The sequence below is a fragment of the Tractidigestivibacter sp. genome (assembly GCF_050946515.1).
In the GTDB taxonomy this organism is placed as follows: domain Bacteria; phylum Actinomycetota; class Coriobacteriia; order Coriobacteriales; family Atopobiaceae; genus Tractidigestivibacter.
The window spans coordinates 1-57,671 of sequence record NZ_JBMNUX010000011.1 but is presented as its reverse complement, the minus strand read 5'-3'; the positions used below and the strand labels follow the sequence as shown (position 1 = coordinate 57,671).

General features: G+C 60.7%; 43 protein-coding genes (1 of these 43 running past the window's edge). 38 read left to right on the top strand and 5 right to left on the bottom strand.

The features are described 5' to 3' along the window. From ACOYJL_RS07660 to pcp, 11 genes are all read left to right on the top strand, one after another. Positions 1–140, top strand: partial view of a PTS sugar transporter subunit IIA gene (locus ACOYJL_RS07660; RefSeq protein ID WP_433569631.1) — the end only. 319 nt of this gene lie to the left of the window's left edge; the window shows 140 of its 459 coding nt (coding positions 320–459); its start codon lies off the left edge, out of view; the stop codon is at positions 138–140. A 136-nt stretch (positions 141–276) separates the two neighbouring features. Further along, positions 277–858 carry a DJ-1 family glyoxalase III gene (locus ACOYJL_RS07655; protein ID WP_433569630.1) on the top strand — a complete coding sequence of 194 codons (582 nt, stop codon included), beginning with the start codon at positions 277–279 and terminating at the stop codon, positions 856–858. 95 nt (positions 859–953) lie between these two features. Continuing rightward, complete coding sequence (locus tag ACOYJL_RS07650) at positions 954–1,655, top strand: ABC transporter ATP-binding protein (protein WP_433569629.1); 702 nt, start codon at positions 954–956, stop codon at positions 1,653–1,655. A 2-nt stretch (positions 1,656–1,657) separates the two neighbouring features. Then, positions 1,658–5,374 carry an FtsX-like permease family protein gene (locus ACOYJL_RS07645; RefSeq protein ID WP_433569628.1) on the top strand — a complete coding sequence of 1,239 codons (3,717 nt, stop codon included), beginning with the start codon at positions 1,658–1,660 and terminating at the stop codon, positions 5,372–5,374. A gap of 167 nt (positions 5,375–5,541) precedes the next feature. Then, entirely contained in the window at positions 5,542–6,618 is a 1,077-nt protein-coding gene (gene argC / locus ACOYJL_RS07640) for an N-acetyl-gamma-glutamyl-phosphate reductase (RefSeq protein WP_433569627.1), read from the top strand. A gap of 95 nt (positions 6,619–6,713) precedes the next feature. Then, positions 6,714–8,000 carry a bifunctional glutamate N-acetyltransferase/amino-acid acetyltransferase ArgJ gene (argJ, locus tag ACOYJL_RS07635; RefSeq protein WP_433569626.1) on the top strand — a complete coding sequence of 429 codons (1,287 nt, stop codon included), beginning with the start codon at positions 6,714–6,716 and terminating at the stop codon, positions 7,998–8,000. An 86-nt stretch (positions 8,001–8,086) separates the two neighbouring features. Further along, on the top strand, positions 8,087–8,962 hold the full coding sequence (gene argB / locus ACOYJL_RS07630; RefSeq protein WP_433569625.1) for an acetylglutamate kinase: 876 nt from the start codon (positions 8,087–8,089) through the stop codon (positions 8,960–8,962). 14 nt (positions 8,963–8,976) lie between these two features. Beyond that, positions 8,977–10,230, top strand: a complete 1,254-nt coding sequence (locus ACOYJL_RS07625) for an acetylornithine/succinylornithine family transaminase (protein WP_433569624.1) — start codon at positions 8,977–8,979, stop codon at positions 10,228–10,230. Positions 10,231–10,478: 248 nt separating this feature from the next. Beyond that, positions 10,479–13,613 carry a glycoside hydrolase family 3 C-terminal domain-containing protein gene (locus ACOYJL_RS07620; RefSeq protein WP_433569623.1) on the top strand — a complete coding sequence of 1,045 codons (3,135 nt, stop codon included), beginning with the start codon at positions 10,479–10,481 and terminating at the stop codon, positions 13,611–13,613. Positions 13,614–14,044: 431 nt separating this feature from the next. Continuing rightward, complete coding sequence (locus tag ACOYJL_RS07615) at positions 14,045–15,331, top strand: serine dehydratase subunit alpha family protein (protein WP_433569622.1); 1,287 nt, start codon at positions 14,045–14,047, stop codon at positions 15,329–15,331. Between the two features lie 41 nt (positions 15,332–15,372). Continuing rightward, positions 15,373–16,017 carry a pyroglutamyl-peptidase I gene (pcp, locus tag ACOYJL_RS07610; RefSeq protein WP_433569621.1) on the top strand — a complete coding sequence of 215 codons (645 nt, stop codon included), beginning with the start codon at positions 15,373–15,375 and terminating at the stop codon, positions 16,015–16,017. 531 nt (positions 16,018–16,548) lie between these two features. Here the strand turns inward: pcp and ACOYJL_RS07605 are convergent. Continuing rightward, complete coding sequence (locus ACOYJL_RS07605) at positions 16,549–17,766, bottom strand: MFS transporter (protein WP_433569620.1); 1,218 nt, start codon at positions 17,764–17,766, stop codon at positions 16,549–16,551. Positions 17,767–18,064: 298 nt separating this feature from the next. Between ACOYJL_RS07605 and ACOYJL_RS07600 the strand changes: the two genes are divergently transcribed. From ACOYJL_RS07600 to ACOYJL_RS07580, 5 genes are all read left to right on the top strand, one after another. Continuing rightward, positions 18,065–19,027, top strand: coding sequence for a zinc dependent phospholipase C family protein (locus tag ACOYJL_RS07600; RefSeq protein ID WP_433569619.1), 963 nt, complete (start codon positions 18,065–18,067; stop codon positions 19,025–19,027). Positions 19,028–19,034: 7 nt separating this feature from the next. Continuing rightward, on the top strand, positions 19,035–19,547 hold the full coding sequence (locus ACOYJL_RS07595; RefSeq protein ID WP_433569618.1) for a very short patch repair endonuclease: 513 nt from the start codon (positions 19,035–19,037) through the stop codon (positions 19,545–19,547). 165 nt (positions 19,548–19,712) lie between these two features. Continuing rightward, entirely contained in the window at positions 19,713–20,513 is an 801-nt protein-coding gene (locus ACOYJL_RS07590; RefSeq protein ID WP_433569617.1) for a metallophosphoesterase family protein, read from the top strand. A 9-nt stretch (positions 20,514–20,522) separates the two neighbouring features. Then, positions 20,523–21,026, top strand: coding sequence for a DNA-deoxyinosine glycosylase (locus tag ACOYJL_RS07585; protein ID WP_433569616.1), 504 nt, complete (start codon positions 20,523–20,525; stop codon positions 21,024–21,026). 108 nt (positions 21,027–21,134) lie between these two features. Then, positions 21,135–22,994 (top strand): GNAT family N-acetyltransferase, encoded by a 1,860-nt coding sequence (locus ACOYJL_RS07580; protein ID WP_433569615.1) that lies wholly within the window; start codon positions 21,135–21,137, stop codon positions 22,992–22,994. Here ACOYJL_RS07580 and ACOYJL_RS07575 read toward each other — a convergent pair. Beyond that, positions 22,952–23,386 carry a hypothetical protein gene (locus tag ACOYJL_RS07575; RefSeq protein WP_433569614.1) on the bottom strand — a complete coding sequence of 145 codons (435 nt, stop codon included), beginning with the start codon at positions 23,384–23,386 and terminating at the stop codon, positions 22,952–22,954. The two genes, ACOYJL_RS07580 and ACOYJL_RS07575, sit on opposite strands and share 43 nt — an antisense overlap. A gap of 397 nt (positions 23,387–23,783) precedes the next feature. Between ACOYJL_RS07575 and ACOYJL_RS07570 the strand changes: the two genes are divergently transcribed. Beyond that, complete coding sequence (locus tag ACOYJL_RS07570) at positions 23,784–25,160, top strand: hypothetical protein (protein WP_433569613.1); 1,377 nt, start codon at positions 23,784–23,786, stop codon at positions 25,158–25,160. A gap of 289 nt (positions 25,161–25,449) precedes the next feature. Beyond that, positions 25,450–26,694 (top strand): deoxyguanosinetriphosphate triphosphohydrolase family protein, encoded by a 1,245-nt coding sequence (locus ACOYJL_RS07565; protein WP_433569612.1) that lies wholly within the window; start codon positions 25,450–25,452, stop codon positions 26,692–26,694. A gap of 36 nt (positions 26,695–26,730) precedes the next feature. Here the strand turns inward: ACOYJL_RS07565 and ACOYJL_RS07560 are convergent, their stop codons facing one another. After that, positions 26,731–28,665 carry a BglG family transcription antiterminator gene (locus ACOYJL_RS07560; protein ID WP_433569611.1) on the bottom strand — a complete coding sequence of 645 codons (1,935 nt, stop codon included), beginning with the start codon at positions 28,663–28,665 and terminating at the stop codon, positions 26,731–26,733. Positions 28,666–28,915: 250 nt separating this feature from the next. On the opposite strand from ACOYJL_RS07560, the gene ACOYJL_RS07555 reads away from it, so the two are divergent. The 4 genes from ACOYJL_RS07555 (at position 28,916) to ACOYJL_RS07540 (ending at position 32,725) form a co-directional block, all read left to right on the top strand. Next, positions 28,916–29,260, top strand: coding sequence for a PTS sugar transporter subunit IIB (locus ACOYJL_RS07555; RefSeq protein WP_433569610.1), 345 nt, complete (start codon positions 28,916–28,918; stop codon positions 29,258–29,260). 30 nt (positions 29,261–29,290) lie between these two features. Next, positions 29,291–30,733, top strand: a complete 1,443-nt coding sequence (locus ACOYJL_RS07550; RefSeq protein WP_433569609.1) for a PTS sugar transporter subunit IIC — start codon at positions 29,291–29,293, stop codon at positions 30,731–30,733. A gap of 31 nt (positions 30,734–30,764) precedes the next feature. After that, positions 30,765–31,112 carry a PTS lactose/cellobiose transporter subunit IIA gene (locus ACOYJL_RS07545; protein ID WP_433569608.1) on the top strand — a complete coding sequence of 116 codons (348 nt, stop codon included), beginning with the start codon at positions 30,765–30,767 and terminating at the stop codon, positions 31,110–31,112. Positions 31,113–31,231: 119 nt separating this feature from the next. Beyond that, positions 31,232–32,725 (top strand): glycoside hydrolase family 1 protein, encoded by a 1,494-nt coding sequence (locus ACOYJL_RS07540; protein WP_433569607.1) that lies wholly within the window; start codon positions 31,232–31,234, stop codon positions 32,723–32,725. Positions 32,726–33,076: 351 nt separating this feature from the next. Here ACOYJL_RS07540 and ACOYJL_RS07535 read toward each other — a convergent pair whose 3' ends face one another. Then, positions 33,077–34,033, bottom strand: a complete 957-nt coding sequence (locus ACOYJL_RS07535) for a hypothetical protein (protein WP_433569606.1) — start codon at positions 34,031–34,033, stop codon at positions 33,077–33,079. Positions 34,034–34,401: 368 nt separating this feature from the next. Further along, positions 34,402–35,112 (bottom strand): LytR/AlgR family response regulator transcription factor, encoded by a 711-nt coding sequence (locus tag ACOYJL_RS07530; RefSeq protein ID WP_433569605.1) that lies wholly within the window; start codon positions 35,110–35,112, stop codon positions 34,402–34,404. A 128-nt stretch (positions 35,113–35,240) separates the two neighbouring features. Here ACOYJL_RS07530 and ACOYJL_RS07525 point away from each other — a divergent pair, with 128 nt between their 5' ends. The 16 genes from ACOYJL_RS07525 to ACOYJL_RS07450 all read left to right on the top strand — a co-directional run bounded on the left by ACOYJL_RS07525 (position 35,241) and on the right by ACOYJL_RS07450 (position 57,337). Further along, complete coding sequence (locus tag ACOYJL_RS07525; protein WP_433569604.1) at positions 35,241–37,670, top strand: glycoside hydrolase family 3 N-terminal domain-containing protein; 2,430 nt, start codon at positions 35,241–35,243, stop codon at positions 37,668–37,670. Between the two features lie 390 nt (positions 37,671–38,060). Next, the gene (locus ACOYJL_RS07520) at positions 38,061–39,485 is read left to right on the top strand and encodes a replication-associated recombination protein A (protein WP_433569652.1); all 1,425 of its coding nucleotides are present in this window, start codon (positions 38,061–38,063) and stop codon (positions 39,483–39,485) included. Between the two features lie 235 nt (positions 39,486–39,720). After that, the gene (locus ACOYJL_RS07515; protein ID WP_433569603.1) at positions 39,721–40,215 is read left to right on the top strand and encodes a hypothetical protein; all 495 of its coding nucleotides are present in this window, start codon (positions 39,721–39,723) and stop codon (positions 40,213–40,215) included. 341 nt (positions 40,216–40,556) lie between these two features. Then, a complete protein-coding gene (locus ACOYJL_RS07510; protein ID WP_433569602.1) occupies positions 40,557–43,034 on the top strand; it encodes a glycoside hydrolase family 3 N-terminal domain-containing protein in 2,478 nt (825 codons plus the stop codon). Positions 43,035–43,253: 219 nt separating this feature from the next. Further along, positions 43,254–45,032, top strand: a complete 1,779-nt coding sequence (locus ACOYJL_RS07505; RefSeq protein ID WP_433569601.1) for an ABC transporter ATP-binding protein — start codon at positions 43,254–43,256, stop codon at positions 45,030–45,032. Between the two features lie 148 nt (positions 45,033–45,180). Next, the gene (locus ACOYJL_RS07500; protein ID WP_433569600.1) at positions 45,181–45,786 is read left to right on the top strand and encodes a hypothetical protein; all 606 of its coding nucleotides are present in this window, start codon (positions 45,181–45,183) and stop codon (positions 45,784–45,786) included. 10 nt (positions 45,787–45,796) lie between these two features. Next, entirely contained in the window at positions 45,797–46,186 is a 390-nt protein-coding gene (locus ACOYJL_RS07495; protein ID WP_433569599.1) for an ATP-binding protein, read from the top strand. Then, on the top strand, positions 46,179–47,162 hold the full coding sequence (locus tag ACOYJL_RS07490) for a SigB/SigF/SigG family RNA polymerase sigma factor (RefSeq protein WP_433569598.1): 984 nt from the start codon (positions 46,179–46,181) through the stop codon (positions 47,160–47,162). The genes ACOYJL_RS07495 and ACOYJL_RS07490 overlap by 8 nt, the downstream gene beginning before the upstream one ends. An 802-nt stretch (positions 47,163–47,964) precedes the next feature. Beyond that, a complete protein-coding gene (locus ACOYJL_RS07485; RefSeq protein ID WP_433569597.1) occupies positions 47,965–49,341 on the top strand; it encodes an AI-2E family transporter in 1,377 nt (458 codons plus the stop codon). Then, positions 49,338–51,977, top strand: coding sequence for an alanine--tRNA ligase (alaS, locus tag ACOYJL_RS07480; protein ID WP_433569596.1), 2,640 nt, complete (start codon positions 49,338–49,340; stop codon positions 51,975–51,977). The genes ACOYJL_RS07485 and alaS overlap by 4 nt, the downstream gene beginning before the upstream one ends. A 9-nt stretch (positions 51,978–51,986) precedes the next feature. Beyond that, positions 51,987–52,418, top strand: coding sequence for a Holliday junction resolvase RuvX (gene ruvX, locus ACOYJL_RS07475; RefSeq protein WP_433569595.1), 432 nt, complete (start codon positions 51,987–51,989; stop codon positions 52,416–52,418). Positions 52,419–52,430: 12 nt separating this feature from the next. Further along, on the top strand, positions 52,431–53,726 hold the full coding sequence (gene mltG / locus ACOYJL_RS07470) for an endolytic transglycosylase MltG (RefSeq protein WP_433569594.1): 1,296 nt from the start codon (positions 52,431–52,433) through the stop codon (positions 53,724–53,726). Between the two features lie 16 nt (positions 53,727–53,742). Next, the gene (locus tag ACOYJL_RS07465) at positions 53,743–54,246 is read left to right on the top strand and encodes a YqeG family HAD IIIA-type phosphatase (protein WP_433569593.1); all 504 of its coding nucleotides are present in this window, start codon (positions 53,743–53,745) and stop codon (positions 54,244–54,246) included. Between the two features lie 120 nt (positions 54,247–54,366). Next, positions 54,367–54,918: a shikimate kinase gene (locus ACOYJL_RS07460; protein ID WP_433569592.1), complete on the top strand. Its 552-nt coding sequence runs from the start codon at positions 54,367–54,369 to the stop codon at positions 54,916–54,918. Further along, the gene (locus ACOYJL_RS07455) at positions 54,915–56,123 is read left to right on the top strand and encodes a 3-dehydroquinate synthase (RefSeq protein ID WP_433569591.1); all 1,209 of its coding nucleotides are present in this window, start codon (positions 54,915–54,917) and stop codon (positions 56,121–56,123) included. Before ACOYJL_RS07460 ends, ACOYJL_RS07455 begins: the two co-directional genes overlap by 4 nt. Positions 56,124–56,212: 89 nt before the next feature. Next, positions 56,213–57,337 (top strand): M24 family metallopeptidase, encoded by a 1,125-nt coding sequence (locus ACOYJL_RS07450; RefSeq protein ID WP_433569590.1) that lies wholly within the window; start codon positions 56,213–56,215, stop codon positions 57,335–57,337. Positions 57,338–57,671 lie beyond the last annotated feature (334 nt).

Below are 57,671 nucleotides of genomic sequence, written 5' to 3'. Positions count from 1 at the left end.
AGGCTGGCACCACGCACATCAAGCTGCTGTCCAAGACCGCCGTTCTGCTGATGAGGGACGAGTTCAAGAGCCTCGTCCGTGGCACCGATGACAAGCAGGCCATCGCTGACGCCATCAACGCTGGCATCGACGAGGAGTAAGCTCGCGGAATTTCCGCCCTGCTCCGCAGCGCTTCTTTGCGCGCCTCGCACGTATGCGGGGCGCGTTTTTTTCTGAGGTGGGGGAGCTCGGCATGTAGACTGGGGTTGTGTCGCAACGCAGACGAGAGGAGAGAGCATGTTCAGACAGACGACAGATCGGCGCGTGGCCATCTTTGTTGCCGAGGGGCTCGAGGAAATCGAGGGCCTTACGGTCCGCGACCTGCTCTATCGTGCGGGAATCCCCTCTGACACGGTCTCGATCGTGGCCGACCACACCGTTACGTCCTCGCATGAGGTGACCATTGTCTGCGAGCGCTCCATCGAGGACGAAGGCTTCTCCTTTGATGACTATGACATGCTCGTGCTCCCTGGAGGCATGCCGGGCACGCTCAACCTCAAGGCGTGCGGGCCGCTCTGCGACAAGCTCGTCGAGTTCGACCGCGCGGGCAAGGGCGTAGCCGCCATCTGCGCCGCGCCCTCCATCTTGGCTGAGCTCGGTCTTCTGATGGGGCGCCCCGCAACCTCAAACCCCAACTTCCAGCACGTTCTTGTGGAGAACGGGGCCATCCTCTCCGAGGAGCCCGCCGTCGTCGACACCAACGTGATCACCAGCAAGGGGATGGGCACCGCCATCGACTTCGGCTTGGCCATCGTGCGTTGGTTCTTGGGCGACGAGGCTGCTGAGAACCTGAAGCCGCGAATCGTGCTTGAGCGCTAGCGCCGTCCGTCGATAAGGTTCTTAATCATGTCAAGCGGAATTCCCGGCTGGGGAATAATCTGACTATTGTCCACATCGTTCAGGCGGTGAGCGTCGTGTCGTTCGTCGAGTTTCGGGACGTCTCCAAGGTCTACCAGATGGGCTCGGTCGAGGTCCGTGCCGTCGATGGCATGACTTTTGACATTGAGAAGGGCGAGCTCTGCGTCATCGTCGGCCCGTCGGGCGCCGGCAAGACGACGGTCCTCAACATGCTGGGAGGCATGGACTCTTGCTCGTCGGGCACCATCACGCTTGCCGGCCGCGAGGTCTCTTGTCTCTCTGAGCGCGAGCTCACGCTCTATCGCAGGCACGACATTGGCTTCGTCTTCCAGTTCTACAACCTTGTCCAGAACCTCACGGCACGCGAGAACGTCGAGCTTGCGAGCCAGATCTGCGACGATCCCATTCCCGCAGACGTGGTTCTTGACGAGGTGGGGCTCTCTGGGCGTGCCGACAACTTTCCGGCCCAGCTCTCAGGAGGAGAGCAGCAGCGCGTCGCCATTGCCCGAGCCCTTGCCAAGAACCCAAAGCTTTTGCTCTGCGACGAGCCGACTGGCGCGCTTGACTACGTGACTGGCAAACAGGTGCTTCGCCTTCTGCAGGACACCTGCCACGAGCGCGGCTGCACGGTGGCCATCGTGACGCACAACTCGGCGTTCACCCAGATTGCCGACCGGGTCATCCACATTCGAGAGGGCAAGGCCTCCTCAATACAGACGAACCAGCATCCCGTCGATGCCATGACGGTCGAGTGGTAGCCATGCGCTCCGTCCTCGCGAAAGAGACGCTCCGAAGCATCAAGCGCTCGAAGGGGCGCTTCCTCGCCATCATTGGCATCGTGGCTTTGGGCTGCGGATTTTTCGCGGGTCTCCAGATGAGCGGGCTCGACATGACCGATGCTGCCGATCGCTACTATGACGGCACCAATCTTTATGACATTCGCGTACTTTCGACGGATGGCTTCGAAGACGCCGACGTCGAGCGCATCTCTCAGATTGACGGCGTTGAGGCGGCCATGGGCTCCACGACGGCAGACTTTGTGGCGCGCCTTGGAAAAGAGCAGGTTGCCATTCGCATCTCTTCGCTCAACGTCGAGGATGCGTCTTCGGCGGTCGTGACGTCTTCGACGACGGTCGAGTCGGACGACGACTCCTACCTCAACCGCGTCGTGCTGAAGGAGGGGGAGTGGCCGGACGCTCCCGACGAGTGCGTCATCAGCGCAGACGTTGCCTCAAGCGAGGGCTTTGGCATTGGCGACACGGTTGAGGTGCTCTACGGCACCTCCGACGTCGACGACGTGCTGGTGACTAAGACGTTTACGGTTGTGGGCCTTGTGAGCTCGTCAAACTACCCTTATGGCGGGAGCTTGGGAACAACCACGCTTGGCGACGGCAGCATCAAGCAGTACCTCTATGTCGAGCCCGACGCGTTCGCTGACAGCTATCCCTATACTGAGGTCTACGTCAAGGTGGAGGGCGCCGCCGACGAGGTAAGCGGCTCGGACGAATACCAGGCGCTGGTCGACGAGGTCTCGGAGCGCATTGACAGCCAGGAGGACTACCTAGCCTCAGCGCGCCTCGACGACATCAAGGCCGACGCTCAAGCAGAGCTCGACGACAAGCGTGCGGAGTACGAGGAGAGCAAGGCCAAGGCGGAGCAGGAGCTTGCTGATGCGCAGAGCCAGCTGGACGACGCTGCTGCAACGCTTGCGGAGTCTCGTGAGGAGCTGGACTCTGGCTGGTCTGAGCTCGAGAGCGGCCAACAGCAGCTCTCGAGCGGATGGGAAGAGTACCAAAACGGCGTGAGCGAGCTGTCGTCCAACCGCGAAGAGGCGGAGTCCCAGCTTGCAGAGGCTCAATCGCAGATCGACGAGCAGCGCGCGACGCTTGACCAGTCCTCCCAAGACCTGGACGAGCAGCAGTCGACGGTCGACGAGCAGCGCTTCTCCCTTGAGGAGCAGAAATCGGAACTTGAGACGCAGCTCGAGCAAACCAACCAGCAGATATCCTCCCTGCAGCAGCAGATCGCCGCGTTGGAGGCCACAGATGAAACGACGGACTCTACGACGAGCGGCACTGCGGATGGCGCAGCGGACGGCACGACCGACAGCACAACCGACAGCGCGCAAGACACTGCGACGGACGAGGGCACGACCGACGAAGCTACGGACTCCGCGGCAGCTGACAGCACGACCGACAGCACGACCGACGGCACGCAAGACACTGCGACGGACGACAGCACGACCGACAGCACGACGGGCTCTGCGACAGATGGCACGACCGACGGCTCAACAGAAGGAACGAACGGCAACGCAAGTGCCCAGCTTGAGCAGCTCAAAGCTGCGCTCGCACAGGCACAGGCCGGTGCGAAAGATATCAAGAGCGGTCTTGACCAGGTGAACGACGGTCTGAGCAATCTTGACGAAGTGCAGGACCAGATTGACAGCGGCCGCGCGCAGCTTCAGTCGGGCTATGACGCGCTCGACCAGGCCCAGGCCGCGCTCGATGCGCAAAAGGCCCAGGTCGAGTCGGAGCTCTCTGCCGGCGAGTCTACGCTCGACGAATCCTACCTCCAGCTTCTCGAATCGCAGTCGAAGCTCGATGAGTCTTTGGCGCAGCTCGAGGAGGGGGAGGCCTCCTATGCGGACGGCCTCTCTTCCTATGAGGACGGCGTCGAAGAGCTTAAGGCTCAGCGCAGTGACGTCGAGGCCCAGCTTGCGGATGCCGAGGCTCAGCTTGACGAGGCGCAGGAAGAGATCGACTCCCTTGAGAAGCCCGACATCTACGAGCTCGATCGCACGAAGAACGAGGGCTGCGAGTACTATCGCAGCGACTCCGAGCGCATCAGCCGCATCGCGGACGTGTTTCCAGCCATGTTCTTCCTTGTCGCGGCCCTTGTCGCCCTCACTACCATGACGCGCATGGTCGAGGACGACCGCGTACTCATTGGCACCTTCAAAGCCCTTGGCTACTCAACGCGCCAGATCGCCTCGAAGTACCTGGCATACGCGGCGATCGCGTCACTCACGGGCGCCGTTTTGGGAATTGCGGTCCTCACGCAGGTGCTTCCCTATATCATCATGGCGTCCTACGGCGTCATCTACAGCGTGCCGCTTCTTTCCTTCCCGATGCCCGTCGACGCTGGCGTTGCGCTATTCTCGGGAGCGCTTGGCGTTGGCGTCACGATCATAGCAACGCTTGTCGCGGTCGTCTCGAGTCTCCGCGCCACGCCGGCAAGCCTGATGCTGCCTTTGGCGCCAAAGGCGGGCAAGCGCATCTTGCTGGAGCGCATCGCCCCCATCTGGAAGCGCCTGTCCTTCTCGTGGAAGGTCACGTTCAGAAACATCTTCCGCTACAAGCGGAGGTTGCTGATGACCCTTGTCGGCATTTCGGGCTGCACCGCGCTTCTGCTGGTGGGCTTCGGGCTGGACAACTCCATCTGGGACATCATCGACCGCCAGTTCGGCCCCATCATTCACTACGACTTGGTCGTGAGCCTTGACTCCTCTGCAGACGACCAGGACGTCGAAGACGTCGCCTCGTACCTCGCCTCTGACGAGGACATAAGCCAGTGCTGGCGCCTTCAGCAGGAAAACATGCTGGCGGGCTCGTCGGGTACGGAGGACCAAGAGCGTGTGAGCGTCGTGATTCCCGAAGACGCCTCCGACTTCACGGGCGCCGTCACCTTCCAGGAGCGGACGAGCGGGGAGTCCATCGCTTTCGACGAGAATTCGGTCATCGTGACCGAGAAGCTTGCCTCCACGCTTGGGATTGGCGTCGGCGACCAGATCACGGTATACGACGAGGACGACGTCGGCAATGCGACTGGCAGTGGCTACCAGCATACCGTGACGGGAGTCTGCGAGAACTACGTGGGCAACTACGTCTACGTCGGTCGCGACGCCTGGGCGCAGACGGGCAAGGACGAGCCGCTCTTCTCGACCGTCTATGCCTCGGCGAGCCTTGACGAAGATGCCAAAGAGGCGCTCTCGGACGAGCTCCACAACTACGAGAACGTCTCCGTCGTCTCGTTCATGGACGACACGATCGACTCCTATCGAACGACGCTCAAGGTCGTTGACTACGTCGTGGTGGTGCTTGTAGTCTCGGCGGCGGCGCTCGCCTACATCGTTCTCTACAACCTGACGAACATCAACATCTCCGAGCGCGTTCGCGAGATTGCCAGCCTCAAGGTGCTTGGCTTCACGCGACGTGAGGTATACGCCTACATCTTCCGCGAGGTCATCATCATCTCGATCATGGGGGACTTCGTCGGGATGTTCTTGGGCACCTGGCTTGAGGGCTTTGTGATCACGACGGCCGAGGTCGACTACGTGATGTTCGGCCGAACGATTCACCCCGAAAGCTATCTCATCTCGTTTGCGCTCACCATTGTCTTCACGCTCATCGTGATTGCGCTGATGAGGCGTCGCCTTGACCGCATAAGCATGGTGGAGAGCCTGAAGAGCGTCGATTAGCTCGCCCCATCAATGCGACGCTTTGGTTAGTTGAATGTGTCAGGGAGAAGAAAAATGCGAGTCCTTACGGATGCCTTTAGGTGTCTGTGCTATTCTTCACAAAACAAAATTAGTAATTCATGCATATCTGGTTGCATTTATCCAAAAATTCTGAGGTGATGAATGAAATGGCGTGCATAAGGGCCTGCGTTGTCGGTGCTACGGGCTTTGCAGGAATTGAGGAGTGCCGTCTTGTGCTTGGGCACCCCAACATGGAGCTTGTGATGGCAACCGACCGCAAAGAGGCGGGCACACGCCTGGCAGACGTCTATCCTTCCTTCGAGGGCGTCTGCGACCTTGAGCTGTCTCTGCCTGACCCTGACGCCATTGCCTCTGTGGCCGACGTCGCGTTTTTGGCAGTCCCGCATACCGCATCTTTGGCCCTGACTCCCCAGCTGCTTGAGCGCGGCGTCACGGTGATTGACCTCTCTGCCGACTACCGCCTGAAGGACCCCGTTGTCTACGAGACGTGGTACAACACGCCTCACACGAGCCCCGAGCTTCTGTCTCAGACGGTCTATGGCCTGCCCGAACTCAATCGTGAAGGGCTTAAGGGTCTGGCTGCACGCCACGAGAAGGGCGATGCCGTGCTCGTGGCCGTGCCGGGCTGCTATCCCACGGCAACGGCCCTTGCGGCCACGCCTGCCCTCGAGGCCGGGCTTGCCACGGGCGACCTCGTAATCTCGGACGCCATCTCTGGCGTGTCGGGCGCCGGTCGCACTCCCAGCGCACGTACGCACTTCTGCCACGCAAACGAGTCTCTCGAGGCCTATGGCGTGGCGCACCATCGCCACACGCCCGAGATCGAGCAGACTCTCACGCAGGTGGCGGGCAGGCAGATGAACGTCGTCTTCACCCCCCACCTGGCTCCGCTCACCCGCGGGCTTCTCGCCACGGTGTACCTTCAGGCGTCCGACGACGCCACCGCAGAGGCCGTGCAGTCGGTCTACGAGAAGCGCTATGCGGGCGAGGCCCTTGTGGCAACGCTTCCCTCAGGAAAGATGCCGCAGACCTCCTCTGTCGTGGGGACCGCGCGCGCCCAGGTGGGCGTGGCGCTCGACGATCGACGACGCAGGGTAATCATCGCCTCCTGCGCGATCGACAACCTTGGGAAGGGGGCTGCGGCTCAGGCCATGCAATGCGCGAACATCGTGCTGGGACAGGCCGAGACCGCAGGAATCAGCGCCTCCGCCCCGCTCATCTAGGTTGCCCGACAAGCGCGCAGCTCTTTGGCAAAGGCCCCGCGATTTGTCCGCTTGGTTCGCCCTTGTGCGCGCCCCACATAAAAAAGGAAATTGACATGACAAGCTATGATCCTCTGGCCATCCCCCAAATGGATGACGCCGCCAGCTCGTTCGGGTTCTCTCCCTGCGAAGGTGGCGTCTGCGCTGCCGCCGGGATGAAGGCTGCAGGCATTTCGGCCGGCTTCAGGAAAAACCCCGAGCGCCTGGACATGGCGCTCGTTGCAGCCGACAAGCCCTGCACCGTCGCAGCAACGTTCACGCAAAACCGCTTTTGTGCCGCTCCCGTGCAGGTAAGCCGCAAGCGTGCCGCGTCTGGCCATGCGCGCGCCGTCGTCTTGAACTCTGGCAACGCAAATGCCGCAACGGGCGAGCCGGGCATCAAGTGCGCGCTCGACGCCACCTCGCTTGTGGCGCAGACGCTTGGCTGCTCGGCAGATGACGTGCTGGTGGCATCGACTGGCGTCATTGGCGTCCAGCTTCCCTTTGAGCCCTACGTCGGCGGCGTCCCTGCGATTGTCGCCGCGCTCGACCATAGCGCGGCCGCGGCCCATGACGCGGCATGCGCGGTCATGACCACCGACACTCATCCGAAGGAGGTCTCGCTTGAGGGCCCGGCTCCACAGTCGGATGGCACCAGCGTGACCGTCCATGTGGGCGGCTTCGTGAAGGGCTCTGGAATGATCCAGCCCAATATGGCAACGATGCTCTGCGTGCTCTCGACCGATGCGCCGCTGACCGCCAAGGCCGCGCACTCCGCCCTTCTCGCCGCGGTGAAGCAGAGCTTCAACAAGGTGACCGTCGACTCCGACACCTCCACGAACGACTCCTGCTTCCTCTTTGCCACTGGCGAGGCCGGCGGCGAGAAGATTGACGAGGCGTCCCCGGCATACCCTGCCATCGCCGCTGCCATCAAGGCTGCAACCACCAACTTGGCTCGCCAGATTGCTGCTGACGGAGAGGGGTCGACAAAGCTCGTGACCGTGGACGTGCTGGGCGCGGCCAGCCAAGACGATGCCGACACCGTCGCCTTTGCAATCGCCAACTCTCCCTTGGTCAAGACTGCAATCTATGGCCATGATGCCAACTGGGGTCGCGTTGCCGCAGCTGCCGGAAAGTGCGGAGTTGAGTTTGACCAGTCGTGCGTCGACATCGACTTCATGGGCGTTCCCGTGCTGAGGGGCGGCCTTCCCGTTGGCATGGACGAGGACGACATGCTCCGTCGCTTCGAGGCTCCTGAGATCAATGTCGCCATCAGCCTTGGGCAGGGGGATGCCCACTCCAGGGTCTGGACCTGCGACCTTACGCATGACTACGTCAAGATCAACGGGGAGTATCGCACCTAGCCCGAGCTTCTCCCGCAGGGACGTGACAACGAGCGCCCGTGGCGAGGCGCAGGCGAGCAGGTGCGACGGCAACAGGAGGAAGAGGCATGGAGGAACGCGAGATGGGCGAGCTTCAGCAAGCCCTTACCAAGGCGGAGGTCCTCACCGAGGCGCTTCCGTGGATCAACAAGATGCGCGGCAAGACCATCGTGGTCAAGTATGGCGGATCCGCCATGGAAGACGAGCAGCTCATGACCCAGGTCGTGGGCGACATCGAGCTTCTGAAGCTCATGGGCATGCGCGTCGTGCTCGTCCATGGCGGAGGCAAGGCAATCAGCGCCATGCTCAAGCAGCTGAACCTGCCCGTGAAGTTCAAAGACGGCCTGCGCGTCACCGACGACGCCACGATGGAAGCGGTCCAAGAGGTGCTCATTGGCAAGGTGAACCAGAAGCTCGTCTGGTCGCTCAACGAGTATGGTCATAATGCAGTGGGAATCTCCGGCGCTGACGGAAAGACGCTCAAGGCTGCTCCCATATCCCCTGAGCTGGGGCGCGTTGGCCATATCCGCGAGGTGAGCCCCGAGCTCATCGAGACAATTCTTGATGATGACTACATCCCCGTGATTGCCAGCGTCGCCTGCGGTCCTGACGGCTTCTTCAACGTGAACGCCGACGAGGCAGCCGCCGCGGTTGCCGAGGCGCTCCATGCGGACAAGCTCATCTATCTGACCGACGTCGACGGGCTTCTCGCTGACGTGAACGACAAGGAAAGCCTGATTCGCTCTCTTACCAAGACCGAGACCCGCGAGATCCTTGATTCCGGCGAGCTCGATGGCGGCATGGTGCCAAAGATCCGCTCGATTCTCGAGGCGATGGACCGCGGCGTGTCGGAGGTCGTCATCTTGAATGGCAAGGCGCCCCACTCGCTTCTGCTCGAGATCTTCACTGACGCCGGCGTGGGCACGCTCTTCACGCAAGACTAGACAAGGAGAAAGCCATGGCAGAAAGTAGCTTCGAGACCGCAAAGAGCCTGGATGACACCTATGTGATGCATACCTATGGGCGCCTGCCCGTCGAATTTGTCTCGGGCGAGGGCGCCACGCTCACCGACTCCGAGGGCAAGGTCTACATAGACTGCCTGGGCGGCATTGGCTCGGTCAGCCTGGGCCATCACCATCCGGCGGTAGCGCAGGCGCTGCACCGGCAGCTTGACAAGGTCTGGCAGGTTGGCAACTACTACTACGTCGAGAACCGCGGAGAGCTCGCGCGCGAGCTCTCCGAGCTCCTCTCCAAGACGACTGACGAGCTTGGCCACCTGACGGGCTCTACTGGCACCGTCTGGAAGACCTTCTTTGCCAACTCGGGCGCCGAGGCAAACGAGGGCGCCATCAAGGTGGCGCGCCGTTGGGGCGAGAAGAAGCTGCATGGCGCAAGCGGCATCATCACCGCGCAGAAGAGCTTCCACGGCCGTACGCTTGCGACGCTCGCCGCAACGGGGCAGGACAGCTTCCACAGCACGTTTCTGCCCATGCCGCAGGGCTTTGTGACAGTGCCCCTAAACGACCTTGACGCGCTGGTGAAGATGCTCGACAACCCCGACCCTGAGGTTGGCCCCATCTGCGCCGTGATGCTTGAGTGCGTGCAGGGCGAGGGCGGCGTCTGGCCGGCAGACTTCGCCTACCTGCGCAGCGTTGCCTACGAGTGCCGCAAGCGCAACGTGCTGCTGATCATCGACGAGGTCCAGACCGGGTTCTTCAGGAACGGCGCCCCCTTTGCCTATCAGCTCGCCGGCATCGAGCCCGACATCGTGAGCCTGGCAAAGGGGATCGGCGACGGATTTCCCATGGGTGCCGTCTCGGCGGTCGCAGAGGTTGCAGATCTGATGGGCCCAGGCGACCACGGCTCCACATTTGGCGGAAACGCGCTTGCCGCCGCAGCTGGTCGTGCGACGGTCGAGACGCTTGTTTCGGAAAACATCGGCGAGCACGTTATCGAGACGGGCGCCCACCTGCGCGCCGGTCTTGAGGCGCTCCCGCATGTGAGCGAGGTCCGCGGCCACGGCCTGATGCTGGGCGCTCAGTTTGACGTGCCCATCGCGAACCAGCTGGTTGAGCAGGGCCTTGGCGAGGGCTTGGTTCTCAATCACATTGGAGACTCCATCCTGCGCTTCCTTCCCCCGCTGGTGATTTCCGACCAGCAGGTGGACGAGGTCTGCACGCGCCTGGCCGCGCTGGTCAACCGGATCGCTTAGGTGCCGGGCTTGCTGAGGGGGGTCGTGGCGCCCGTTCGGCATCTCTGGCAGGCCTAGCGATTTTGAGGGGCGCTCGCGGCAGAGATTTCTCCGCGAGCGTCCTTTTTTTGTCCTTCTATGCCAGCAGCGCCGTCGCTCGTGCCATGCTGTTCCAAGAGCCTTCTCGAAGACCGCTCAACGCATCGCAGCACATTGGAAGTTGATGGGCGCAAGCTAGGGGACGCCCTTCAAGAGGGACGGAAAAGACGGTGGCAAAGGCAGGCAAGAGGGCCGAGAAGGCAGCGAAGCCGCTCACGCGGAGGGGCCTTATCGGGGGAGCTATCGCTTCGGCGGGCCTTGTGGGATTGACTGTCGCTGGCAACGTTGCTGGCAATGCATTCAGCTCGGTGCTCGACTCAAAGCTTGGCCGCGGAGACATCCAAGTGGACAAGGCCGAGGGCTCCGAGAGCTGGGACGCCCAGTATTACAAGCCAAGGTACTCCTCGCTTGAAGAGGCGAAAGCGGCATCGGACGTGGTCTCTGAGCAGGTAAGCGACGAGGGCATCGTCCTTCTGAAGAACAACGGCGTCCTTCCGCTTGCCGCGGGCGACGAGGTGACTCCCTTTGGCTGGGCCTTCCAGAACCCGGCGTACTTTGGCACTGGCGCGGCCGCCTCTTCGGACATGACCATGGTCACCGCAGAAGATGCCATTGCCAGCAAGCTCACCGTCAACCGCACCGCACTCGATGCTGCCGAGGGCGCAGAGCCAACCTATCCCGACGCTGCAGATGGCACTGACCCTCTGGACTTTGACGTCTCCTCCTTTCAAGCCCAGATGGACAAGGGCGAGAGCGCAAAGATCTACGAGTATGACCCTGCAATCTACGATGCCGTGTCGGGCGTCGAGGGAACGTGCGGCGTTGTGGTCATTAAGCGCTGCGGCTCTGAGGGCATCGACAAGCGCTTTGAGGGATATGAAGACGGAACCCCACATTATCTTGCGCTGACCGAGGACGAGAAGGGCGTCATTGCCGCTGCCAAGAGGGCCTGTGGCTCTGTTGTCGTGGTCCTGAACACCTCCAACCCCGTCGAGCTTGGCCCATTGATGAGCGGCGAGCTTGAGGCGGACGCCATCGTCTGGGTGGGGACAGCCGGCTCCCGTGGCTTTGCCTCGCTTGCCAAGGTGCTTGTCGGTGAGGTCAATCCCTCAGGCCGGCTGACCGACATCTATGCGACGGACTTCACGGCAGACCCCACCTTCTCCAACTTCGGCCGCTTCCAGTACACGAACTCTGAGGTTGTCGCCTCCGACCCAACCAGAATTTGGTCTGAGGGAGAAGGCAGCCAATACACCATGAGCCGCTCCTTTGTGGAGTACCAAGAGGGCGTCTACATGGGGTATCGCTACTATGAGACCGCCGCCTCCGTCGATGCCTCCTTCGTCTACGGCGAGCTTGACGAGCAGGGCGCCGCTACGGTTGCGGGCCGCGTTGCCTACCCCTTTGGGTACGGCCTTTCCTATACGACATTCGACCAGAAGATCTCCTCGCTTGACGACTCTGGCGACGACGTCGTGCTGACCGTCAGCGTGACCAATACGGGCGAGGTGGCTGGCAAGGAGGTCGTCCAGGTCTACTACGGTTCGCCTTACACTGACTACGACCGCGAGAGCGGCGTGGAGAAGCCTGAGTGCGTGCTGGCGGCGTTCGCCAAGACCGACCTTCTCGACCCAGGCGACTGCCAGGAGCTTACGCTCAGCTTCGCCAAGGAGACCATGGCCTCCTACGATCGCCATCATGCAAACTCTGACGGAACCATCGGCTGCTACATCCTCGAGGCCGGGGACTATGCCATCGACCTGAGGAAGAACTCTCACCAGGTGATTGAGTCCTACACGGTCACGATCGACTCGGATGTGGTCTTTGATTCCTCCAACCCGCGAAAGGCCGAGATTGACGCCCAGTCGGCGCCCGACAATCAGGGAAATCCGACGGGGTCGACGTTTGACGGAAGCGCCTTCGTCGCCGCCACCAACAAGCTTGACTCCATGAACGCCTACATGGATGAGACCAGCATGCTCACGCGTGCCGACTGGGAGGCAAGCCATCCGACCGAGTACTCGGGGCGTGAGCGCCAGGCTCCCGAGGTCGCCCTCGAGGAGTTCGCGTGGTTCGACAACTTTGACCCGATGTCTGACGAGAAGCTCGGTGACGTCGAGGGCAGCCTTGTCTACCACGCGGACCAGCCAGCCTCCGCCCAACAAAACGGCCTTTCACTCATCGACCTGCGCTGCGTTCCCTACGACGACGAGCGCTGGGATTTGCTACTCGACCAAATTGACTGGGACGGAGAGCGCGACAGCCTCATCAAGCTCCTCTGCGGTGCCGCCTACCAGACAATCGAGGTCAGCTCTGTTGGCAAGCCTGCCACCACCGACGCCGACGGAGCCATGGGCTGGAGCTCGGAGGGCGCCTCCGGCTGGGCTGCCGCCAACGTTCAGGCGGCAACGTGGAATGTCTCCCTTATGAACCAGATGGGTCAGTGCATCGGCGAAGAGGCGCTGCAGCTGGGGATGACTGGCTGGTATGCGCCCGCCGTCAACATTCATCGCAGCCCGTTCTCCGGACGCTTCTACGAGTACTACTCCGAGGACCCGCTTGTCTCGGGAAAGATTGCTGCTGCCGCAATATCGGGCGCCGTCGAAGAGGGCTGCATCTGCTATCTCAAGCACTATGCCTTCAACGAGCAGGAGACCGACCGAAGCAACTCGCTTGCCACGTGGGTGGACGAACAGACTGCTCGCGAAATCTATCTCAAGGCCTTCGAGGTGGCGCTTCAGTCCGCAAGGGCAACGATTAGCTACATCTCCGACTCGCAGGGAACCATGTCCTCGCGTGCGATTCGCGCCGTAACGGGCATCATGTCCGCGCAAAACAGCATCGGCGGCACTATGGGCTTCTGCCACTTGGGCACGCAACAGAAGATTCTGCGCGAAGAGTGGGGCTTTACGGGGTCGGTCGTCACTGACCTGTATCTTGGCGCGCCCGCAAAGGATCGCGACCTTGTGTTCAGGACGGGCGGCAACATGTACATGACCACGATGGTCGAGGAGCCTGTCGACTATACCTCTGCCACCGCACGCTACGCGATGCGCAACGCCATGCGAGGAATCCTTTACGCCACGACGAACTCCAACGCAATGAATGGCATCGCCCCCGGCAGCACGGTGAGCTACAGTCCGAGCCCCTGGCGCATCGGACTGACGGCGGCATCCGTAGCGATGTGCGGGGGAGCGGCGGCAATCGTCGCAAGCATGGTTCGCAAGAAGCGCGCTGGAAGGGCAGACGCTGCTGAGGGCAGAGCCGACGCGACGGATGGCGAGGGCGCTGGCAGCAAGCCTTAGGCCTTCTTCCCGCGCGGGAGGGGGAGCCTTCTTTTACTCGCGCCCCTTGATGGCACGATCAATATTTCCTTATGGAGAACATCCTCGGAGCTGCAATTGAGGCCGAAGCGCAGATTGGCGATACTGCAAAAAGGGAGATCAGTCTCACGGTTCGTCGCGAGGGCAACTTCGCGCCGATTCGAGAAGGCGCCTGCTTCGTGCGACAGCTCAAGTTTTTGGGCGGGTCGCCAAAGACCTCGTAGCGGGACAAGACCAACCACGGGTTAGGCATGAACGGCATTCGTCGCTGCGTTCACAGCCATGGCGGAGGGACGCTCATTTGTGCCGATGGCTCGACCTTCTCGCCGTTCATCGTGGCTCCGATCCCCCAGGTGAGTCCCGCGCCCAAGCGAGAAGGCAGCGCACGAGGTGCGTCGTCTTGAGGAGGACATATGGAGAAGCGCATCTATGACGAGTACGTTGCCATTCTGAAAGAAGAGCTTGTGTGCGCGATGGGCTGCACAGAGCCCATCGCCGTTGCCTATTGCGCGGCCCTGGCAAGGAAGGCGCTTGGGGCGCTTCCCGAGCGCGTGTCTGTTGCCGCGAGCTCCAACATTATCAAAAATGTAAAGAGCGTCGTCGTTCCCAACACAGGTGGCGCGCGCGGAATCGCCGCCGCAGCTGCCGCAGGAGTCGTCGCGGGAAATGCGGACGCACAGCTCGAGGTCCTCTCTTCGGTGACAGCAGACGAGATTGAGCAGATGCGCGCATATCTCGACGCGCACGACATCGCGGTGAGCGCGTCGGAGAAGCCTTTCGTCTTTGACATCCAGGTTCGCGTGGAGGCAGGCGGGCACGAGGCCTCTTGCGAGATTGCCGGCTCCCACACCAACGTGATTTTCCTCGAGCACGATGGCGAGGTCCTGCAGAAGAAGGAGTTTTCCGCCGAAGACGAGGGCGACGGAACCACGACGGACCGCTCGCTCCTTGGCGTCGACCAGATTGTCGAGTTTGCTGGAATTGTCGATCTTGCGGACGTTTCTGAAACCCTGGAGCGCCAGATTAGCTGCAACACTGCCATTGCGAAGGCGGGAATGGAAGGCGATTGGGGCGCTAACATCGGCTCGATTCTCCTTGATGCTTACGGCGACGAGGTCCATAACCGCGCAAAGGCCTGGGCGGCAGCTGGCTCCGACGCGCGCATGGGAGGCTGCGAGCTTCCCGTTGTCATCAATTCTGGCAGCGGCAACCAGGGGATTACTGCTTCGGTGCCGGTCATTGTCTATGCAGACCAGCTGGGGTCGACCCACGAGGAGCTGCTTCGCGCGCTGGTCGTCTCGAATTTGGTCACCATTCACCTGAAGACGGGCATTGGCAGGCTCTCTGCCTACTGCGGCGCCACGAGCGCAGGGGCAGGGGCTGCGGCGGGCATCTGCTATCTGATGGGCGGCCGCGAGCGCGAGGTCGCCCATACCGTGGTGAACGCTATCGCCGTGGATTCCGGCATGATTTGCGACGGCGCTAAGGCGAGCTGCGCAGCCAAGATAGCCTCTGCGGTTGAGGCGGGGCTTCTGGGGCTTCAGATGCAACAGCATGGCTCCGAGTTCTATGGCGGCGACGGCATCGTGGTGAAGGGCGTCGAGAACACCATCCACGCCGTCGGCGTGCTCGCTCACGACGGCATGCGCGAGACTGACCGCACCATCATCAATTTGATGTGCGGGAGCGGCGCGTGCTAGGGTTTCTCTAGCACGCGAGCCTTTTGCGTTCGGAGGGGACTGTGAGGATTCTTGTCACGGGCTTTGACCCGTTTGGGGGAGAGGCGATAAATCCAAGCTGGGAGGCGGTAAGACGTCTGCCCAAGCAGATAGCCGGTGCCGAGATCTCTGCGGTTCAGCTGCCCACCTCATGCGAGCGCTCGCTTGAGGTCGTGGAGCGCTCGATTGCCGAAGTGGCTCCGCGGGTGGTTCTTTCGGTGGGACAGGCTGGCGGTCGGCGCGGAATCACCGTGGAGCGCGTTGGCATCAACGTGGATGACTACCGCATTCCCGACAACGATGGAGTCCAGCCAGTTGACCAGCCCGTGGTTTCGGGAGGCCCCGACGCGTACTTCTCGAACCTTCCGATAAAGGCAATGGTCGAGGCAGTGCGAGGGGCAGGATTAGAGGCGTCGGTCTCAAACAGCGCCGGAACCTTTGTGTGCAACCACGTGCTCTATGGCGTGCGCCATTTGGGGGCGACGCGCCATCCCGGTCTCAAGAGCGGCTTTGTTCATGTTCCGTTTTTGCCCGAGCAGGTCAAGGGTCGTGACGGCCTGCCTTCGATGACGCTCGAGGACGACGTTCGCGCGCTTGCCGCTGCAATCCAGGCAATCGTCGACTATCCCGAGAAGGACATTCGCCGTGCCGGAGGCTCCATCTGCTAGCGAGGTTCCATCTGCTATCTTGCGCGAGTTCTGATGCCCACACAACGGGCGCTGCCAAGTTCCGCGAGTTCTGATGTTCAGCCTTGCCAACTTGCGCGACTTCTGATGCCCGATCTGCCAGGTTCCGCGACTTCTGATGCCCACACAACGGGCGCTGCCAAGTTCCGCGAGTTCTGATGCTCGAGCCTGCCAAGTTATGCGAGTTCTGATGCCCGATCTGCCAGGTTCCGCGACTTCTGATGTTCGGACTGCCAAGTTGCGCGACCTCTGATGCTGCAAAAGTCGCGCAAGTTGGCAGCGGGCCAAAGTGTGGGGCTGCACAAGAATTGATGAGGCGTGTCGTGCGGGGATCTCCAAACAAGGCCCCCACACGACGTTTGCCGCCAACTGCAATAACGCCCGCAGCCTCCACACGACGCGAAAGACAAGTCCCGCACGATAAGCACATTGCCTATCGTGCGGGACTCTTGAGCACTATGGGGCACGCGTCGTGCGGGTTGCGCGCGGGCTTGGGCGGGCTTGCTTGCAGGGCTATTTTGTCTGCCTGCGCTCGGGGACCTTCAGCATCATAACGAAGCCGACGACGAAAAGCGCGGCAATCGAGAAGACGCCGAGGCTCGCGTTGCCGGTCAGCGCGGTGAAGGTCCCAACCAAGAACGTGCCCAGGATAGCGGCATACTTGCCGAAGATGTCAAAGAAGCCGAAGTACTCGTTTGCATGCTCCTTGGGGCAGAGCTTGCCGAACTCAGACCTTGAAAGCGCCTGGATTCCTCCCTGGAAAAGCCCGACGGCGATGGCGAGAATCCAGAACTCGAACGCGGAGCGCAGGAAGAAAGCGGCAAAGAGCGTGATGCAGAAGTAGGCAAAGATGGCAATCAAGAGCATGCGCCTTGTCCCGTACTTGCTCGAAAGCTTTCCGTATGCGATGGCGGACGGGAATGCCACGAACTGCGTCACGAGAAGGGCCAGCACGAGCTGCGTGCCGTCGATGCCAAGGTCGGTTCCGTAGCTCGTTGAAAGCTTGATGATCGTATGGACGCCATCGATATAGAAGAAGTAAGCAATGATGTAGTAGCGAAGGCTCTTGTCGGCCCAGATTGCCTTGAGCGTCTTGCCAATCCCTCCGATGGCCTTTGAGATGGCATGCGGCTCGCGCGGCTTGTAGTGCTTCTGCTGGACGTTCTTCAGCAGGGGAATCGTGAAAATAATCCACCAAGCTGCGGTGATGGTAAACGCAATCTGCATAGCCCCCTGGAGCGAAAGGCCAATGCTGTCTCGGAAGAGCACAATTGCTAGGCAAATGATGAACGGCACGCATGACCCGACGTAGCCCCATGCGTAGCCGTTGCTCGAGACCTCGTCCATGCGCTCGTCGGTTGTTGCATCCACAAGAAGGGCGTCATAGAACACGAAAGAGGCATTCAATGCGATAGATGAGATTACATAAATGATGAGAAACGGCAGCGCCGTGGTCGGGAACCCCATGGCAACGCACGCGATGGCCCCAATGGCCACGCACCAGGTGATGAACTTCTTCTTCATCCCCTCCATGTCGGCGATGCTGCCGAGGATTGGCATGAGCAGAGCGATGATCAAAGAGGCAACCGTTTCGGCGTAGCTCCAGGCAACCATAATCTGCGCGCCGTCCGCAATCGCCTTGAAGTAGATGGGGATGACGCTTGTGGCAAGCAGGACCAACGCAGAGTTGCCCACGTCGTACATGACCCAGCTTCGTTCTGCCTTCGTCATCCTTTGCGCCATGATGCCTCGCTCTCATCGTCTGCGGACAGTTAGAGAATTTCACTGCATAAACAATCAAAAATCTAGCTGTCGAAATTCAACCTAGAAAGAGCTACTTGTTAGCATTTTGTAATGCTTTTTCGCGGCTCTCTGTTGGGGGCCCGCCGACGGCGGGACGGATTCGTGCCAACGGGGCAATGTCTGGAAGGGCAGAGCGTGATTCTCGTTGGCGCGATTCTCGCTTGCGTATGGGGCATAATGTGACTGTTGACTGAACGAGGTCACGTTTTGCCGAAAAAGAGGACACATGCCTGCACTTCTTACTCATGATTTCTTTGCACGCGACGCCAGCGTCTTTGCGTCTGACGCTCTTCCGATTGGCTCTCTCGACGAGAGGGACGCCTTTGCCCTGGGCTGCCAGGGCCCTGACCCCCTCTTCTACCTTGAGATCCATCCCTTGATGGCCAAGTGGGCGCCCATTGGCAACCTCATGCATGAGGAGCGCCCCGCAAGCCTTCTTGCTTCTCTGCGCATTGCCGCGGACAAGCTTCCGCGCTCCGAGCAGAGTATCGGCCGCGCCTATCTGGCGGGATTCTCGTGCCACTGGTTGCTTGACGCCACAATCCACCCGTTTGTGTACTGGTGGCAGAAGGCCCTGACCTCTCAGGGGGTCACCGGTCTAGACAGCAGCTATGAGGGCATTGTCCACGCCGAGGTTGAGCGCGACTTGGACGAGGCGGTGCTCTTCTCCAAGGTGGGCAAGACGATTGAGGAGTACCGTCCCTTTGAGCAGACGCTACAGGCTTCGCGCAAGGTCCTCTCGATTGTCGACAAGATGTACTTCTACGTGACCCTTTGGGCGTATGGCAAGCCCGTCGATCCCACGATCTTCTCGGTGGGAACGCGCTGCTATCGCCGCGTGATGAAGGTGATCTACTCTCCGCGCGACCACCATCGCGAGCTCATGGGCCGCATCGAGCGCATGTCAACCGGAAAGCCATACTCAAGAATCTGCGCGCTGTCGCATCGCGCGCGCCGCTCAGACCGCTCGAGGTTCGATAACCTTGAGCACGCGACCTGGGAGAATCCCTTTTCGCATCAGCAGAGCGATAGCTCGTTCTGGGACCTTTACGAGAGAGCGCTCGCCCGCGCGCCCAAGGCGATTTCGGCCGTGATGGGCGATGGATTTGACTTCGATGCCAGCTGTGCGCTTACCGACCGCATCAACTTTGAGGGCGAGCAGGTCGAGGACACGGGTCTGAAGAGGTAGGCGGCGCATGACGAGCGAGGCCACGCGCCACGTGATGCAGGCTAACAAGAGCGAGAACACCAAGCCCGAGCTCAAGATGCGCCAGGCCTTGCGCGAGCATGGCTACACGGGCTACCGACTTCATTGGAAGAAGGTGCCCGGCCGTCCCGACGTGTGCTTTCCCGGGCGCAAGATAGCCATCTTCGTGAATGGGTGCTTTTGGCATCGCTGCCCGTACTGTGGCCTTTCCATGCCGAAGTCGAACGTGGAGTATTGGTCAAAGAAGTTTGCCCGCAACCGCTCTCGCGACGCCCGCAACAACGCGCAGCTCGTGAGCGAGGGCTGGACGGTCATCATTGTGTGGGAGTGCCGCCTCAAGAAGGGGCGCCTGGAGTCGACGATGCAGGACGTGCTTGCCGAGCTTGACCGCGCGAGCGCAGGCGAGCCCCGCGCGCCTCGCGTGATAGAGGCGGGAGCCCCGCCGGTTTGGCACCTTCGCCTTGCGAGAAAGCATATTCAAGCAAGGCACCCTCGGCATTAATGCAGGACGGGCTTTACAACGTAATGCGAGCCTTGGTCACAAGAATTTTGTGGACGGTGCCATAATCTTGGCCAACATCACAAAGTAATTGCATTCTTTTTGCCTTGGGCGAATCGCAGTAATAAGCTTTATACAAGTAAGTTTTGCCAAGTCGGAGGTGCTTTGATGGCTACATACGTTTTTTCGGATGTCCACGGGCATCTTGCGACCCTTGAGAGGGTTCTTGACCGAGTCTCGCTCACGGAGGACGACGCGGTCTATTGTCTTGGCGACATGATTGACCGCGGGCCAGATCCTGTGGGCGTCCTGAAGCTCGTGCGCTCTCTGCCCAACGTCCAGGTTCTGCAGGGCAACCACGAAGACCTCATGATCAGCTACCTCTCAAGCCCCGACGATGGGCTCGCCGCGGCAAACTGGTCGATAAACGGCGGAATGATGACGCTGTCCGGTCTTCACGACATCGATGAGGACGAGGCCCTCGACCTCATCAAGTGGGTGGCGTCTTTGGGGCGAAGCGCACAAGTTGAGGTTTCCGGTCGGCGCTACGTTATGGCGCATGCGGGAATTCGGCCACGTAAGGCTCCGCACGAGGGGGAGTGGGACGAGAAGGCAATAGGAGAGCTTCTCGCCAGCCAAGACCCCGACGACTTGGTTTGGATTCGCGAGGAGTTCTGGAGCGTGCCGACTGGTCTTGTGAATGAGAAGGGCGAAGGTCCAATCGTGATTGCCGGTCACACCCCAACGCCATACCTTGAGGGCATGACCGAGCTGATGGACCGTCCCCCGTATGGCGATGACGGCTTTGCTCAGATGGTGCGCGTGGGCGCGTGCGACGAGACCGGCGGCGTGGCCGATCGGTGGGACATAGACTCCGGCGCGGCTGGCGGCGCGGGGTTTGGTCGGGTGACCTTTGTGCGCCTTGATGACGGAGAAGAGATCTCCGAGACCATCCGCGAGGGCGAGTAGGCGAGCGGCATGCCGGAAGCTGGCAGGGTGGTCCATCCGCTTGCGCCCATCATCGACAGTGAGTGCCGCGTGCTTGTGCTGGGGACCATGCCCAGCCCAAAGTCTCGCGAAGTGGGGTTCTATTACGGCAATCCCCAGAACCGCTTTTGGCGCGTGATGGCGGCAATCTTTGATGAGCCGCTTCCCCAGACAAACGAAGAGCGGCGCGCCCTTTGCCTGCGCCATCATGTGGCGCTATCCGACGTGCTGAAGAGCTGCACGATTGCCGGGGCTTCTGACTCCTCTATCCAAGACCCCGTGCCCAACGACATCGCCGCTCTCCTGGCGCAGGCGCCAATTGACTCCGTATTTTGCACCGGAACCACGGCCACCCGCCTTTACCAGCGGCTTGTTGAGCCTGTCTGCGGAGTTGCGGCGGTCGGCCTTCCATCCACGAGCCCGGCTAACGCGCGTATGCGCCTGGACGACCTGATTCGCGCGTACGAGCCCTTGCGTCGCGCGGCCGAGGGATAGCGAAATTTGCCGCTCCCGTGGCGCGGCGTTGGCGAATTCTGCCACAATGGGTGAAAACTTCTTTTTACGCACGCAAACAATGTTGCTGATTCGCAGAAGGGCAGTGCGATGAGTCTTTGTGACTTTATGGACGATAAGGACATGTCTCAGCTGCTGATAAGCGCTCCCGCGGAGGACTTGCTCCATGGCGCGCTTTGGACAGAGGACGAGGGCAAGGGCTGGGTAAAGCCCTGGCGGTTCACGAAGGGGCAGCTCAAGGCTTTGGGCAGCTGCCGCGCCTGGCATCCGGGCCTCTATCGCGCCATGGCCGCGTGCACGGCAGGCGTTTTTCTCGAGTTTGAGACCGACTCTTCCTCCATCGTGGTAGAAGTGCGCGTCGAGCCCTTCCCGAAGGGCTCCCGCGACGTTTTTGACGATCTTGCTGGCTCCTCGTTTGCGCCAGAGGAGCCCTACGACGGGCTTTCCTGCGACGTTGATGGCCGCCATCTTGCTTGCGTCCTTCCCGAGGGCGAGGGGGAAGACGGCGAGCGCGTGGAGTTTCTTCTCGACGACCCTGACGAGGCTCCCGAGCAGGGAGTCCAACGCCTGCCGGGCCTTGGCCGCAAGCACCATGTGCGCGTCTGGCTTCCGTGCCTTACCAGCTGTTCGGTCAAGCGCGTCGTGGGCGATGGAAACAGCATCGTTGCCGTTCCGCAGCGCCGTCACCTGCTGGTTATTGGCGACTCAATCGCGCAGGGCTTTGTCGCGGGCGACCCGGCGCTTACGTGGCCGGTCCTTCTCGCCGACAAGCTGGGGCTGGACGTGGTGAACCAGGGCGTTGGCGGGCAAGTGTTTCTTCCTGGCTCTACCGTCGGGCTGAACGAGGCGGCAAACCCCGCGCAGGTCGTCGTCGAGCTGGGCGAGAACTATCGCTACGAGCCGTGCCAGATGATGCGCGTCTCTCGCGACGTGAAGACGAGCCTCTTCGAGATTGCCGAGGCGTTCCCCGAGGCGCCCGTATGGGTCATGACGCCGATGTGGCACTCAGACGAGAGGCACCCCACCAATCCCAAGAGCTGCTTCTCGCAGATTCCCGACCTCATCCGCTCGTGCGTTGCCGCCAACCCCCAGCTGCGACTCATCGAGGGCGAGCGGCTGCTTGCACCAAGCCCCGTTCTTATGGCGGACGGATATGAGCATCCCAACGCGCAGGGGTCCGCTGCGATTGCCGAGCGCTGTGCCTACGTTATGGAGACCCTGGCAGAGAGCGCGGAAACGCGTCGGCAGCGTGCGATCGAGCTTCTTTCCGATGGTCCGGACGAGGCGTTTCCTATTCTTGAGAGCGCTCGGCGCGGGGCGGGAGAGGTTTACGTTGCCGAGAAGGGCGTCTGCGTGCTTTCGCTTCCCGGTCACGAGACCTTTGTGTGGGGGACCGACCGCGCGGCCACGAGAGCTGCGCTTGATGCCTTTGCGTCGCGCGAGCTTGTCTGCGTATTGGGCGACGAGATGGTTCGTGACGTGAAGGCCAACCTGGGCCTTCGCCACGACGAGCCTTGCCACTTGGTGGTCTATGAGTCAAAGGAGCTCATCAAGATCAAGTCGTCTCTCGACATCAGGGTGCTGACTCCCGCGTATTCCGACCTTGTGCTCAGCAACTACAGCCACCCCGAGTACCTTCGCGATGGCGAGCTTGAGAGCCTGCTTGAGCACGGGCTTGTGCTGGGCGGGTTTGAGGACGGTCGGCTTTGCGCGTTTATCGGGGAGCACTCCGAGGGCGCCATAGGCATGCTCGAGGTGTTCCCAGAGTTCCGCCGTCGCGGCTGGGGCTTGGCGCTCGAGGCGGCAAAGATTGACCAGCAGCTCGAGGCGGGGCTCGTGCCATGGGGCGAGGTCTGGCCTGACAACAAGGCCTCGCTCGCGCTTCAAAAGAAGCTCGGCATGACCGTCTATCCCGAGAACTCGATGCACTTCCTTTCTCGCGCGAAGTAGGGCGTTGGGCGTGGCGCGGCGGTCTGCTGTTGTGTGGGGCCGCTCAAGAATTGATGAAGCTCATCGTGTGGGTCGCGCTTCTCGACCAGCCTCTCTGCCTGCGGCTTCTTCGAGCCCCGAATCTCATCGTGCGGGACTTTGCAAGGAGCTCCGATTGCCTCCCTCGTCGTGTGGGGATTTACGTCCTTGCCGCGGACTTCCAGTGGGAGAGCCCTTGCAAAACCGCAGGTAGAAAAATGGAACATTATTGATAACATTTTGAACTGTCCCACACAACGGAACCGCTCGGCTTCGCACTCCACGTAGCTCCACACGAAGAGGCTGGCGACCTGCGAGTACGTTGCGAACTCCCACACAACGGGCTTGACCGAGTCGGCGCTCGCCCCACACATTGGAGCGGCCCCTCATCCCCTGCTTTTCGCGCTGTTGCGAAGGGTCGCGGCGCGATCGTGCGGCGCCACGCCGAAGCCGTGTGACGTCGCGGCGCGGTCGTGCGGGACAAAGCCCTCTTGTGCGGAATCGGCCTTGCAGGATGATGTAGTTTGCGCGCTCGGCCCTTGTGGTCCATCCTCGTAACACGGCCATGGGAATTTGCTCCACGCCAATTTAAAAGTTTTATTGATATCACTTTTTGCCAATTAAGTTGCGCAAAATTTTAATCTATGTGGAAATGGTGTCGATTCTTCAGAGCATGTACAATCGGCTAGCCGAACGGCGAAAAAAACTGTGCGCTTGCCGATTTTTCACCCGGACCTCATTGCCAAATCGGCAAGCGGAGGAGAGGTAACTATGGAATCGTTTCATGGACGTGCACTTGAAGATCAGTTCCTGTCGATTGCTCGTGAGCTGGGCGGAGACGTCCAAAGCAGGAAGGATGGAGACGCCTATCTTGCAGGTACTCACGCCCTCTATCACGGAGGACCCGTCTCTTGGGCGCTGACTCCTAAAATCTTTGATGAGAAGCAGATTAAGATTCTGTCTGATGCTGCCGAGACCATGGGTCGCATCATGGACAAGGTTACTGCTGAGTATCTGCGTAATCCCGACTTCAGGGCTCAGTTCAAGTTCTCGCCTGAGCTCGAGGAGCTTACGCTGATTCCCACGGGCTACGATCAGCTTATTCCTATCGCTCGCGTCGACGTTTTCTTCAATGAGGAGACTGGCGACTATCAGTTCTGCGAGCTCAACACGGACGGATCTGCCGGCATGACCACCGCGGTCGAGGTCACTCGTGCCATCAAGCGCTCGCAAACCTACCGTCGTTTTGCCGAGTCTCACCCTGTAATTCAGACGTTTGACCCGGTTGAGTCCGTGGTCGACGCCGTGATCGAGACCTATCGTAGCTGGGCAAATGCCAAGAAGCTCGGCTCTCTTGACCATCCCGCCGTAGCCATCGTCGACTATTCTGAGAGCGTCAGCGCCGACGAGGTCGCCGACATTCTGACGCACTTCGCCGAGCGCGGCGTCCCCGCGTCGTTCTGCGACATCCGCGACCTGCACATTGGCAAGGTTGGCGGCCGTGACGCCCTGATTGGTCCCAACGGTCCTATCTCGTGCGTCTATCGTCGTGCCGTGACCTCCGAGATCGTCGCTCGTCCCTGCCGTGGCGCCGATGCGCTTGCAGAGGCCGCCCGCCGCGGTCTCGCTTGCCTGATTGGAGGCTATCGTACCTGGCCGTGCGCCTCGAAGACCGTTTTTGCGGTCCTGCGCTCTGACGCCGTTCGTGGCGTTCTTACTGAAGACGAAATCGCGTTCGTGAACGCCCACGTTCCCGAGACCGTTCTGCTCGACGAAAACAGTGACCTTGCGCCGTACGGCGACAAGGACCGTTGGATCTTGAAGCCTGCTGGCGGCTACAACGCCGAGGGTGTTGTGGCTGGTCTTGACTGCGAGACCAACGAGCAGTGGCAGGAGGCCCTGAACGAGTGCGCCAAGAAGGGCGGCATCGTGCAGGCATATGCGCCGCAGTACCGTACCCCGACCCTTGTTGGCGGCGCGCTGGCCGATGGCGCGGACCCGCTCGATGCGCCCGAGATGAGCAACATGGAGGGGCTGTATCTCTTCCGCGGCAAGTTCGCCGGCGTTTTCACTCGCTGCGGTCTTCAGAACGTAATCGGGGAGTGGACCCATCGCGTGAACATGGGCTGCCTGGTCGTGAAGGAGTAGCCCACCGAACGCCCGCGCTCTTGGCGGAGCCATAATAGTTCGCAGCACGCCCCACGGTTCAACAGTCGCGCCGTGGGGCGTTTTCTTGTGTTTCGACCGTCCGTTGCCCTTGGGGGAGTGCGCATAACCTCAATCGCTTGCCCTCCTTTGCCCTGTGCCGCGGAGGTTATGCGCACTCCTATTGCGCACATCCTGCCCTCGCGCGTTTTGCCCGCGAGCCGTCTTGCAATGCTGTCCGCTCGCGTTGCTAGAATGGCGCAAGAAAGCAGACGCTAAAGGAGATGCCTCGATGCCCAGTTCAGCAAATCCCTTTGCCCCGCACCTGACGGGGGTCCTGTCTTCGCAGGTTCAGGAGCAGATCGTGCAGATTCGCAATTCGGGTGGACGCTCGGAGTTTGCCTGCCCGGACTCGGCGGCAATCCGGCGAGAAGACGCTGCGCGCGACGTTGCCACGCCGCTTCGACCAGCGTATGTACGCGACTCTGAAAAGATCATGCATATGAGCGCCTATAACCGTCTGTCGGGAAAGACGCAGGTCTTCTCGTTCCGCGCTGACGACGATCTTGCCCGCCGCGGCCTTCATGTGCAGCTCGTCTCTCGCGTCGCGCGTGATATCGGCGCTGCCTTGGGGCTCAATTTGGACCTCATTGAGGCAATAGCGCTCGGTCACGACATTGGCCATACCCCGTTCGGCCATGCTGGCGAGCGCTTCCTCAACAACGAATACCACAAGCGCACCGGTCGCTTCTTTGCGCACAACGTCCAGAGCGTGCGCGTGCTGGACGTGCTTGGCGGCAGGAACCTGTCCCTTCAGACGCTCGACGGGGTCATTTGCCACAACGGCGAATTTGAGCAGCAGGTCTTCCAGATGAGCGATCTTTCGAGCTTTGATGAATATGACCAGCGGGTCGAGCAGTGCTGGGCCGAGGGGGGCGCCGCCATTGGCCGGCTTCGCCCCATGACGCTCGAGGGCTGCGTCGTGCGCGTGTCTGACATCATCGCCTACGTGGGGAAAGATCGCCAGGATGCCATTCGCGCCGGCCTTCTGGACGAGAACAGCTTCGATGACGGCATGGGCGGGGCGTACAATGCCTGGGCCCTGAGCGCCTTTGTCGCCGACATCGTCGAGCACAGCATGGGCAAGCCGCGCATCGAGATGAGCGAGGAGGGCTTTGTCGAGATGCGCCGTGCCAAGCGCGAAAACTACGAGAAGATATGCGGCGCTGCCGAGGTGAACGGCGATTTTTCTCGCGGGGTGTCAGAGCTTTTCTCCATGCTTTACGACCATGAGCTTGAGGCACTTCGCGCAGGCGACGAGTCGTCTGCCATTTTCGCTCACCATATCGAGCCTGTGGGAAGGCACCTCGCTCCTTATGGCCGCAGCTACAGATGGGAGGACGACCTTGACCTTACGGTGGTCGACTTCATCTCGTCGATGACTGACGACTACTTCATTGCGACATGCTCCGCGCTTTTCCCTGAAGCAGCCGACCTGTTCCCCCATCACGGGTACTTTGGCGTCGCACGACCGTAAGGCGAATGACGCCCCAGCTGTGGGGCTCTGCGGTCGTTAGCCTTCAGAGGTGAAGGCGGCGACAAAGTCCTCAAAGCTGTCCGTCGCCATAAGATTCGCGGTCTTGTCCATCGAGGTGAACGTCTCAACGATGATGTCGAAGGCGTCCCTGAAATGCCTCATGTCCTCTTGGGCAATCCCGATGAGCAGGACAAAATTGACCCGCTTGTTTCCCCAGGCGATAGGCGAGTCGTTGTGAATCACGGCGATGAAAGACTTTATTGCGTTCTTGCCAAGCGAGTGGGGGAGCGCAAGGTTGTCGGTCAGAGCGGTTGACGACATGCTCTCGCGCAGGTGAACTTCATTGATGAAGGCGTCATCTGCATAGCCATTCTCACGGCAGAGCGCGCCCAGGTAGTCAATGCAGCCATCCGCCCCTTCCACGCGAGCGTTTCTTGCATAGAGCTCCGGGCGGACGATTGACTCGAGAAAGAGCAGCGCCTCCTTGCGCCGCTTCCGCTCCAGCGCGTTGTCGGCAGCTTCCCTGATTTTTCTCGACCAGCGCTCGTTGAGGATGGGTCCCACGACAACCTGCTGCGAGTTGCCGGTCGGAATGTCCATGGTCGATATGACGAGGTCGCACTCCGGGCGCATCCTGAGATACGCGTCGCGATTCATGATGCCAATGACGGTGCCCGTCGTCCCAAGCGTCTCTTTGACGCTTTCCGCAAGCTGGCCGGCAAAGTCGTGGTACTGCTCTACAACGATGATGCAGGTGAGCGACTCGTTGTCCGACGAGCACCTTTCGAGATATGCGCCAATGTGGAACGCGATGAGGGCGATCTCGTTCTCGTCGATCCTGCAGCCAAACGCCTTGGAGAAGCGGTGCGCAAAGTGAACGCCCATGTCATAGATGGGCGGGTACTCCACCTTGATTTGGTCGGCGAGCGGGTTCGCATAGCTCACGTTATACTTTGCCCGCTGATACGCATTGAACATGTGCAGCGTCAGCTGCAGGATAAGGCGCTCGTCGAACATCGGGATGCCGTAGCACTCTGCTGTCTCGCGGGCGATGTCGTGCACCGATTGGGCAAACGGCTCCCCGACTATCTTGGCAAGGCTCTTGACGTCAAGCTCTTCGTAGGGATAGCGCTCCGTCGAGAGGGCGACGAGCAGGACGATCTGCTTGAAGTCGGCGTCGGGTATCTTGCAGCCGTAGTCCTGCTCGAGGTAGGTCGAGATGTCCTGGGCCGCAGACAAGATGTCCTTGCTCTGGTTGAATTGCTCCAATACCTGGTTCACGTCTGCAAGCGTGTCGTTGTCTGCCAGCGGATTTTTTGATTGCAGGCGGGACACCACGATAAGGATGTGCAGCATGAGGTTGTTCAGCGCGTAGTCGTTGATGAGCAGCTCGCGGTGCTGAAAGATGTCCACGATCCTCGACAGCATCGAGTCGACATCGTAGTCGGGAAAGAGAAGCCGAAGCGTCTCGATTGACGAGAAGCTGTCGTTTCCCTCTTGCGTTGCCAAGTGTCCCAAGAGCTTTCGCTTCTCCCGCTCGGGACCCTCAAGCGAGACGTTGAAGTTGTGGGTCTCTAGCGACAGGTCGTATTGAGCGGCAAGCGAGCGCACGGCAGGCATCACCGTGCTCGCCAGCGTGCTTTCGCTCACGCAGAGCTCTTCCGCTAGATCGAAAAGCGACAGCGCCTCTTTTGAGCCAATCAGGCGGTAGATGACATGGCTCACGCGACTCTGCTGCTCGTTTTCTTGAGTGGCGGGCCGGTTCTCCTCCTGATTGTTGGTCGCCGCTGTCTTGTCTGACTTGCGAAGCCGATATCCCTCGCTTGAGGAGACGATGGTCGCCTCGCCGGATTGGTTGATCTCAGAAACGTAGTTGCGAATCGTGCGCTCGGTTGTTCCGAGCATCCTTGCGAGCGTTTGAGCCGGGATGGAGAACTGCGCGCCATCGAGCACGCGCAGTAGTTGCTCCATGCGTTTGGATTTTCTGCTGCTCATAAGTTTGATCGCACCCTAGTTTTGACGGTTGTAATCATCACAGATGGTATTCGGCCGCTTCAAAGGGGGAAAGCGAGACATTTTCCTGCTGAAGGAAAATATCCAGCCTTTCCGCCTGGAGGAAAAAACTGCATTCGACCACCTTGGAGCCGCTCCCTAGAGTACGGGCTAAGGAAAGACGGACGTCCAGCAGCTACTAAAGACCAGGACTTGGAAGGGGCATCAAATGGCCGAAGAGAAAGAGCTTCGCATTTTGCTTGCATGTGGCATCGGAGCGTCTACGGGATTTATGGCACAGAACATGAGGAAGGTCGCCAAGGAGCAGGGGCTCAACTGCACGATCAAGGCCGTGAGCAAGTCCGAGGTGCTCGACTATGCCGACAAGATCGACGTGCTGCTCTTGGGACCGCACTTCTCGGGCGAGGTCCCGAGCTTCAGGAAGGAGCTCGAGCCCTACGGCGTCAAGGTCATGGCAATCGATCCTGACTACTACTCGTCCCTTGATGGCGAAGGGATCTTGGAGGACGCCTACGCGCTCTATAACGGCGAGCTCGATGACGACGAGGACTAGTCACTAGACGGCTGAAAAGGGAGGAAAGCCATGCCAGAAGCACAAGCCAAGAAGCGCGGGGTCATGGACCGCACGCAGGACTGGATCAACAAGCACATAGTGCCCGTGATGAACAAGATCACGGCTACCTACTGGTTCTCGATCATCGCAGAGTCGGTTCTCTACATAGTCCCGTTCACGATGGTCTCTGCCATCCCGAGCCTTTGGAACATCCTTCGCAAGTTCATCACGACGCTGCCGGACCTCTCGGTGCTCAACACCTACTCGTTCGGCCTCATCGGCCTGTTCGTCGTGTTCATCATCCCGTATAAGGTCCTGGTGAAGGAGGAGCGCCAAGACCGAGCGCTGCTCGCAGGGTTTACGGGAATCGGCGCCTACATGCTCTGCATGAATGCGCAGGTGACTGACGAGGGCACGGTCTTCACGATGGCCAAGTTCGGCGCTGGCGGCATGTTCACCGCCATGTTCATCGGCTGGTTCGTCGGCCTGATGTACAAGAAGACCGCTCACCACTCCTTCTTCAAGGACGACTCGCCCATCCCCGACTTCGTTAAGAACTGGTTCGACAACATCATCGTGATCATCGTTGCCCTGCTCGTCGGCTACCTGCTCACCTACGTCTTGAGCATCGACGTCTTCACGCTGGTTGGCCTTCTCATGAGCCCGCTGACCGGCTTTGCCCAGACGCTCCCCGGAGTCATCCTTATCGCGCTCATCATGGACGTGTTCTACTTCTTCGGCATCTCCGGCTGGGTCTTCACGTCGTTCACCTCGACCGTCCAGCAGGCCGCCCTTGCTGAGAACATGACCGCTGCCGCAGCTGGCCTTGCTCCTACGAACATCTACGCCTTCGGCTTCACGCGCTACACGATGATCGGCGGCGAGGGCGCAACCCTGGCGCTGGCGCTGATGCTGATGTTCTCCAAGTCCAAGCGCAACAAGCTTATTGGCAAGACCACGCTTGTCCCGTCGCTTCTAAACACCAACGAGCCGCTGTTCTTCTCGACGATTGTCAACAACCCCTATATGTTCATCCCCGTGGTCCTTCAGGCAATCATTCTGCCGGCCAACACCTGGCTCTGGATGCACTTTGGCTTCGCATCGATGCACACCGAGATGTTCAACATGTACTTCATCCCGAACTTCATCTCGGCGACCATCTACGCAAACGGCGACCTGCGCAACGCCTTGCTGGTAATCGTGAACTTCATCCTGTCGTTTATCATCTACTTCCCGTTCTGGAAGGCGTATGACAATTACCTTGTGAAGGAAGAGGCAAGCCAAGAGGCAAGCATTGCCGCCAAGAAGGAGGCAAAGCGCGCAAAGAGGGCCGCAAAGCGTGCAGCGAAGGCCGCGGCTGCCGAGAGCGCAACAGACGCGCCGACTGCTTCCACTGCAACCAGCCCCGATGCAAGCAACGCTGACGCAACTGACGCAGACGCGACGAAGGCGCCAGACAACCCTGAAGAATGATCAGCTGGCATCCCATGCCAAGGAGGAAATGATGGAAGAAGAGAAAGTCGATATCAATCAGGTGTCCATGGAGGTCATTCTCAATGCTGGCGATGGCAGGGGATGCATGGACAAGGCGATGGAGGCCGTCGCGAGGTTCGATTTCGAAGGTGCGGACGAGTACGTCAAGCAGGCCGAGCAAAAGCTGCTGGCCGCGCACCGCGCGCAGACGTCGATGATTCAGCGTCAGGCAGCCGGCGAGGACGTTGAGTACTCGATTCTCTTCGTCCATGCGCAGGACACGCTTATGACCATTGCCGCCGAGCTTCACACGCTTAAGGGAATGCTTCCCGTGCTGCGGGCGCTTGACGACCGGATTGCCAGGCTGGAGTCCAAGTAGACGCTTCCGCGTCAGCAGGTATTCTGCGCTATTGAAGTTGCAACGATTCTTGGCACGCCCCGGGGCACGGGCTGCCCTTGGGGCGTGCTCTCTCTTCAGACGATAGAAAGGTGGCCGTTATGGCTGAAAATTCTGAGAGCGCATTTCCCGAAGGGTTCCTCTGGGGCGGCGCGACCGCTGCTAACCAGATCGAGGGTGCCTACAACGAAGGCGGGCGTGGCCTTGCAACCTCGGACTTTGCCCGCTGGGTCCCGAAGGAGCAGCGCATTTCTGGCAAGGCCACGAGCTGGGCAACCTACGAGATGCTCGACGACATGATGGCGCATCCGGAGAACTATAACTTCCCCAAGCGTCGTGGTATCGACTTCTATCACCGCTACGAGGAACAGCTTGAGGCGCTGGCGGGGATGGGCTTTACGGTCTTCCGCACGTCGATTTCTTGGAGCCGCATCTTCCCGAATGGCGATGACGCGGAGCCCAACGAGGAAGGTCTTGCCTTCTATGACAAGGTCTTCGACAAGTGCCTCGAGCTTGGCATGCAGCCGATGGTCACGCTCTGCCACTTTGACACTCCGCTCCATCTTGCTACCGAGTACCAAGGGTTCCTCTCTCGCCATACGGTTGACAGCTTTGTCCGCTACGCAGAGACTGTCTTCACGCGCTACAAGGACAAGGTGAAGTACTGGCTCACCTTCAACGAGATCAACAGCTCGCTTGGCAATCCCTACACCTGCTCGGGGCTCGTGCTGCACGACGACGGCACCCCGAACCCCTATAAGGAGCAGTGGCAGGCCAAGTACCAGTGCGCCCACAACCAGTTTGTTGCCAGCGCGCTCGCGGTGAAGAAGTGCCACGAGATCATCCCTGACGCCAAGATCGGCAACATGACCTGCCGTCTTGAGAACTACGCTGAGACCTCCAAGCCCGAAGACGAGCTGCAGGTGCTCTTCGAGGACCACTTCAACTGGTTCTACAGCGACGTGCAGGCAAAGGGCGAGTACCCGTACTACATGAACCGCTTCTTCAACGACTATGGCATCAAGATCCAGATGGAGCCTGGCGACGAAGAGATCCTGAAGGAGGGCACCGTCGACTTTCTCTCCATCTCGTACTACATGACCTACATCATGCGCTACAAGGGAAGCCCGGTTCCCAAGCCCAACGGCTCTCTCGTGACAGATATCAAGAACCAGTATCTCGAGGTCTCCGAGTGGGGCTGGCCCATCGACCCGATTGGCTTCCGCATCACGCTGAACCACATCTACGACCGCTATCATCTGCCCATATTCATCGCCGAGAACGGACTTGGGGCGGTCGACAAGGTTGAGGCTGACGGCACGATCAACGACGATTACCGCATTGCCTACCTTCAGAAGCACGTAGAGCAGCTGGGCGAGGCCATCAAGGATGGCGTGGACGTGTTCGGCTATGCCTGGTGGGGACCGATTGACTTGATCAGCTCCGGAACCTCCGAGATGACCAAGCGCTATGGCTTTGTTTACGTTGACCAGGACGACTTCGGAAACGGCACGCTGGCGCTTTCCAAGAAGAAGTCCTACGACTACTACAAGAAGGTCATCGCATCGAACGGCGCCGACCTGTCAATCGACTAAGCTTTCTGCCTTTTGGCGAACATTTCCGCCCTGCAGCGCGACTTTTCGCTCGCAGGGCGGAAATGTTTGGCGGTGGCTTGGAACCGAGTGCGCATAACCTCACAGAGATGGGCGGTTTTGGGGCTTGTCTGTGAGGTTATGCGCACTCGCGTTTGGCACGACAACAAGACGGTGCCAACTTTGGGTTGCGGACGGGTCGCGCCCTGCTCGAGATTGCCGCAGCTTGGGAGCTTGGCTCGCTGTCTGGCGTCTAAAGGGTGAACAATCCGGGATATTCAGAAATATTTCAGGTTAGCGCGCATAACCTCCACGCATGGGTACGTTCTGCAAGGTTTCTTGATCTTGTGCATGCTAATTTTGGTCTGGCATGGGAATGAGCGCGTTGAGATAATCAAGGCCTTGCTTGCTACCTGCGGAAACTATGCCGTTTTGCCTAGCGACTATCTCAGAAAGAACAGGAAGGCTTTCCCAAGGCGTTCCACCTCTCGTGGTTCCCTCGCGCGGTCTCTCAATGTGCACAAATAGCATTTCCGATCGTCGACCAACTTCAAGCGAGATGCTTTTCGAGCCATCAGTCGAGCCATTCCTGCTTGCTGAATCGTTCTTCATCCCCGCAGTGGCGTCATCGATTGCCATGCTAAAGAACGTGTAGACGTCTTCCGGTCGGAATCCAGAAAGGACGGACCCGTCGACAACGTAGCTCAATGAGATTCCGCAGCGTTTGCAAACCAGAATCTTCTCGGCCAGAACTGTGTCAAGCGCTTCGTTACCCGTATTCGTCCTTGCGTCCAGCACATCCATCTCTTTTGCGATGTCCCTCAGCTCTTCTTTGCTTAATGACCCGCTAGATGGGTCTTTTGTAAGAAGCCTGAGGACTCTATGGCGCATGTCGTGCAGGCTTCCAACAAGCGCATCGAGCGTCTCGCGGCTAGTTTTGTATTGCCGCTCGCGCTCCTGCATGATCTTATTGGTAATGGCAATTCCGCCCTCAAGTCGCCTGTTCGTGACGAGCTCAAAGACAAGAAATAGTGTGAGAAGGCAGGTTACTGCATGGGATATTCCCAGCACGGCGGTGGGCAGCATGCTCACGGACGTTGCCGTAAGAGCCGTCATTGCCGAGTCAGCAAAAACGTTAATCACGACAACGGCAAGAACTACCAAAACGACGCGCCATCCTGCCACCTCAAACCTGACTCCTAGATTCCCCTCGCGAATAAACAGCAGGTAGCAGAGGTAATAGGAGAGCGCTGAGCACACAATCATGCAGATGGCGGGGGCGGCTTCCTCGCCCGTGCCGTAAGGAATCAAAGAGTTGACAACCCTCGAGAGCGTTGTCCCCAAGTTTTGCATTGTATAAGCAGAGGCGCTGCAGAGGAGCGCCGTCCAAGGGGAGCACTTTCGGCAAAGAAAAGTCAGTGCACCCGTAATGATGATCACTGCGGCAAAGCGGTACATGTCCCAAGGCATGGCTCCAGAGGTCGTGTCGAAGCCCGAGGATTCCCCTGTTGGCGGAATGGCGCCTGGTCCAAAAGCCAGAGCGGAGAAAGCCACAACGCAAAGAGCCGCAATGACGCGTCGCCAAGCAATGCCTTCCCTTTGGGGAAGTCTCCAAGCTAGCATGATGGCGGGAACGGCGAACGAAGCGATGCTAAGTACTATGTGGACGAGGCGTCCGCTCACACGTTTCTCCCGAAATAGTCGGCAAGGCGCTGCAAGGCGGCATGTCGTTTGGACCTGGTGAGAAAGCATTCCTCGCCGTTCGAGAGAAGGACCTTCTCGCCGGAAACAGACCGCACGTGCCTCATGTTTACAAGGCAGCAGTTTGAAATCCTGACGAACGGCAGCTCCTCCAGGTCTTTCTCGCAATCGCGAAGCGTTCCCCTGACGGGCACCACAGCGCCATCCTTCAGGTGGTATGTCACAGTGTGTCCGCGGACGTCGACGTAAAGCACGTCTCTTGCGGGCATGGCTCGCATCCCGTCTTTCGTCGAGATGTAAATTCCCTCGCTTGCGTTCTGGGCAGAGACGCGCATGGCACGATCCATCCTTACGCGAAAGTCCGAGTAGCTGACGGGCTTCACCATGAAGTCCAAGGCCCGAACCTCGTAGCCCCCAGCCGCGTATTGGGCAAGACTTGTCACAAAAATGAGAGGCGTCTCTTCGTCGTAATCGCGGATTAGCCGGGCTGCTTCCATTCCGTTGATTCCTGGCAGCCCGATATCAAGAAAGTAAAGGTCGTAGGGGTGCCTTTTCTCAAGAAATTCGAGCGCGGATGGCTGCACCGTGATGTCAAAGCGCTCGCCGGTCTCTTCGGAATAGCGAGAGAGCAACGTCTTGAGAGCGTCGGCCTCGGAGGGGTCGTCCTCCATGATCAGGATGCGAAACACTTCTTTACGTCCTCCCATGCCCCTAACTTGCCGTCCTATGCCAACTCCCGCATCTGAAGATTCCCCAATTGTAGCTTCAGACGTGAAGAGGGACGGGGATCTTCCGCCCAGTGGAAGGAAGGAGTGCAATGGCACAGATGACACGTAGGAGCTTCATCGGGACCGCTTCGGTCGCAGGAGCTGCAATTGGACTGGCTGCTTGCTCTGACGCAACCGGCTCGGACGAGAACGCTATCTACAACGCGCCGGATGCCGGCTCGTATCCGATTGACCCCGACGGGGATGACGTCGAGGCGCTTTGGACCAGCGAGGATATTCGCGCCGGATGGACAAAGGCGACAAATCCGAACGGCGTTGAGATCGGAGTTTGGGATACGGCCAAGATCATCCAGGTGGACGGGCTAGCCTTTCGCGACATGAACGGCGACGGCAAGCTCGACCTTTGGGAGGACTGGCGCCAAAGCGCCGAGGACAGAGCTCGCGCGCTTGCCGACGAGCTCCCCAGGGAGCAGATCATTCCCCTCATGTGGCACGGTGGGGACACGGCTATGTCTATCACGGGCGAGGGCGTTAACACCGAGAAGTACGGACTTCTCTCTCAGGGGTCGCGCGCTGGTTGCTCGCGCCTTTGCTCGACGATTGACTCGTATGGCTCTGATATCGATTGGATCAATGAGGTCCAAAAGATTTGCGAGGAGAGCGAGTGGGGAATTCCCTATCTCAACTCGACCGACCCATACCAGCTTTTTGGCCTTCCGGACAACATTGCCCTTGGAGCCACAATGGACAAGGACGTCTGGCGCAAGGCGGGCATGTGGCTTGGTCGTGCTTGGAGGGCGACTGGCGTGCGCTGCCTGCTGGGACCCCAGATTGACGTCTACTCCCAGCCCCTTGGCTGCCGCATGAACGGCTCGGTATCTGAGGATCCTGCGCTCAACCGCGATTTCACGCAAGCTTTTGCGGGCGGTCTTCAGTCCACGTGGGGCGACGACGAGGCGACGGACGACCAGGGCTGGGGCAAGGATTCGGTCGCCGCGATGCTGAAGCACTTCGTTGGTGCCGGAGCTGTCGAAGGCGGTCGCAACGACCACGCCGACGCCGGTCGCTACAACGTGTTCCCCGGAGACAACTTTGAGGCCCAGCTCATTCCATTCTTGGACGGCGGCCTTAACCTTGATTCCGAGACTGGACAGATGGCTGCCGTTATGCCTTGCTATGGAGTCGCATACGACGAGGACGAGAAGTACGGTGAGCTTGTTGGCGCCGGTTACAGCAAGAGCATCCTCTCAATTCTTCGCAACACTGGTTGGGACGGCATGTTCTGCACAGACTGGCAGATTCTGAACGACGAGACGTACGGCGTGGCCGATTTGTCGATGCCCGAGCGATACGCAAAGATGGTTGAGGCAGGAGAGGACCAATGTGGCGGCCTGTTCTGGGTCTCCATTTTCGAGGACTCTTGGAACCTTCTCGTCAATGACCTGGGGGAGGATGGCGCCTTGGAGCGCGTGCGTGACTCCGCGAGAAGGATCGGCACGCTCATGGTGCACGTTGGGCTCTTTGACCAGCCATATTCGGACACCACGGCGGCAAAGGAGATTCTCGAGAGCGAAGCGGCGGCATCGTTTGGTCTTGAAGCTTCCGAGAAGTCCGTTGTCATGCTGAAGAACAAGGACGGGATCATTTCTGAGGGCGGCCTTGGCGATGCCAAGGTGTACATGCCGGTAAAGAAGAGCGAAGCCACGATGTACTCCATGATGATCAACGAGGACTCGAGCTATACCTTCGATACCGCCTTTGACCTGGATCTTGCCAAGGAGTATCTGGGTGACAATATCATTACTGACTCCAACGACGGCGAGAACGTCGTTACGGTCGACGACTCCGAGCTTGCTGATGTGGACTATGCCATCGTGAGGGTGTCGGGGCCGAACGACCCGAACGACGGCGTGACGGGTGGCACGGCCCTCTTTGGGGGAGACACTGGCGAGCCTCTTACGTATCACCCCATCACCTTGCAGTATCTCCCGTACACCGCGGACGGACCTAACGTTCGACAGGAGTCGATTGCGCACGTTGATGAGGAGGGCAACTACGAGAACCGCTCATACTATGGGCAGTCGTCTTCCGCCAGCAACCAAAGTGATCTTGACATGGTCATTGACCTGAGGAATCGCCTTCCTGAAAGCGCGAAGATCATATTGCTTGTCGAAGCAAGCAACCCCATGGTGTTTTCCGAGATCGAGCCTTACGCAGACGTAATCCTCTTTACGTGGACCATGCAGTCGAACCTGCAGGGGGAGGCTTGGGCACGAATCATTGCTGGAAAGACCGAGCCGTCTGGTCTTCTTAACGCACAGATGCCCGCGGACATGGACACAGTCGAAGCAAGCTATGAGGATGTGTCACGCGACCTAGAGTGCTATGTGGACTCGGAGGGCAACTCCTACGACTTCTGCTTTGGGCTCAACTGGTCCGGAGTGATTGACGACGAAAGGACCAAGACGTATAAGGCTTCGCCGCTTACTAAGACGGAAACCGACTGGAGCATGGACTAGTCTAAGGCAAAAAGCCTCCCCACGACGCCTCTTCGACGCCGCGGGGAGGCTATTTCGTTGTGGCGTCAGTTCGAGTGCGCATAACCTCACAGAGATGGGCGGTTTTGGGGCTTGTCTGTGAGGTTATGCGCACTCGCGTTTGGCACAGACATCTCCGTAGTGCGAATTCCGGGCAGCCGAGGGGCTCTGGCGCCCCGCATTTCCCCAGCTCGTGGCGGTTTGTGTGGCGAAATCCCCCCAAACGAAGGATTGCTGGTATTCAGTAAGCTTTCAGGTAAGCGCGCATACCCTCAATCCCCTGAGGTCAGAGACCTTGGAAAGTTTGCCATTGCTCAGGGTGCCTCCAAGAGGGCGCGTCACCAAGGGGTCATAGTGGGGTACCATCAGGGCATGGATACCTTGTTTTCAGATGCCGAGCGTCAAAAGCGCTCGAAATATGCGCCACTCGCCGCGCGAATGCGCCCCCAGACGCTCGATGGATACGTCGGACAGACCAAGGCCGTTGGTCCTGGCAGCTGGCTGCGCACGGCCATCGAGCACGATACGCTTTCGTCGGTCATTCTTTATGGTCCTGCCGGTACGGGGAAGACCACGCTCGCGCGCATCATCGCTCACACGACGCACGCCGAGTTCGTTGAGGTCTCCGCTGTTACAGGCACGGTCAAGGACTTGCGTCGCGAAATCAGTGCGGCAGAAAGCCGCCTGCTTTCGCTGGGTCAGCGCACGATTCTGTTCGTGGACGAGATTCACCGCTTCAGCCGCAGCCAGCAAGACGCGCTGCTCCATGCCGTCGAGGATCGCACGGTCGTGCTGATCGGCGCCACCACCGAGAACCCCTACTTTGAGGTTAACTCGGCGCTCATCTCCCGTTCCCGCGTCGTGGAGCTCGAGCCGCTGGACGACGACTCCATTCGCACGCTGGTGACGCGCGCGCTTACCGACGAAAACGGGCTTGGGGGAGCCTTTACGCTTGACGACGATGCGCTCGACGAGATCGTCACCCTTGCGGGTGGCGACGGTCGCGCGGCGCTGACGTCTTTGGAGCTCGCAAGCCAAATGGCCGCTCCCGCCGGCACCGCAAGCGCGGAAGAGCCGATTGCCATCACGCGCAGCCACGTGCTCGAGGCAAACCCTCGCCACGGCCTTTCCTATGACAAGGCTGGCGACATGCACTACGACATCATCTCTGCGTTCATCAAGTCCATGCGCGGCAGCGATCCCGACGCGGTGCTCTACTGGCTTGCGCGCATGCTCGACGCAGGGGAGGACCCAAAGTTCATTGCCCGCCGTATCTTGATTTGCGCTTCGGAGGACGTCGGCAACGCAGATCCTCAGGCAATCCTTGTGGCTGCCGCAGCGTTTAAGGCGACCGAGGTCATTGGCATGCCCGAATGCCGCATCAACTTGGCACAGGCTGCAACCTACATTGCGCTTGCCCCGAAATCGAATGCCGCCGAGGCAGGGATTGACGCTGCGCTCAAGGAGGTCCGCGAAGGACCACGCCGAGAAGTGCCCAACTACTTGCGCGACCGTCATCGTCCCGGCTCCGACGAGTATGGCCCCTACCTCTATCCGCACAACTACGACGAGGGATGGGTCGATCAGCGCTACCTGCCCGAGGGGCTTGAGCGCGGTTGCTTTTACCATCCTAGCGGACGTGGCTGGGAGGCGTGGCGCATTGAGGCCCGGGGTCGCGAGCGCTGGGACGTAGACGACACCCGCGCCCAAAAGGATCCCGCCTCCAAGCAGGACTCCAATTCAGAGCCGCCCGCAAGCCCCGAAAGCGGAGCCACGAATCCCAACGAGAAGAACTAGCGGCTCAGCTGCAGGCGATGTTGGCCGGCAGAGCTGGCGGCGGCAAGCTTACGTCTGTCGCCGCATTTATTTGCCGCCGACCTCAGAAGTCACATGCCCCGTGACCCCTGCAAGTCACGACGCAAAAGCGACAGGTTAGTACAATTTCGCCTTCAAAATCCTCTTTCAGATTGTAATGAGTCTTGATAAACGTGGTGCAAGACCACGCCAATGCTTGAGGGAAGGGGATTCTCATATGAAGAAGTCAGCAATAGTAGCCGGCCTTCTTGCTGCGACGCTTGCCATGCCGCTCGTTGGGTGCGGCGGCTCGAGCTCCAGCACGTCGACGGACACCTCGTCCAGCTCGTCTGCCACCACGACGACTACAACCTCCGACAGCTCCAGCTCAACGAGCAGCTCCGACTTCGACGCCAACGCCTTCTACGTTGGTCAGTGGCGCGGCTCCGTCGAGATCACCGGACAGACCGTCTATGGCACCGCCGGCGGCACCGAGCAGATGCTCGACGTGATCATCAACGAGGACGGCACTTGCGAGGTCACGCCGCTCGAGGCGCATGCTGATCTGCTCACCGACACCGGCACCTGGGAGGGCACCGAGGACGAGCTGACGCTGCACCTCACCGACAAGGACATCACGCTCACCGTTGTCGACAAGGCAACTCTTGAGGGCAACGCCGCTGACTTCGGCATCTCCGACTTCGACACCATCGACTTCGATTTCTACGGCTAGACCAGCTGTGGGGGCGCGTAAGCGCCCCCTTGGAGTTCTTGCCTGTACTTCAGCGCCAAAGCGTTGGCGCGCAAATCTTGGAATAACGCGCATAGCTGAAAGGGTTTGGGAAGACCCTTCGGCAGATTTTTCTGGCAGGGGCCCGGGAAGCCCGCTGCCTAGACAACGCGTGCGCACGGCAGGGGCCCGGGAAGCCCGCTGTTGACTCTTTGCCTGATGGGGCCTGGGAAGCCCCTGACAGATTTTAGCAAGCAGGGGTTTGGGAAGACCCCTGGGATTGTTGCATGTCTGAGGCCTGGGATGAGTCCTCAAGACAAAAAGGCGTGGGAGGAGAAACCACTATGAGCATTACCCGTAGGAACTTCCTGGCTGCTTCCGCTCTGACGGCGGGCCTCATGGGCCTCGCCGGCTGCTCGACGGGAGGGTCTGCTGCAAATGACGCCGCGTCGGCGCCGGCAGCCGACAGCTACCCCATCGACCCCGATGGCGACGACGTCGAGGCCAAGTGGGCGAGCGAGGAGACCCGCGATGGCTGGACCCGTTACACCCAGGACGGCGGCGCCACGATCGGCGTGATGGACACCGCGAAGGTCATCCAGGTGGACGGCTACGCCTTCCGTGACATGAACGGCGACGGAAAGCTGGAGCTCTGGGAGGACTGGCGCCAGAGTGCCGACGACCGCGCTCGGGCGCTTGCGGAGTCGCTCGAAGCAGACGACCTCTATTCTCTGGTGTTTGCTGGGGGAACGCAGTCGTCCCAGGTCACTACCGACACCGAGTCCATGGACTACATCGAGCAAGGCTCTCGTTCGGGAGTCTCTCGCCTACAGACGACGCTCGATACCTATGCGTCTGACGTTGCGTGGATCAACACCGTGCAGGAAACTTGCGAGAAGAGCGAGCTCGGCATCCCGTACCTGAACTACTGCGACCCGTCCCCCTTCTTCGACGTTCCCGACTCCGTCGGTCTTGCGGCCGCCATGGACAAGGACCTCTGGCGCAAGGCGGGCATGTGGCAGGCTCGCGCATGGCGCGCGGCTGGCGTCCGCTGCGAGCTGGGACCTCAGGTGGACGTGTACTCCAACCCTATTGGCGTGCGCCTGGCGGGCTCCGTTTCCGAAGACCCTGCCCTAAACCGCGACTTTGCCCAAGCGTATGGCGGCGGCATGCAGTCCACCTGGGGCGATGACGACGCCACGGACGACCAAGGCTGGGGCGACCAGTCCTGCGCCGTCATGCTGAAGCACTACGTAGGGGAGGGCTGCCCCGAAGGCGGGCGCAACGACCACCAAGACTCGGGCAAGTGGAACGTCTTCCCCGGCTCCAACTTCAATGCGCATCTGGTGCCGTTCCTCGATGGCGGAATGCACCTTGACTCCAAGACCGAGCAGGTGGCAGCCATCATGCCTTGCTATGGCATCGCCTATGACCCCAATGACGACAGCCTTGGCGAGCACGTCGGCTCGTCCTACTCCGCGCACAACATCTCGATCCTTCGCAACGCCGGCTGGGACGGCCTCATAACGACCGACTGGATGATCCTCGAGAATGCCGACCATGGCGTGAAGGACCTCACGGTCGAAGAGCGCATGACCAAGCTCATGGAGAACAGCATCGACCAGCATGGCGGAACCTTCCAGCCCGACGTGGCCGAGTCGGCCTACAACATGATCGTGGAGGAGAAGGGCGAAGACGAGGCGCTTTCCATCTACCGCGAGCATGCTCGTCGCACCTTCAAGGTGATGGCCGAGCTTGACCTCTTTGACCAGCCCTATTCCGATCGCTCCGCCTGCAAGGAGATTCTTGAGAACGAGACGGCGGCAGCGTTTGGTAAAGAGGCCAACGAGAAGTGCGTCGTCATGATGAAGAACTCCGGCAACGTCATCTCCCAGGACGGCATCAAGGGCAAGGTCTACGTTCCGCAGGTTCTCTCGAGCGGCATGGGCATGATGATGCCGGGCATGGCGGCGACGGCCACGGTTGGCTATTCAATCGGCGACGAGGAAACGCTCGCTTCCTACTTCGACGAGGTCGTCACCGACACCGTCGCCGACACCTTCACTGGGGACCCTGACGATTCCGGCAACCCTACGCCAACCGAGGCAGACATCACCCGGCTCACGGCGGAGGATCTGGTCGATGTGAAGTACGCAGTCATTAGGGTCCAGAACCCGCAGGACGCGTACGGCGGCGTGACGGGCGGCCCGCAGTTCTTTACGATGCCTGGCGCATCTACCGAGGTTGAGCCTGCGGTCTACTATCCAATCACCTTGCAGTACCGCCCGTTTACGGCCGATGGCGACTACGTGCGCCAGGAGTCGCTGAACCCGACCGACGAGTTCGGCGTCTACGAGAACCGCTCCGTCTATGGGAAGTCTACCTACGCCACCAACGAAAGCGACCTTGACCTCGTGCTCGACATCAAGAGCAAGCTGCCCGAGGACGCCAAGCTCATTCTCATCGTGGCCGCTTCGAACCCGATGGTCTTCTCCGAGATCGAGCCTGCGGCAGACGTGATTCTGATGGGCTGGGGCATGGGGATGAACGGACTGAGCGACGACGCCTACCTCAGCGTCATCACTGGTCAGGTAGAGCCCTCCGGGCTCTCGCCGTTCCAGATGCCCGCCAACATGGAGACCGTCTTCACCCAGGACGAGGACGTGCCGCGTGACATGGAGTGCTACACCGACTCTGACGGCAACACCTACGACTTCGCGTTCGGCATGAACTGGTCGGGCGTGATTGACGACGACCGCACCAAGACCTACAAGGCCTCTCCGCTGACCCAGCCAGAGGCCGAGGTCAAGGCAGACGAGTAGGACTTGCCCTCATGCAAGCCTGAAGCAGTTCCCCTTTCCTCCCTTTATCAGGTATTGCCGAGGGCTAGCGGGGCGGGGGCCGAGCGCGGTATGCTCGGTCCCCGCTTCTCTGTCGAGCGCCATGATGTGGAACGTGCGTGATGCGCGCGGGGGTGGGGTCGCGTTCGGCTATCCTAGCGTTCGTTTTTTGACGTCGAGCACGGCAGCGAGGTTGAGTCTATGTCCCAAGCGAAGACCGAAGGGCGCAGGAGCGGCTGGAGCCTCTTCAAGAAGTTTCTCGCCTACTACAAGGGCCAGGTCCATATCTTTGTTGCAGACATTATCTGCGCGACGGTGGTGGCCCTTATCGATCTGGCATTTCCTCGCATCCTCCGAACGCTTACCAACGGGCTCTTCACGCAGGGCGCCAATGCGATCATGGACGCTCTGGGCTACCTCACGATTGGGCTTGTCGTGATGTACGCCGTCCGCTTTGGCTGCCGCTACTTCGTCTGCTTCTGGGGCCACGTGATGGGCGCGCGCATGGAAAGCCGCATGCGCGAGGACCTCTTTGACGCCTACGAGCGCATGAGCTTCTCGTTCTTTGACCGCAACAAGTCGGGCGACCTCATGAGCCGCCTGGTAAACGACCTCTTTGACATCTCCGAGGCGGCGCACCACGGTCCCGAGTTCATCTTGATCGGCCTTGTCGAGATCATCGGGTCGTTTGTGATCCTGGGATCGATAAATGCCCAGCTCACGATTTGCATGGCAATCGTCCTCGCGGTGCTCATCGCCTACAACCTGTGGGCAAACCTGCGCATGCGCGCAGTGTTTCGCGAGAATCGCGTGCGCATCTCGGGCGTCAACTCTCGCCTTGAGGACAGCCTCGCCGGCGCCCGCGTGGTCAAGAGCTTCGCGGCGGAGGACCTCGAGCGCGACAAGTTCCGCACCAGCAACGATGCCTACCTCAACTCCAAGGTGCGGATGTACCACGCGATGGGCCGCTACCAGGCGGGCATCGCGGCGCTCATGGGCATCCTCTACACGGTGATTGTCTGCCTAGGAGGCTGGCTCATCGCGCAGGGCCAGATGCAGGCGGTCGACCTTGCGACCTTCGCGCTCTACATCTCGCTTTTCACGACCCCCATCGAGAACATCCTCAACTTCACCGAGACCTTCCAGAAGGCCATCGCGGGCTTCCGCCGCTTCCAGGAGATGCTCGACGCGCAGCCCGACATCAAAGACGCGCCAGGCTCCAAGCCCATCCGCGTGACCGAGGGAGCCGTCAGCTATCGTGACGTGCACTTTTCGTACAACAGCGAGGACGGCGAGGTCATCCACGGCCTCAACTTGGACATTCGTCCCGGCGAGACGATTGCGCTCGTGGGGCCATCCGGGGGAGGCAAGTCGACGACCTGCTCGCTTCTCCCGCGCTTCTACGACGTTGACTCCGGCGCAATCACGATCGATGGCCAGGACGTGCGCTCGGTCACGCAGAAGAGCCTGCGAGAGGCAGTCGGCCTCGTGCAGCAGGACGTTTACCTTTTTGATGGGACCATCGCCGAGAACATCGCCTACGGCCGCCCCGACGCCACGGCAGACGAGATTCGTGCCGCCGCTGAGCGCGCGAACATCGCAGAGTTTGTCGAAGAGCTGCCCGATGGCTACGAGACCCAGGTGGGGGAGCGCGGCACGCGCCTCTCCGGAGGCCAGAAGCAGCGCATCGCCATTGCCCGCGTCTTTCTCAAGAACCCGAAGATCTTGATCTTGGACGAGGCGACCTCGGCGCTCGACAACGAGTCCGAGCGTGCCGTGCAGGAGTCGCTTGGCGAGCTCTCGCGCGGACGCACGACCATTGTGATTGCGCACCGCCTCTCCACCATCAAGGGCGCCGACGAGATTGCCACCATCGACAACGGCCGCGTGGTGGAGCGCGGAACTCACGACGAGCTCATGGCCAGGGGCGGCACCTACGCGAAGTACTACAAGATGCAGTTTGGCAACGTGCTGGACTAGTGCGGACGCCCCGAGCCCGAGCACTTGCCCCGCTCGCGCCTCTGACGGCTGGCCGCACGACCGAGAAACGAAATGGGTAGAATGAGCTCGTACATATGGCGCGTCAACGCTTGGCTTAGCCTGGCGGGCGCAGAGGAAGGGACATAGGATGAGTCCTCTTGACATTGCTCTTGTCGTGCTCGTCGTAGTGGCCGTGTGGGCCGTGGTTGAGCTTGCGCTCACCATTCGCAAGACGCGCGCTTCCGTCGAGGAGGTGACCAACTCCGCCAACCAGGCCATCGAACAGATTCAGCCGATCATCGACAAGTTCGACGGAATGGCGGACGACCTCGATCCTGCCGTCAAGCAGGTGCAGCCCCTGATGGGCAAGGCCCTCGACGCAGTTGACAACGCAAACGCGAGCCTTGACAACCTGAACAACATTCTGGGTGACGTATCCACTGTCTCCGGGACAGCCGCCAACGTTACCGAATCTGTCAGCCATGGGGCCAGCGTCGCTGCCGGCGCCGTCGTCGGCGCGGTCTCGAAGCTCACAGGCCGCACTGCTCCCTCTCAGGGAAAGCTTGCTGATGGCGGGGCTGCCGCCGATCAAGCCGACAAGGCAGATGAGAAATCCGAGAAGCCGAGGGTTGCGTATGTAACGTATCCGACCGTTACGGCCGAGGATTCAAAGCCTGCAGAAACAGCTCAGGACAAGGCAGACTACGTGCCTGCGCACGCAGCAAAGCCGTCCGAGACGAACGATGCAGAGTAAGGGCGTGGCTATGACTTCTCGAACTGTTACCCTAAACGTACCTCCCGAGGCGCAGTTTGCGCGAACCGTGCGCATGACGGCGGCCAACCTGGCCGTGTGCTGCGGGATGAATGTCGACGACGTGGAAGATGTCCGCATTGCTGCCGAGGAGGGCTTTGTCTATGCGTGCGCAACGCGCCCCCAGACCTGCGACATCGCCTTTGAGCTCGCGTCCGACAAGATGGACATGGACTTCACGTTGGGCGAGGAGGACCCCGACGAGGCGAGCGACGCCTCTGGCGAGCCGCAGCCCATTGACCTGATCGAAGTCCTTCTCGACGCCGTTTGCGACGACTACTCTCTGGGTCCCGATGGGATGACCCTTCATCTCTCGAAGAAGATTGGTGCCGAGAATGCCTAACTCTCGCAACGCCACAGATACTCAAGACGCCCCCAAGGTCGAGTCCATTACCGCGGGAAACGAGGACGTGGCCAACGTCTCGGATGCCCAGACGCCCGAGAAGGGCAAGGCTGCAGGCGAGGCTTCCAACCTGGATGGTGAGGCCAAGAAGCGCGAGGAGGAGCGTGCCGAACGTGCGCGCCGCCGCTCGCTGCGCCGGACTCCCAAGGGCAAGAACGCATGGGACAAGGAGCGCACGTGCAGGCTCTTTGAGCAGTACAAGGCCACAGGAGACCCCGAGGTACGCGATCAGCTGATCGTGAGCCACCTTAACCTGGTGCGCTTCCTCGCCTCCAAATTCAAAAACCGTGGCGAACCGCTGGACGATCTTATCCAAGTAGGCACGATTGGTCTCATCAAGGCAATTGATCGCTTTGACCCCGACCGCGGCCTTGAGTTCACGACTTACGCAACGCCAACCATCATGGGCGAGATCAAGCGCCATTTCCGCGACAAGGGGTGGTCGGTGCGCGTGCCCCGTCGCCTGCAGGAGCTCTCTGCGAAGGTGAACCAGGCAAACGACGAGCTCACAAACGAGCTGCAGCGCAGCCCCTCAGTCGAGGAGATTGCTCAGCGCGTGGGGACGAGCGTGGACGAGGTGCTTGAGGCGATGGAGTCGTCGAGCGCCTATAGCTCCGTACCTCTTGAGGGCGGGTCGTCCTCTGACGACGACGATGCGCCGTCCGTGATCGATCACTACGTCACCGAGGACGAGGCGCTTGCGACGTCCGACGACCGCATCGTGCTCGAGGATGCGATCCGCGACTTCTCTCCCCGCGAGAAGCAGGTCATCCGCATGCGCTTCGTGGACGGTCTCACGCAGGTCGAGATTGCCAAGAAGCTTGGGATTTCGCAGGTCCAGGTCTCGAGGCTGCTGCGTCGCACGCTCAAGCGCGTGCAGGACAAGATTGACCCAGAAGGTCTGATGAACAAATAGCATCGCTCCGTACGCGGAGGCACCGGATCTCTTCCGGTGCCTCTTTCTTTCCGCGGCGGGTAGCTGCGTTAGCCGCCACGCGCCCCCACGCGTCCTCAACGCGCCCCACACAAGCGCGCTGAGGTCCTGCCCTGCCTGCCAACTTGCGCGACCTCTGATGCCGCAGAAGTCGCGCAACCTGGCAGCGTCTCAATGTGTGGGGCTGGCGAAGAAACGACGCAGCACGTTGTGCGGGGCGCCCCTCTCGCTCAGCCCCTCTGCCTGCGGTTCCTCTGCGCCGGGAATCTCATCGTGCGGGCTGCGCCTGGATGCTGCGGGCGCTCTTCGCGTTGTGTGGGACTTTTCGCTGCCGCTGAGGGTGCCCGGCGAGAGGGGCTCCGCAAAGCCGCAGGTAGAAAAATGGCACATTGCAGATAGCATTATGGGAGGTCCCACACAACGGAGTTGGTGGCTGGGACGGATCGCCCGACTCCACACGACGCGACTCGCTACCTGTGGAAACGTCGTAGGCTCCCACACTTTCGAGCATGCCAATTCGGCGCCGGTCCCACACAACGCGCGCCTGCCAACTTGTGCGACTTCTGATGCCGACTTTGCCAAGCCGCGCGACCTCTGATGCTCTGCCTGCCAACTTCAGCGACCTCCGGTGTCGCATAACTCGCGCAACTTGGCAGGTGGGGCGGTCATTGCCGTCGTGCGGGGCTCGTCAAGGTCGTGGCGGCCTCGTGGCGGTCCAACGTGTGGGGAGAAATGGGGCGACAAGCTGGTAGAATGAAGTGCTTTTTGTCGAAAGGGATGCAACGTGGACGAGCAGGGCGAGCAATCCGACAGCAAGTCAAGCAAATGGTCGCGACGCGCAATCGTGGCATGGGCCATTGTCGGCATCATCGCCGTCTTCGTCCTCGCCATCCGCGGCCTGTCGATGGTCGGCGACGCCGTCGAGCTGCTGGTCATGGGCATCATCGTCGGTTTCATCTGCAGCCCGCTCACCAACTCGCTGGAAGACCGCAGGGTTCCGCGCGCCCTCTCGGCATTCATCGCCCTTCTCGTTGTGGTCGCTGTGCTCGCCGTGGTGATCGTCGTGTTGGGCGGAACCTTTATCCAACAGTCAGTCGAGGTCCTTCGGCAAGTGCCTGCCTACGTTCAGTCGGTGCAAGACGCTCTCGCTAGCTTCTGGCAGAGCTATGGCACATCAGACAACCAGCAGCTGCAGGCCATGGTGAACTCGATCGTCGCTGCGGTCTCCTCTGCGGGCAGCTCACTAGCTTCCGACGCGATGCGCCAGCTTACCTCCGGCGCCGTCGAGGGCATCGCGGACGCGCTCGATAACTTCGTTAACTTCTTTCTGGCCCTTGTCCTGGCCTATTGGTTCGCGAAGGACTACCCCGTCATCGTGCGCGAGCTTGCCGTCATCGCAGGTCCCTCGCGCCAAGATGACATGACGCTCTTGCTTGCCGTCATGAGCCGATCGATGGGCGGCTACATGCGCGGGCAGCTAATCTGTTCGATCATCAATGGCGCAAGCGTCTGGATTGGCCTTTCGCTCTTGGGCCACCCCTACGCAAGCCTGATTGGCATCATCACGTTCTTCCTGCACTTCGTTCCCGTAATCGGAACCTTTGTCTCGGCTGCGCTGGCTACGCTGCTTGGTCTCTTCGTGAACCTGTGGGTTGCCATCTGGACGCTCGTGATCATGGTGGTTGCGGCGAACGTGACCGACAACCTGATCTCTCCTTTGGTCATGCGCAAGGCGGTCAAGATTCACCCGGTGCTCTCCATCGTGGGCATCGTTATCGGCAATTGCCTGGGCGGCATCGTCGGCATGGTGCTTGCCATTCCGCTGACGGCCGCCATACGTGGCGTCTTTGTCTATTACTTCGAGTCTCGCTCCGGCCGCCAGATCGTCTCCTCGAATGGCGCCCTGTTCCAGAGCACCCCGTACGTCGACAGCAGGGGAAACGCCCGAGCGGTCTTTGACGCCCTCGACGACGACAAGTTCTTCGAAAGCACGCGCCTCGTCACTCCCCAGCAAGCGATTGGGGAGTCCGCCGCGCGTGAAAACGGTGTGTATACGCAAGATATGAGTAAAAATAGAAATGTTTTGAACGAAAAGCCCACGGGAGGCAGGCAAGCCGACGACGCGTCGGCCCCAACCGAGGCGGGACGAGGAGAGAAATGAGCACGCCCGACTACAAGACCATGACAACCGCGGAGATTCGCGAGGACTTCCTGAAGTTTTTTGAGGGGAAGGGCTGCAAGCTCTACCCGTCCTCATCGCTGATCCCCGATGATCCTTCGCTGCTTCTTGCCAACGCCGGCATGAACCAGTTCAAGGAGTACTACCAGGGCACCAAGACCATGAAGGAGATTGGCGCCTGCTCCTGCCAGAAGTGCCTGCGCACCAACGACATCGACAACATCGGCGACGCCCGCCACCTGTCGTTCTTTGAGATGCTGGGCAACTTCTCCTTCGGCGGCTACACCAAGGCCGACGCCATCGCGTGGGCCTGGGAGTTCTGCACGAGCCCCGAGCACTTGGGCCTGCCCGCCGACCGCCTGTACATGACCGTCTTCGAGGACGACGACGAGGCCATCGAGCTCTGGCATGCCCAGGGCGTGCCGTACGACCACATCTCTCGCCTGGGCGCCGAGGACAACTTCTGGGCCGCCGGTCCCACCGGCCCCTGCGGTCCGTGCTCGGAGGTCTACTTTGACCAGGGCCCCGCCTTCGAGGGCGAGAAGCCCGGCGACGACGGCGACCGCTACCTGGAGTTCTGGAACCTCGTCTTCACGCAGTATGACCGCCAGGAGGACGGCTCGATGCCGGACCTCCCGCACCGCAACATCGACACTGGCATGGGCCTCGAGCGCATCGCGGCAATCATGCAGCACGAGGGCTCCAACTACGAGGGCGACGTCCTGCGCACGCTGATTGGCGTGGGGGAGCAGCTCTCCGGCAAGGCCTATCACCACGACAAGGCCACCGACAAGAGCCTGCGCATCCTGGCCGACCATAGCCGCGCCGTCTCGTTCATGATCGGCGACGGCATCCTGCCCTCCAACGAGGGCCGTGGCTACGTCCTGCGCCGCCTGCTGCGCCGCGCCGTCTACCATGGCCGCCTCCTGGGCATCAAGGGCGAGTTCCTCACCACGTACTTCCACGAGGTACAGCGCCTGCTGGGCGACGTGTACCCCGAGCTCATCGAGAACAAGGCCCTCATCGAGGGCATCATGGTCGCCGAGGAGGATCGCTTCTCCGCCACCCTTGACGCCGGCGAGGAGAGCCTGAAGGCCGAGCTTGAAAAGCTCCCTGACGGAGCTCGGCTCTCCGGCGAGGTCGCCTTCAAGCTGCACGACACCTACGGCTTCCCGATCGACCTCACCCGCGAGATTGCCGCCAACGCCGGCCATGCCGTCGACATGGACGCCTTCGACCGCGAGATGAACGCACAGAAGGAGCGCGCCCGCGCCACGGCGAACCGCGACGCCTGGGGCAATGCGACCACCGTGTGGGTGGCGCTCTCCGACACCCTTCCCGAAACCGAGTTTGTCGGCTACGACGTCGACTCGCTCGACGGCTGCAAGGTCCTTGCCATCGTGCGCGACGGCGAGGCCGTGAGCTCTGCCAAGGTGGGCGACAAGGTCGAGGTCGTCCTTGACCGCACCCCGTTCTATGGCGAGATGGGCGGCCAGGTGGGCGACACCGGAAAGCTCGGTCCCGCTCGCGTGACCAACACGTTGCACCACGAGGGCGGCATCGTCGGCCACGAGGCCGAGGTCATCGACGGTCCGCTGCAGGTCGGAGACGTCGTGCGCGCCGCGGTCGACCACGGTCGCCGCGAGCTCATCCGCCGCAACCACACCGCGACCCACCTTCTGGACGCGGCCTTGAAGCAGGTGCTCGGCGACCACGTGAGCCAGGCCGGCTCGCTCGTTGCGCCTGACCGCCTGCGCTTTGACTTCACGCACTTCGAGGCCATGACCAAAGACGAGCTCGAGCGCGTCGAGGGCCTCGTGAACGCCGAGATCTTCGCCGCCGAGCCCATCGTGACCCGCGTTATGGGCCTGGAGGAGGCGAAGGCGTCCGGCGCCGTGGCCCTCTTTGGCGAGAAGTACGGCGACGTCGTGCGCGTTGTCTCCACGGGCGACTCCGACGCGCCCTTCTCGCGCGAGCTCTGCGGCGGCACCCATGCTCGCAACACCGCTGAGCTGGGATTCTTCAAGATTGTCTCCGAGAGCTCCGTCGGCTCCAACGCCCGCCGCATCGAGGCCGTCACCTCCGCTGGCGCCATCGAGTACGTCGACGAGCGGCTGGCGATGCTAGACGAGGCAGCCGCCACGCTCAAGTGCCGCCCGACCGACGTGCCCGGGCGCGTCTCTCAGATGCGTGACGAGCTTCGCGACGCGCGCAAGAAGGTGAGCGTCGCCAAGGGTGCCGCCACCGGCGACGTCATCTCCGCCGCGCTCAAGAACGCCGCCGACCTAGGAGCGTATCGTTGCGTCTTCGCGAGCGTCCAGGGCGTCTCCGGCAAGGACCTGCGCAGCGTCTGGGACAGTATCCGAGATGGCGCGAACGGAGAGCCTATCGCCTGCGTCATCGCCTCTACCACGGCCGACAACAAGGTCGCGCTTCTCGCTGCTGGCACCGATGGCGCCGTGGCGGCGGGATTTGCGGCCGGCGACGTTATCCGCCAGATTGCTGGCATCGTGGGCGGTCGCGGCGGCGGCAGGCCCAATATGGCTCAGGCTGGCGGCTCCGACCCGTCCAAGGTCGACGAGGCATTGGCTGCTGCCCGCACGGCAGTCGGCGCCTAAAGGTCTGTCATGCGAGCGTTGGCGCTCGACATAGGGGAGAAGCGCATCGGCATTGCCGTCAGCGACCCAAGCGGTCGCGTCGCCTCTCCCGTCTGCGTTCTCCCTGCCCCCGAGGTCCTCTCGGGGGCTCGGAGCTTTCGACGCGTCCTTGAAGATTGGGAGCCTGACGTGCTGGTTTGCGGTCGGCCCCTCACAATGTCGGGCGAGGAGGGTCCCCAGGTAGCACGCATCAAGCGTTGCGCGGAGCAGATTGCCGCTCAGGCGGGTCTCCCCCTCGAGCTTGTCGACGAGCGTCTTTCGTCGGCCGAGGCAAAGCGTATTCTTCATGAGCAGGGACTTTCCGAAAAAGAAATGCGCGGCAAGGTGGATATGGTTGCCGCGTCGCTATTTCTCCAGTCGTGGCTTGATGCCAAGCAGGCGCGCGCTGAGAAAAAGAGCTGAAAGGGGCTAGACATGCCCAGCACGAACGAGAGCAACAACCGACGACCTTCTCACTTCGCCAAGCTGACAAGGCATGACGAGCAGGGTCAGCGGCCCACGCCCCGCCAGGAGCCTGCGTCCGGCACGTCTCGGCCGTCGGGTCGCAGAGTGGCCGACGTCCCGCGCACAACGAGAGGCGCGACCACCAAGCGCATTTCCTCTCGCTCCGCTGCGGTCACGCGCAAGACCCACGGGGGAGCAACGCCTCGACACCGCAGCGGACGCGACCCGCGCCAGCGTGTTCTTCTCGCTGCCATCGGCGCTGCCGTGGTTCTTGCGGTTGCGGCAATCATCTTCTTTGTCGTAGTCCCCGTCTTCACCGGCAGCGATGACAGCGGCACCAGCCAGGTGGCCTCTGGCCAACAGGTCGAGGTCACGATTCCCGAGGGCTCAAGCACCTCGTCGATCGCGCAGATCCTCGTTGACGCGGGCGTCATCACGAGCTCGGAGGATTTTCTGCAGGCGGTGCAGAAGCAGGGCGTCGAGCAGCAGCTCAAAAGCGGCTCGTATACGCTGCTCACAGGCTCGAGCACTGACAATGTGATCGACCAGCTTGTGGAGGGGCCCAACTCGACGGCGTCAACCATCACGGTTCCCGAGGGCTACACCGTCTCGCAGGTGGCATCTCTAGTCGAGGAGAAGTTCGGCATCTCGACCGACGACTTCCTCGCTCAGGCAAAGGCCTCAAACTACGTGTCCGACTACGCGTTTCTCGCCGACGCACAGGACGACTCGCTCGAGGGGTTCTTGTTCCCCAAGACCTATGACTTCTCGGGCCAGACCGTCACGGCCGACCTCGTGATTCGCACCATGCTGAGCCAGTACCAGACCGAGGTCGCGTCGCTCGACTTTGAGAGCGCGCGCTCCGCAATCGAAAGCCGCTACGGCATCACCATGAGCGATTACGACATCTTGACCATGGCCTCGATCATCGAGAAGGAAGCGCTGACCGAAGACGACCGCCCGCTGATTGCCTCGGTCTTCTACAACCGCCTGTCCTCGGGCATGCAGCTGCAAAGCGACGCCACGCTTGCCTACTCGCTTGGTCGCGAGGTGACCGCCGACGACCTGACGCAGGACGACCCCTATAACAGCTACCTCAACAGCGGCCTTACCCCGACGCCCATCTGCAATCCCGGCTTGGCGTCAATCGAAGCCGCGATGAGCCCCTCTGACACCAACTACTACTACTTCTATATCACCAGCGACGTTCACGCGTTCTCCGAGACCTACGAGCAGCACCAGCAGGTCATCGCGGAGAACTCTTAAGGACGCTGGAGCCACGATGAAGTCTCCGTTTTCCGCATGGCGCTATGTGTCAACGGTCGACCTGATCGACCCCGCCGAGCTCGCCTCCCAAGGCGTGCGCTTGCTGTTGGTGGACCGTGACAACACGCTCGTCCCGCGAGACACGCGCACGCTCCCTCCGCAGGTGTGCGACTGGGTTCGAAGCGTCAAGGACGCCGGCATCGCGTTCTGTCTGCTCTCGAACAACTTCCATACGCAGCAGATTGCGCAGACGGCCGCCGAGCTTGGCTGCCAGAAGGTGGACCATGCCATGAAGCCCGCGCCAATAGCGGTGTGGCATGCCATGGCAAAGATGGGCGTTGGAGCTGAGCAGACGGTCGTGGTGGGCGACCAGGTCTTTACCGACCTTCTTGCGGGCACGCTCTCGGGCGTGCGCACGATTCTTGTGCGGCCACAGTCCACGACAGACCTCTGGTACACCCAGATCTTCCGCATTGGCGAGCGCGTCGTGCTGGGAGACGTCCGTTTTGAGGGCGAGTAGTGCAGAGCCCGAGCAACCACCCCGTGCAGGGTCCTTCTCGTTTTCTGGCCGCGCCGTGGCGAGGCCCTCTCCATGCTAGAATCGACCCGATACCATATGGCTTTTGGAGAGTTGAGTTTAGTGGGCGACGCACAGGGCTGCTGCTATGTCACGCACGAGGGGTGTGACCATATCTTCTTCGTCGGTTTTCTCGGAGCGGGAAAGACCACGCTGGCGCGCAACCTCGGTCGCCTGTTTCAGCGACCCTACGTCGACACTGACCAGCTTGTCGAGCGCGAGCTTGGCATGTCGGTGACGGAGATCTTCTCTTCGCTGGGAGAAGACGCCTTTCGCGATGCGGAGACCATGGTGCTGGGCAGGCTCAAGGGCAAGAAGTCGCTCTTGGTAAGCTGTGGCGGCGGCATCGTGGAGCGTCCAGTTAACTGCGAGCTCATGCACAAGATGGGAACCGTCGTCTTTCTGGACGGCGACCTCTCAGACTCGCTTCGGCAGATTCGCCGCCCTGACCGCCGTCCCGACCTTGGCGACAAGAAGCACGCAAGCGAGCTCTACCGGCATCGCCGACCGCTCTACCAAAAGGCTGCCGACATTACGATTGACATCAGGAACAAGACGTTCGAGCAAGTGGCCTGCGAGTCGGGCGAGCTGCTTTGGGAGAAGGGGCTTCTGTGAGCGAAGAAAACGAGCAGATAGACGAGCAGGTCGAAGAGGCTGGTGGGCTGAGCGAGGCTCCCGTGGGACCGGAGCCAACCGCAGACGAGGAGGTCGCGGAGCCGCGCATCAAGCCCAAGCGCCAATGGGTGACGCTGCGCGGAAGCTCGATAGACGCGCACGTGGGAGACGACCTTCTTTCCACCGTTGGCCGCGACCTCAAGTCGTACGTGAGCAAGCCTCGCCTTGCAGCCCTTCTTGTGAGCCCCAACGCTCCTTCCGAAGCGGTCGAGAGCGTCTTTCGCTCGCTTACCGACACGGGCTTTCTTGTGAAGAAGCTCAACCTTCCGAGCGGCCGCGCGGCTGCCTCCTTTGCGACGGTGGAAGAGCTCCTCGAGGGCTTTGCCCGCATTGGGCTTTCGGGCGATGACGTGGCTTGCGCCATCGGAGACGTCTGGGGCCTCTCCGCAGCCTCGTTTGCCACTCACTCGTGGTGCGGCGGCGTCGCGTTTGACGAGATTCCGCTTGATCCGGTTGCTGCCGTCATCGCAGGACCCACGCCTGCGCCGCTTGACGTCCCGGGCGGAGAGGGCCTTGTGACGCACCGCGGCAGCGCGCGCTTTGTGCATGCCGAGCTTGACGTGATCATGGCTGACCAGGGGTCTGACAACGAGCTTCTCGCTCGCGCGCTCTTTGCCACCTCGGCAATAGCCGACAGCGACAAGGCCTTCGAGCGCCTGTGGGACCGCACTCCAGGCATCGTCTCCAATGATCGCTCCGTCGTGGCCGAGCAGGTTACGGACTGCCTCAAGAGCCGTGGCAAGATCATCTCGTCCACCTCGATTGCCGTGCGCCAGTCGATCAACTATGGCATCACCTTCTCGCGGGCGCTGCGCACGCTGGTAGGCCCCGAGGTTCCGCAGTCGACGCTCATGGCGGAGGCAATGCGCTTTGCCGGCAGGCTCTCTTGCGCGCAAGGCGCCATGACGATTGACGACATGCTGACGCAAGACGAGCTTCTCGACCGTCTTGAGCTGGGCTTTGTCACGTGCCCGGTGGACGCTGACAAACTTGCCAGCGCCATCCGCGCCGAGCGCTTCCGCCATTCCAACAAGTTCATGCTCGAGCTTCCTCGCACGCTTGGCCGCGTGCGCCTGGCCCAAGTGGACGAGGACATGCTTCGCGAGCACGTGGGCGCCTGGTGCGACAGCAGGCAGCAGGGATAATCGCCGTCGGGGGCGCTCCAACAAGTGAGGTCATCATTCGTGGCGGCCGCAGGACTGCGGCCGCTTTCAAGGGAAAGGGTCTGATTCAAATGGCAGATGCAGCGGCATGCGCCAAGCGCGTCGAGCGCTTTCGCAACCTTATGGTCCAGCGCGGCTACGATGCGGCGATACTGCGCAACAACGCAGACCTTCGCTGGCTGACTGGCGCCGAGCGCACCTTTGACGACGAGGTCGCGCACACGGCGTTCATTACTGCGGACGGCCTCTGGCTTCATACCGACTCGCGTTACTTCGGAACGTTCAAGAACAGGCTGGGGGAGAACACCCCCTGGCAGCTTGACCAGGACATCGTGAGCCCCGCATGGTGGGCGGCGCAGCGCGTTCTCGAGACCCGCTCCCGCGTGGTTGCCGTCGAGGACACCTGCGACCTTGCCTTCTACGACGCCTTCCTGAACGAGTGCTCCGCGTCTTCCACTGCATGTTTGACGCCGCGCCTGCACGGCGACATCGCGACGCTTCGCATCGAGAAGGACGCCGAGGAGATCGAGCTCATGCGCCATGCCCAGTCGATCACCGACGCTGCCTTCGAGCACATCTGCGGCTTCATCAAGCCGGGGCTTACCGAGCAGCAGGTGCGCGCAGAGCTCGAGAACTACATGCTCATGAACGGTGCCGACTCTCTCTCGTTCGACTCCATCATCGCGGCGGGCGAGAACGGCGCCAACCCGCACGCCCAGCCTGGCGAGCGCGTCATCCGCGAGGGCGACATGATCGTGATGGACTACGGCGCGGGCTACCACGACTATCACTCCGACATGACCCGCACGGTTTGCGTGGGCGAGCCCACAGACGAGCAGCGCCACGTCTACGACGTCGTCCGCCTTGCGCATGAGACCTGCGCTGCCGCGGCCAAGCCGGGCGTCATCGGCTCCGACATTCACAACCTGGCCGTCAAGGTCATCTCAGATGCAGGCTATGGCGACTATTTCAAGCATGGTCTGGGCCACGGTGTCGGTCTGCAAATTCACGAGCGCCCGAACTTCTCGCGCAGCTATGACAAGCCTATTCCGGCTGGCTCTGTCATCACCATCGAGCCGGGCATCTATCTGCCGGGCAAGTTTGGCGTGCGCCTCGAGGACTTTGGCGTCATTGCCGAAGAGGGATTCCAGCCTTTTACGCGCTCGACGCACGACCTTGTGTGCATTCCTTGCTAAAGACTTTGCGAGAATTCGGTAGAAGACAAACTCTTTGCCGCCAGCGGTTTGTGGAAGGAAACCGACCGTTGGCGGCATGCTTTGTATGGGCGTCTTCAGGTTTCTTTTGAGTTCAGTTTCGGCAAATCAAAAGCGTGCCATCGCGACCATGATTTTTCGAATTTTTATTTAAACGAGCAGGTAAATCGTTAAATTTCGAAGTGAACCCTGATATGGCTGCCCAAATTCAGACACGTTTGAAGCCGAGCTAACGAAAGCCCTAGGATGTGCCGAAAGGCACGGAAGGGCTATTGCCATGAGCAAGACGACGAGAAGGAAGTACGACCCCAAGTTC

Coding starts and splice junctions, on each gene's coding strand:
- ACOYJL_RS07655 (WP_433569630.1), top strand. CDS start 277: ATGTTCAGACAGACGACAGATCGGCGCGTGGCCATCTTTGTTGCCGAG.
- ACOYJL_RS07645 (WP_433569628.1), top strand. CDS start 1,658: ATGCGCTCCGTCCTCGCGAAAGAGACGCTCCGAAGCATCAAGCGCTCG.
- argC (WP_433569627.1), top strand. CDS start 5,542: ATGGCGTGCATAAGGGCCTGCGTTGTCGGTGCTACGGGCTTTGCAGGA.
- argJ (WP_433569626.1), top strand. CDS start 6,714: ATGACAAGCTATGATCCTCTGGCCATCCCCCAAATGGATGACGCCGCC.
- argB (WP_433569625.1), top strand. CDS start 8,087: ATGGAGGAACGCGAGATGGGCGAGCTTCAGCAAGCCCTTACCAAGGCG.
- ACOYJL_RS07625 (WP_433569624.1), top strand. CDS start 8,977: ATGGCAGAAAGTAGCTTCGAGACCGCAAAGAGCCTGGATGACACCTAT.
- ACOYJL_RS07615 (WP_433569622.1), top strand. CDS start 14,045: ATGGAGAAGCGCATCTATGACGAGTACGTTGCCATTCTGAAAGAAGAG.
- ACOYJL_RS07605 (WP_433569620.1), bottom strand. CDS start 17,766: ATGACGAAGGCAGAACGAAGCTGGGTCATGTACGACGTGGGCAACTCT.
- ACOYJL_RS07600 (WP_433569619.1), top strand. CDS start 18,065: ATGCCTGCACTTCTTACTCATGATTTCTTTGCACGCGACGCCAGCGTC.
- ACOYJL_RS07595 (WP_433569618.1), top strand. CDS start 19,035: ATGACGAGCGAGGCCACGCGCCACGTGATGCAGGCTAACAAGAGCGAG.
- ACOYJL_RS07590 (WP_433569617.1), top strand. CDS start 19,713: ATGGCTACATACGTTTTTTCGGATGTCCACGGGCATCTTGCGACCCTT.
- ACOYJL_RS07585 (WP_433569616.1), top strand. CDS start 20,523: ATGCCGGAAGCTGGCAGGGTGGTCCATCCGCTTGCGCCCATCATCGAC.
- ACOYJL_RS07580 (WP_433569615.1), top strand. CDS start 21,135: ATGAGTCTTTGTGACTTTATGGACGATAAGGACATGTCTCAGCTGCTG.
- ACOYJL_RS07575 (WP_433569614.1), bottom strand. CDS start 23,386: ATGTGTGGGGCGAGCGCCGACTCGGTCAAGCCCGTTGTGTGGGAGTTC.
- ACOYJL_RS07570 (WP_433569613.1), top strand. CDS start 23,784: ATGGAATCGTTTCATGGACGTGCACTTGAAGATCAGTTCCTGTCGATT.
- ACOYJL_RS07565 (WP_433569612.1), top strand. CDS start 25,450: ATGCCCAGTTCAGCAAATCCCTTTGCCCCGCACCTGACGGGGGTCCTG.
- ACOYJL_RS07560 (WP_433569611.1), bottom strand. CDS start 28,665: ATGGAGCAACTACTGCGCGTGCTCGATGGCGCGCAGTTCTCCATCCCG.
- ACOYJL_RS07555 (WP_433569610.1), top strand. CDS start 28,916: ATGGCCGAAGAGAAAGAGCTTCGCATTTTGCTTGCATGTGGCATCGGA.
- ACOYJL_RS07550 (WP_433569609.1), top strand. CDS start 29,291: ATGCCAGAAGCACAAGCCAAGAAGCGCGGGGTCATGGACCGCACGCAG.
- ACOYJL_RS07545 (WP_433569608.1), top strand. CDS start 30,765: ATGGAAGAAGAGAAAGTCGATATCAATCAGGTGTCCATGGAGGTCATT.
- ACOYJL_RS07540 (WP_433569607.1), top strand. CDS start 31,232: ATGGCTGAAAATTCTGAGAGCGCATTTCCCGAAGGGTTCCTCTGGGGC.
- ACOYJL_RS07525 (WP_433569604.1), top strand. CDS start 35,241: ATGGCACAGATGACACGTAGGAGCTTCATCGGGACCGCTTCGGTCGCA.
- ACOYJL_RS07520 (WP_433569652.1), top strand. CDS start 38,061: ATGGATACCTTGTTTTCAGATGCCGAGCGTCAAAAGCGCTCGAAATAT.
- ACOYJL_RS07515 (WP_433569603.1), top strand. CDS start 39,721: ATGAAGAAGTCAGCAATAGTAGCCGGCCTTCTTGCTGCGACGCTTGCC.
- ACOYJL_RS07510 (WP_433569602.1), top strand. CDS start 40,557: ATGAGCATTACCCGTAGGAACTTCCTGGCTGCTTCCGCTCTGACGGCG.
- ACOYJL_RS07505 (WP_433569601.1), top strand. CDS start 43,254: ATGTCCCAAGCGAAGACCGAAGGGCGCAGGAGCGGCTGGAGCCTCTTC.
- ACOYJL_RS07500 (WP_433569600.1), top strand. CDS start 45,181: ATGAGTCCTCTTGACATTGCTCTTGTCGTGCTCGTCGTAGTGGCCGTG.
- ACOYJL_RS07495 (WP_433569599.1), top strand. CDS start 45,797: ATGACTTCTCGAACTGTTACCCTAAACGTACCTCCCGAGGCGCAGTTT.
- ACOYJL_RS07490 (WP_433569598.1), top strand. CDS start 46,179: ATGCCTAACTCTCGCAACGCCACAGATACTCAAGACGCCCCCAAGGTC.
- alaS (WP_433569596.1), top strand. CDS start 49,338: ATGAGCACGCCCGACTACAAGACCATGACAACCGCGGAGATTCGCGAG.
- ruvX (WP_433569595.1), top strand. CDS start 51,987: ATGCGAGCGTTGGCGCTCGACATAGGGGAGAAGCGCATCGGCATTGCC.
- mltG (WP_433569594.1), top strand. CDS start 52,431: ATGCCCAGCACGAACGAGAGCAACAACCGACGACCTTCTCACTTCGCC.
- ACOYJL_RS07465 (WP_433569593.1), top strand. CDS start 53,743: ATGAAGTCTCCGTTTTCCGCATGGCGCTATGTGTCAACGGTCGACCTG.
- ACOYJL_RS07450 (WP_433569590.1), top strand. CDS start 56,213: ATGGCAGATGCAGCGGCATGCGCCAAGCGCGTCGAGCGCTTTCGCAAC.